We start from the raw sequence: 56,839 nt of genomic DNA on the forward strand, positions 1-56,839 counted from the left end.
CACGCCGACGTAGTCGGAGCACTCAACGTTCTACGGGCCGGGCTGGTCCGTCGCGACGCCAACCCGGCATAGCGAGAAGCCCCCTCATTTATGAGGGGGAGGAGTCACGCGGGAGAGCCACGTGGTGAGCAGCCCTTCGAGTGATTCGCTCTCGGCGCGCGTCAGCAGGTCGAGGAGGCGGCGTTCGTTGCTCATGTGCTCGGTGAACGCCCGGTCGATCAGTTCGCGTCCGGGCCGGGTGAGGGCGACGATCCGGCCGCGCTGGTCGTCGCCGGAGCGGCGGCGGGTGACGAGTCCGGCCCGCTCCAGGCGGTCGATTCTCTTGGTCATCGCACCGGTGGTGACCATGGTGTGGGCGGCGAGTTCGCCGGGTGCCCGCTCGAAGGGCTCACCGGCACGGCGCAGGGCGCACAGGACGTCGAACTCCCCTTCGTTGAGGCCGTATCGGCCGTAGACCAGGCAGAGCTCTTCGGTGAGCTGGTCGGCCAGGCGGTGCAGCCGGCCGATCACGCCTTGCGGGGTGACGTCGACGTCGGGCCGTTCGCGGCGCCAGTCGGCCTGGATGCGGGCCACGCGGTCCTGCGGCTTCGGGTCGTCCATGCACTCCACTATAGCTTCCCAGGAAGCTATTATTGCTTCCATGGAAGCTAACCTGCGCTGGGTGGCTCTGACCGCCGTCGCACCGGTGGCCTGGGGGGCCAACTACTTCGTCACCCATGAGTTCTTGCCGGCGGACCGTCCCTTCTACGGGGCCGCCCTGCGGGCACTGCCCGCCGGTCTCATCCTGCTGGGCCTGTGCAGGCAGCTGCCGCGCGGGGCGTGGTGGTGGCGTTCGGCGGTGCTGGGGCTGCTGAACGTGAGCGTGTTCTTCGTGCTCGTCTACGCCGCTTCCCAACTGCTGCCGACGAGCATCGCCTCGACCGTCATGGCGCTGTCGCCGCTGGCGATGATGCTCATCGCCTGGGCGCTGGTCGCCGAGCGGCCCGGTATCGCGCACCTGGCCGGGGCCGCGATCGGGCTCGGCGGGGTCTGTCTGATGCTGTTCACGGGGGCGGCGGAGGTGAGCGTGCCGGGCGTGCTCGCCTCGGCCGCGGCCATGCTGATGTCGTCCTTCGGCTACATCCTGGCCAAGCGGTGGAGCGCCGGCATCGACGTGCTCGCGTCGACCGCCTGGCAGCTGACCGCCGGAGGACTGTTCCTGCTGCCGGCCGCCGCGGTCGCGGAGGGCGCTCCGCCCGCCCTCTCGGCATCCGAGCTCCTGGCGTTCGGCTACGTCGCCCTGGTCGCCACCGCGCTGGCCTTCGTCGCCTGGTTCACCGGGCTGCGGCATCTGCCCGCGGCGACGGTGGGCCTGGTCGGACTGCTCAATCCCGTCACCGGCGTCGTGCTCGGCACCGTGGTCGCCGGGGAGATGCTGACGGCCCAGCAGCTGTGCGGCCTCGCGCTGGTCCTGGTCGGTGTCGTCCTGGGCAGGCCGGCACGCACGGACCGACGCGGCAGCAGTACGAAGCCCGCCCCTCCCGCATCCGGTGCGCGCGCCGTCCGTGAGCCCACCGCCCGCAATCCGCGGTGAGGGCCGGACGCGAATAGGGGACGCGGGAGCAGACGTTCGGACGGCTGCACTGCCGTCGCGCGGTTCCCCGGGAGCATCAGGGCCCCGGTGCCAGCGGGCTCACTACCTGGTTCGGGCCGAATAATTACCCGGTTCGGTCCGGCTCAGTACCCGGTTCGGGCTGGCTCGATCAGGCGGCTTCGGTCACAGCCTAACTGTGGGCGGCGTCACTGCGCACGACCGGAGGGGCCCGGCGGGCCGGCCCGGGGCTTCGCCCATCCGGCGGCCCAACTCCCCCGACCGACCGCCGGATTGGTAAGCAACCACCGTTCGTCGAGGTCAGCGCCACGCTCATCCCTACCGACCCGCCGTATCCGCCGCAGCGAAACCGTCTGCCGCGCCACACCTCCGGCCGGCTCCCGCAGCTTCTTCCTGATCTCCGCCTCGCCCGGCGGCGCTGCCCCTCGCCCCGGGAACAGGCGTACCGGATGCCTGTCCTGAGGGAAGAGTGACGGTTGGAAACGACGCCGGGCACCGAGTCAACCCCCATTTTCGGCCAACTGGCCGTCACTTGCCGGAAGTCGAGGTCTGTAAAGCCGACGGCCCGTTTCGCCAGCACGCGCGCCCCTCGAATCGTCAAGCAGACGCAAACCGGATTCTGATCGACCATTCGCAACTCACGCAGTCAGGCCACCACGTGAGTTCTGTAACAGAATTAATGTTTTACAAGGCCTGTTCCCAGCATTTAGTGTGAGCGCTCAGAAAGAGACGACTCGCCGGTATCAGAAATTCACCGCCGGACCCCTCGGTCCGGACCACTTGATCGCATACCGGCAAGTCAAAACGGGGAGAGTGTAAAGGTATGTTCGAGAAACTTCTCGAGGTGACTCAGCTCATAGTTCCACGCTGCTGAGGCCTTCCGAGCGCTGACGGGGGCACCGCGCGCGGCTGCGCGCCTTCCCTTCGTCGCAGGCGAACGCGCGTCTCTGCATGTCACCCATGGCATGCGCTTCGTGCACGCCTGAGCGCTTTCCGGCCGGGACGGAATCCGAGCACGGTATTCCGTAGCGCCCTTTTCTTTTCCAGCCTCCCTGACTGTGTTCGCACGACGGTCAACGGCCGACGGTCGATCCGTGCCGACATTTCGGCACGATCAATTCCGGCCCGGCTTCATCATGCTTCATCGAAGCCTTTCCAGTGACGCACCCAACAGTTAACGGATTCTAGGTCAGAGAATGATGACGAACCCCACGGGGCCCAAGGAATTATCCCTGTCAGACATGCTGAGCGCGGCCGTCCTCGCCCAGCCCGACCGGACCGCCGTCTCCTGCGGCGCGGAGAGACTGACTTTTCAGCAGCTCGTTGAGCGAAGCGGAAACACGGCTGACCGTCTGCGACGCCTCGGAGCGACGGCGGACGAACCGGTCGGCATTTTCATGCAGCCTTCCGTCGACCTGATGGTGAGCGTCTGGGGCGTCCTGCGCGCGGGTGCGGCCTATCTGCCGCTGTCGCCCGAGTATCCCGACGAGCGCGTGCGCTACATGGTCGCGGACTCACGGACCAAGGTCATCCTGACGGACGAGTCCCTGGTCTCCCGCCTAGCCGCGATGACGCCACCGGAGACAAAGATCGTCACCGTCGCCCCGGCGCGAGCCCACCGGGAGACGACGCCGGATACGGATACGGACACAGATACGGCGCCAGAGCCGAACACCCGCCCCGGAGCCGCCGGTTCACCGGCTGACGTGCCGGCCGGTGCCGACGACCTCGCCTACGTCATCTACACCTCCGGCAGCACCGGCAACCCGAAGGGCATCGGGATCGAGCACCGCAGCATCGTCCACCAGATGCGCTGGCTGGCCGACGAACAGGGCCTGGACCAAACGAAGACGGTGCTGCAGAAGACACCGCTGAGTTTCGACGCCGCCCAGTGGGAGATCCTCGCGCCGGCCTGCGGTGCCGCCGTGGTCATGAGCGAACCGGGCGTCTACGCCGATCCCGGCGGGCTCGTCGACCTGATCCTGGCGAACGGCGTGACCACCCTCCAGGGCGTGCCGACCCTGCTGCAGGCGCTGGCCGACACCGGACGGCTGTCCGGCTGCACCTCGCTCACCCAGGTCTTCAGCGGCGGCGAGGCGCTCACCAAAAGCCTGGCGATCGAGCTGTTCGACGCGCTGCCGGACTGCGAACTGATCAACCTGTACGGGCCGAGCGAGTGCACCATCAACGCCTCGTCCCACCGCGTGGACCGCACGTCCGTCCAGCACGGTCCCGACCACATCTCCATCGGGCGGCCGGTGCGCGGCATGGACTTCCACATCCTCGACACCGCACGGCAGCCGGTCGCGCCGGGCGAGTCAGGTGAACTGTACATAGCAGGCCCGCAGTTGGCCCGCGGATACCTCAACAACCCCGAGCTGACCGCCGAACGGTTCGTCACCCGGCCCTTCACCGGCGACTCCGGCTCCACCCGCCTCTACCGCACCGGTGACCTGGCCCGCCGGAACGACGACGGCACCGTACAGTTCCTCGGCCGCACCGACAGCCAGGTCAAACTGCGCGGCTTCCGCGTCGAACTCGACGAGATCAAGGTGTCCGTCGAGAAGCACGACTGGGTCAAGTCCGCCGCCGTCCTGGTGCGCGAGGACACCCGCACCGGCGCCAACCTCATCGCCTTCGTCGAACTCGACCCCGCCAGGGCCGCGCTGATGGACCAGGGCAACCACGGCGCCCACCACCAGTCCAAGCAGAGCAGGCTCCAGCTCAAGGCACAGCTGGGCAACCTGGGAACCCGCGCGGACGAGGGCCTTGGACTGGTCGAGCTGCCCGGACGGACGCCGACGGCCCAGCAGCGGCGCACGGTGTTCGCCCGCAAGACCTACCGGTTCTACGAAGGCGGCCCCGTCACCCGCGACGACCTTTTGGCCCTGCTCGCCCGCCCGGCCCGGCAAGGCGCCGCGCCTCGCGACCCGGGCACCCTCGGCCTGGACGAACTCGGCTCCCTGCTGCGCTACTTCGGCCAGTTCCCCAGCGGCGAGCGGCTGCTGCCCAAGTACGGCTACGCCTCGCCCGGCTCGCTGTACGCCACCCAGCTCTACCTGGAGCTGTCCGGCATCGCCGGCCTGGAGGCGGGCCACTACTACTACCACCCGGTCAACCACCGGCTCACGCTGATCAGCCGCGCTCCCGCAGGGCCGAACAGGCTGCGCATCCACTTCGTGGGGCGCCGGTCGGCCATCGAGCCGGTCTACCAGAACAACATCCAGGAAGTCCTGCGGTTCGAAGCAGGCCACATGGTGGGCCTGTTCGACCACGTGCTGCCCGACTACGGGCTGCGCGTCGACTCCCGCGCGGACGAGCCCGGCATCAAGGACGTCCTGCACTGCCCGGACGAGGACCACTACCTGGGCACCTACGAGGTCCTGACGGCCGCCGCGGCGGCTGCGCCCGACCCGGTCGACCTGTACGTCCAGGCGCATCCGGGAAGGATCGCCGATCTGCCCGAGGGCCAGTACCGCTACCGCGACGGCGATCTGGAGCGGGTGTCCGACGACCTGATCCGCAAGCAGGACGTCATCGCCATCAACCAGGAGGTCTACGCACGCTCCAGCTTCGGGATCAGCATGATCGGCAGGGCGAGCGCGCCGTGGCAGCGCTACGTCGACCTCGGCCGGGAGCTGCAGCGCCTGCAGCTCAACGACCTCGGTCTGGGGCTGATGTCCTCGGGCTACAGCTCGGAGACCGGCAACCCGCTGTCCTCGGCCCGGCGCATCAGCGACCTCCTGGGCTCCGGCCCGCACCCGCTCGCCGGAGCGGACACGGCGTCCTACTTCGCCGTCGGCGGCCGGGTCAGCGCCGAGCAGCAGCTCAGCGAGGGCATGAAGGAGGACTCCGTCCACATGCGCGGCCCGGCCGAAATCGTCAAGGACAACCTCGCCGAACTGCTGCCGCCGTACATGGTGCCCAACCGGGTCACCGTCCTTGACTCCTTCCCGCTCACCCCCAACGGCAAGATCGACCACCAGGCGCTGCGGGAGCTGGACCAGGCCGCCGTCGACGACGCCGATGCGCCGGTCGTCCCGCCGCGCACCCCCACCGAGGAGGCCATCGCCGCGCTGTGGCGCACGGTCCTGCGCCAGGAGCGGGTCTCGATCCGGGACAACTTCTTCGCCGTCGGGGGCCACTCGCTGACCGCGGTCAACCTGGTCGGCCGGATCAACCGGGAGCTGGGCAGTTCCCTGCCGCTGCAGGTCCTGTTCGACGCGCCGACCGTCGCCGGGCTTGCCCGGCTCGTGGACCGTGCGCCCGCCACCGCGCTGTCACGCCTCGTGCGGCTGCGCGGCGCGGACGGCGGGCGGCCCGTCTTCTGCTGGCCGGGGCTCGGCGGCTACCCCATGAGCCTGCGCCTCCTTGCCGGCCGCCTCGGACTCGACCGGCCGTTCCTGGGCGTCCAGGCCTACGGCATCAACCCGGGCGAGATCGCCTACGCGACGTTCGAAGAAATGGTCGCCAAGGACATCGAGCTCATCCGGCAGGTCCAGCCCACCGGCCCCTACACGCTGTGGGGTTACTCCTTCGGATCCCGGGTGGCCTTCGAGACGGCCCGGCAGCTGGAGCAGGCCGGCGAGACGGTCGACGAAGTGATCCTCCTGGCCCCCGGCAAACCGCCCGTGGAGATCGGCGAGAAGGCGCCCACCGCGGCGACGGTCAGCTTCACCGACCCCGCCTTCGTCTCGATCCTCTACTCCGTGTTCGCCGCCGGCCTGGAGCCGACGGCCGTCGCCGACTGCCTGGCATCGACGCACGACGAGGACTCCTTCATCGCCTGTATCTGCGACAAGTTCGAGCATCTGGACCGCGACCTGGTGCGCCGGATCGTCGGCGTGGTGCGTCAGACGTTCCTGTTCGAGTACGCCCCCGACGACCTGGCCGGGCACACCGGGCACCGGCTCACGGCGCCGGTCACGGTGCTGCGGGCCGCGGGCGACCAGCCCTCCTTCATCGACCGGGGCCACGCCCTGTCCAGCACGCCTCCCCGCACCAGCCAACTGCACGCCGATCACTACGCGCTGCTGCGCGAGAACGGCGTGGACGAACTCGTCACCGCCGTCCGGGCCGCACGACTCCACAGGAAGGTCATCCCAGTGCCGCACGTCAACATCAAGCACTTCCCGAACAACCTCGAGGAGACCCAGATATCGACCCTCGTCGAGGCGATCACCAGCGCCGTCCGCACCGCCTTCTCGGTCGACGAAGGCGTCGTCTCCATCGCGCTGGAACCCGTGGCACAGGACGCGTGGAACGAACGGGTCTACATCCCGGAGATCGTCGAGGACCCCGGCCATCTCGTCAAGAGTCCCGACTACTGAGGCGGAGGACCCCATGCGCAACGTGATCACCAGGGTGCGGGAGGACCTCGCCATGATCGTCACACGGGATCCCTCGATCCGCACCCGCGCCGAGGCACTGCTGCACCCCGCCCTGCCGGCCCTGTGGGCCCACCGCGCCGCGCACGTCCTCTACCGGCGCGGACACCGTCAACTCGCCCGGATCCTGGCCTACCTGGCGCGCGCGGTGACCGGCGGCATCGAGATCCATCCCGGTGCGCGCCTGGGCCGGCGCGTGTTCGTCGACCACGGGGCCGCCGTGGTCATCGGGGAGACCGCCGAGATCGGCGACGACGTCACGATCTTCCACCAGGTCACGCTCGGCGCGGTCGGCTGGTGGCGCGACGAACGGCGCGAGCCCGGCGCCCGGCGCCACCCGGTCGTCGGCGACCGGGTGGTGCTCGGCACCAACGCCATCGTGCTCGGTCCCGTCACCGTCGGCGACGACGCGCTGGTCGGCGCCGGTTCGCTCGTCCTGAGCGATGTGCCGCCGCGCGCCCGGGTGTCCGCTCCCGCAGCCGGTGTCGTCGTACCCCTGTCGGCCGCGGAGCGTGCGGCGTCCGACCAGCTGCTGCGCACCCTGGCCACCACCGGGTGCTGGTGAGCGCCCGCTCCCCCGCCCGCAGTTCGCCACCCACCGATCCATCTCAACCCGGCCACGCGCCGGCATCGCAACGGAGGAACAGATGATTCACGTCGGAGTCCTGGAGAGCAATCTTTCCGGTTCCGGCTTCGAGGGCCTGCAGATCATCAAGGAACTCGACTGCCGCGTCACCTTCTTCACCCGCGACCTGGACCGCTACCTGGCAGTACCGGGCGGCCCGGAGTACTTCGAGCGCTACGTCGACGACATCGTGCACTGCGAGACGAACGTCTTCGAACAGCTCCTGCCGCACGTCGAGGAAGCCGGGGCCGAGCAGCCCTTCGACGCCTTCCTCACCCTGGCCGAGTACGACGTGGTGGTGGCCGCCGAGATCGCCGTCCACCTGGGGCTGCCCACGGTGAGCGTCGACGGCGTGGCCACGGCACGCAACAAGGCGCTGATGCGCCGCCGCTGCGCCGAACTGGACGTACCCATACCGGAGTTCCGCACGGTGAGCACGCCCGCCGAAGCGGCCAAGGCCGCCGCCGAGGTCGGCCTGCCCTGCGTGGTCAAGCCCGCCGACGAGACCAGCAGCGCCGATGTACGCCTGGTGGACACCGCCGAGCAGGCCGCTGAGCACGTCGCGCTGATCCAGTCCCGCGCCGAGAACACCCGCGGTCAGGCCCGCCACCACGAGCTGATGGTCGAGGAGTATCTCAGCGGCCCCGAGGTCAGCGTGGAGGTACTTGCCGACGGCGACCGCTACGAGGTGTTCGGGGTGACCGACAAGTCGGTCGTGGGCCTGGGCTACTTCGTCGAGCTGGCCCACACCTTCCCCTCCCGCCTGCCCGAACCGCTCGTGCGGGCCTGCGGCGATGTGGCCGTCCAGGCGCTGCGCGCGGTCGGCTTCGACCTGGGCATGGCCCATGTCGAGGTCAAGGTGACCGCGTCCGGCCCCAAGCTCATCGAGATCAACCCGCGGCCCGCCGGCGGAAAGATCACCTACCTGGTCGACCGGGCCCTTGGCATCAAGTCCCTGGAGCTGGTGGCCCGTCAGTACCTCGGCCAGCCGCTGCCGGACCCCGCCCTTCCGCCACGCCCGGTCGCCGGCGCCGCCATCCGCTATCTGACCGCGCAGCCCGGCCGGGTGGTGTCGGTCACCGGACAGCAGCGGGCCGCCGCGCTGCCCGGCGTCGAGGAGGTCGTCGTCAAGCCCAAGGCGGGCTCCGTGGTACGGGAGTTGCGCCGCAACGGCGATCGCTCCGGCCATGTGCTCGTGGTGGCCGAGAACGCCGAACTCGCCGCACGCACCGCGGAGGCCGCCGCCCAGGAGATCGGCATCCGCACCGAGCCGGTCTCCCGGCGTCCGGTCGCCGACTCCCTCATCGACCTGATCGGCGGAACCCCGCTGCTGCGGCTGCCGATGGACCGGGTCGTGGACGGCGCCCCGGCCGATGCCGACGTACTGGCGAAGCTGGAGCTGTTCAACCCCTGGTCCAGCAGCAAGGACCGGGCCGCCCTCTCCATGCTGCGCGGCGCCGAGAAGCAGGGGCTGCTCGCCCCGGGCAAGGGCACCGTGATCGAGGCGACCTCGGGCAACACCGGCATCTCGCTGGCCGCGCTCGCCGCCAACCGCGGCTACCGCTGCGTGATCGTACTGCCGGACAACGCGACCCCCGAACGGCTGGCCATGCTGCGCTCGCTGGGCGCCGAGGTGGTGCGCACCCCGCACACCGGCGGCTACCAGGCGGCAGTGGACAAGGCCGAGCAGCTGCACCGGCAGACCCCCGGCTCCTGGTTCTGCCGCCAGCACGACAACCCGGACAACACCCGGGCGCACTACGAGACGACCGGCCCCGAGATCTGGAACGACGCCGGCGGCCGTATCGACGTGTTCGTCTGCGGCGTGGGAACCGGCGGTACGCTCAGTGGCGCGGGGCGGTATCTGCGCGAAAGCCACCCCGCGGTGCGGATCGTGGCGGTGGAGCCGGCCGGCTCGCCCCTGCTGTCCGGCGGTAGGCCCGGCACGCACGGCATCCCGGGCTTCAACGGCGGCTTCATCGCGCCGACCACGCAGCAGAGCCTCATCGACGAGGTGATCACGGTTTCCGACGCGGACGCCCTGGACACCACCCGGCGGCTGGCAGCGCACGCCGGCCTGATGGCCGGTGTCTCGGGCGGCGCGGTCGTCCACGCCTCCGGCGTCCTGGCCGCCCGCCCGCAATACCGGGGCCGACGCATCGTGACCCTGCTGCCCGACACCGGCGAGCGGTACTTGAGCCTGCTGGGCCGCGAGAGTACGCCGGGCGGTGCCCGATGACGGCGCCCGCGCCCGCCACGGGCCTGCCCCCCGACGACCGGCCGCGTCTGCTGATGGTGATGCCCTACCGCCAGTTCGTACAAAAGGCGCAGGCCGCGGGGTTCTGGGTCGGTGCGATCTGGGACCCGCAGCTACAGACACCGGAGTATCTCGACGACGTACGCGCCCTGGCGGACGTATTCGTGACGGCGGACTTCGGGAACCTGCAGGAGCTGCGGCACACCATCCGCGAGACGGCCCGCGCGCACCGCGCCTCGGTGATCTACCACATCGGCCGGGAGGAGACGATGGTCGCCGCCCACGAGGTGGCCGAGGACCTGCACGCCGAGGTCAACCCGGCCGAGGCGATCCGCTTCCTGGCCGACAAGCACGCGATGCGTGACCTGCTCGCCCGCCACGGCCTGTCCCCGGTCTCCTTCGAGGCGGTTTCGGCCCGGCACGGCGTACCGGCCGCCGTCGAGCGGGTGGGGCGTCCGGCCGTCGTCAAACCGGCCGCGCTCGCCGGCAGCCGGGGCGTGTTCCTGTGGCAGAAGCCGCAGGACCGCACGGCCTGGACCGCACTCGTCGACGCCTACGGCTACGAGGGCCCCTTCCTGGTCGAGGAGTATCTGCGCGGTCCCGAATACAGCGTGGAGACGCTCAGCCATGACGGCAGGCACCACGTCGTCGGCATCACCGAGAAACTCCTCGGAGCACCCCCGCTGTTCGTGGAGGTGGGGCACGTCCACCCGGCGCCGCTCGCCCCGCACCGGGGGCACGCCATCAAGGAACTGACCGTCCGCTTCCTCACCCTGTGCGGATACCGCTTCGGCCCCGCGCACACCGAGGTCATCTGGACCACGCGCGGCCCGCGCATCGTCGAATCCCAGCCCCGCCTGGGCGGTGACCGGATCCCCCGGCTCATCGAGCTGGCCGGCGGCCTCGACATCGAGCAGGCCATCTTCGCCGGGCTCGCCGGCACGCCCGCCGCCGTGCCGGCGCCGACGGCGACGGCCGCCGTGCGGTTCTTCACCTTCCCGCCCGGTCGCATCGACAGCATCCGCGGCCTGGAGACGGTCCGGAAGCTGCCCTACGTCGACGAGTTGACCCTGCGGCTGCGCCCCGGCGACACCGTGCAGGAGGTCCGCGACTCCAAGGGCCGCCACGGGCACGTCATCGTCTCGGGCACCACGCCCGATCAGGCCGGTCGCCGGTGTGCCGAGGTCCTCGCCGCCGTCGAGCTGGTCATCGACGGGACGCCCGTACGCGCGGACGGGCGGACCGGCACCCCTGCACCCGCCCGCCCGCCGTCCGTCACCCATCCCCCGCACCGCAGAAAGGCACCGACCGTGCAGTACCCCTCATCAACGGCCAGGAGGTTGCCATGACCCACCAGAAGGCGGCCCTGACCACCCCCGGCACCGACGCACAGGTGGTCTTCGTCGGCTACAACGCGGCCTACCTGCGCGCCATCGACGGGAGTGTTCCGCACGGCTCCGTCGTGGTGCTGGAGGAGCCCGACATCATCCGCAAGCGGGAACTGCGGGACGCGGCTACCCGCTTCGACTGCCTGGAGCGGATCATTCCGGTGAGCTACCAGCAGTCCGCGGGCGCCCTCGACCTGGCGGCCGGCCTGGAGGCCCGGCGCCCGGTGGCTGCCGTGGTGCCCGGCCTGGAGTACGCGGTGCCCGCGACGGCCGCCCTCGCCGAGAAGCTCGGCCTTCCGGGCGCCACCGAACAGGCCGCCCAAGCGCTGCGGGACAAGGTCCGGCTGCGCGAGGCCTGCGACGCCGGCGGCGTCCGCAATCCGCGCTGGCGCGAGATCCACGGACCGGCGGACATCCTCGACTTCGCCGGCGAAGGACCCGTGGTGGTCAAGCCCGCCAACCGCCAGGCCAGCGTCGGCGTACAGCTCCTGGCCGCGGTCGACGCGGCCTCCGCGGCAGAGGCGTGGGAGCGCACCTCGTCGGCCGCCGAGTACGAGCAGGTCCCCGACCGGCACCTCACCTGGCGCTTCCTGGCCGAAGAACGTCTGCAGGGGCCCGAGTTCAGCGTCGAGGCCCTGGTACGCCAGGGCGAGATCATCTTTGACAACATCACCGCGAAGACGGTGATACCGGGGCCCTACCCGGTCGAACTCGGCCATCTGCTGCCCGCCCCGCTCGACCGGGACACCCGGGACGCCTTCGAGAGGGCCATGCGCGCGCTCGTCGCGGCGACCGGCTACCGCACCGGGATCCTGCACGCCGAGTGGATCCTGACCCCGTCCGGTCCCACCCTGGTGGAATGCGCGGGACGCTGCCCCGGCGACTACTTGATCGACCTGAACGACCTGGCCTACGGCACGCGCATCAGGCTGGCCCTCATCGACCTGCTGGCCGGCCGCCCGGTCACCCTGCCCCGTACCGCGCGGCAGACCTCGGCCATCCGCTTCCTGGCCGCCGAGCCGGGCGTGGTGACCGAGGTCGACGGGACAGACGCGGCGCTGGCCCTGCCCGGCGTCCAGGCCGCGGAGGTCGACGTCGAGGTGGGCCAGGAGGTCCGGCCGTGGGCGTCCTCCTGGGACCGCGCCGGGCACGTCATCGCGACCGGTCCCGACGCGGACACCACGCGCCGACGCGTCCTGGACGCGGACGCCGCCATCCGCATCACCACGGCCCCCCAGACCCCCACGGATTGAGGAAGCAGCAGATGTCCGTTCTCTGGCAGCGCGTCCGCGGCTGGCGCGGTTCCGTCCCCGGCGGGCCGGTCGGCATCCGGCTGTCCGTGATGGCGATGATCGACGCCGTCGGCACCGGTGCCTTCCTGGCCGTCTCCGTCCCCTTCATCACCCGCTCCGTCGGCCTGTCGGTGGGCGAGCTGAGTCTGGGCCTGACCCTGTCCGCCGCGATCGCCCTGGCCACGGCGGTCCCGATCGGCATCCTGGCCGACCGGATCGGACCCAAGAAGGTCCTGGTCGGGGTGAGCCTGTGGCGCTGCGCCTGCTTCGTGCTCTACCCCTTCGTGCAGAACCTGTGGCAGTTCCTGACGGTCGTGTGCCTGCTCGGCCTGGTCGACAAGGCGGCGGCACCGATGGAACAGGCCCTGGTCGGGCAGGTGACGGCCACCGACGACCGGGTCAGGGTGGTCGCGGTCCTGCGCTCGCTGCGCAACGTCGGCTTCACCGTCGGCGCCCTGCTGGGCGGTGTCGGCCTGCTGATCGACACCCGGGTCGGCTACGGCGCGATCCTGCTGCTCAACGCCGCCTCGTTCGCCGTACTGGCGACCCTGGCCTACCGGCTTCCGGTGCTCAGCAGGCCGGCGAAGAGCCTGCGCCGGCGCTTCTCGGTCGCCGCGCTGCGCGACGGGCCGTTCCTGTCGTTCACCGGGATCAACGCGGTCCTCACCATGCACATGACCCTGCTGAGCATCGGCATCCCGCTGTGGATCGTGGAGCACACCAAGGCCCCGGCAGCGGTGATCTCACCCCTGGTGGCGGTCAACACCGTGCTCGCGGTCGCCCTGCAGGTCCGCGCGAGCCGGGGCACCGAGACCATCGCAGGATCGGCGCGGGCACTGGTACGCGCCGGCGCCTCCCTGGCCCTGTGCTGCCTGCTGCTCGTCGCGGCGCCGAAGCCGCCCGTCGTCCTGGCCGTCGGCGTGCTGCTCCTTGCCATGGTCGCGCTGACCGCAGGCGAGCTGTTCCAGTCCGCCGGTGGCTGGGGCGGGTCGTATCTGCTTGCGGCGCCCGGCCAGGAGGGCGTCTATCTCTCGGTCTTCTGGCTCGGCGTGGCCGTCCAGCAGATCGCCGCACCGCTCGTGATCGGCCTGGTCATCACCACCGGCACCGTCGGATGGGTCGTCCTGGCCGCGCTGTTCGCCCTCTGCGGCCTCGCGGCCCCGGCCATCGGCCGGTGGGCGCAGGCACAGGCCGACCGCCGTCCGCAGCAGGACCCGGCCCTGGCCGAGGCCGCGTGATCGCCCCCGCTCACCGGACGAGTGGGCGGGTCATCCACTTTCACATCTTGCACATCACCCGAGGAGGGAACCATGTCCGTTCCGCTGTATGTCCCCGCCGGTGAAGGCGAATACGTCGACATCCGGGACACGAAGAGGACGTACCTGAAGCTCACCACTCCCGAGTCCAACGGGGAGTTCGGCTTCTTCGAGCACCACATGGCCCCGGAGGCCAAGGGCGCGTCCCCGCACATCCACAAGCAGTCCACCGAGATGTTCTACGTGGTCAAGGGCGAGATCGAGTTCACCATCGGCGACCGCAAGGTGGTCGGTGAGCCGGGCGCGTTCGCCTACATCCCCAAGGGCGAGCCGCACGGCTTCACCAACCGGGGCACCGAGGACGCCACCCTGCTGATCATGTTCTATCCGATCTACGACCGTGAGGACTACTTCCGCGGCCTGGGACGCCTGACGGCCAACGGACGCAATCCCAGCATGGAAGAACTGCGCGAGCACATGGCCAAGTACGACCAGTTCATGGTCTGAGCCGCGTGGTCCGATCGTCCGGTCCACGCACATACGGGAATGAGCCGGGCCCGGCAGCGCACCTCGCTGCCGGGCCTCGAAGCGGTTGTGCCCTCAGTCCGCTTCGCTCTTCTTCATCTGAAGCCGCTGCCACTGCAACTCCCGTACCTGGTCGGCGAATTCGGGCACCGGACCGGCCACCTCCAGGCCGGGCACGACCTCCCGGATGGTCAGCGGGCTCAGGGGCGAGGTGGCGGGCACGCCCCACTCGGCCTTCCACTCCCGGGCCTGCCGGGACGAGCTCGCGTACACGATGCGACCGAGGCCGACCCACCCGTGGGCGGCCGCGCACATCGGGCAGTGCTCACCCGAGGTGTACACGGTCGCCGTGGCCCGCTCCCCCGGGGTCAGATGTGCTGCGGCCCACCGGGCGAGGGCGAACTCCGGATGCGCCGTCGGGTCGTTGGCGGACATCTCGCGGTTGCGGTCCTCGGCCCGGATGCCGCCGCCCGCGTCGACGAGCACGGACCCGTACGGCAGGTCACCGGCGTCCAGCGCCTCGGCCGCCAGTTCTACGCAGCGGCGCAGGTAGGGCAGATCGGCTTCGCCGACGCCTGAGAGATCGTGGTCGTGTGATGCCACTGCTGCTCCGTCTCTGTAAGGGTGCCGGAGAGAGGCCTGCCGGCTACGTCCGGTGTGCGGCCACCGTGGCCAGCGCCTGCCAGGCCGGCTCCGGTCGCAGCGTCTCGTCCGGATCGCCGTGGTACGGGTCGAGCAGCACGGTGTCGGCACCGGCCAGGCGCAGCTCCTCGATGTCCTCCAGGAACTGCTCGATGGTGCCTTCTCCGGCCCGGCGATCCGGGTGGTCGACCGGCTTTTCCGTGAGCTTGAGACGGATCCGCGGCGCCAGATCCGGTACGGGCATGCCGAGTTGGCCGGAGATTCCGCTCAGCCGGACCAGCGCTTCCCTGAACCAGGGCATCGTGAACCGCAGCGGATGCCACGGAGCGCCGAACCGCACGGCCCGGCGGATGGCCGCGTCGCTGTTCCCGCCGATCCAGATCGGAACCTGGCCGGAGCGGTAGTCGGCCTCGTTCTCCCAGGCGGCGCGCAGGGTTTGCAGGTGCTCGTCCGTCAGCGCGCCCCGTCGTTCGAAGGGGATGCCCAGCGCCTCGAACTCCTCGCGGGCCCAGCCGACCCCCACACCCAGGACCAGGCGGCCGCCGCTGAGTTCATGCAGGTTGGCAGCCATGCGGGCGACCAGCAGCGGGTGCCGGTAGGGGGTGATCAGGACGGTCGTCCCCAGCTTGATCCGGGTCGTGATGCCGGCCAGCCAGGCGAGCGTGGTGAAAGGTTCGTAGAAGGGTGCGGGATATTGCTCGGCGACATCCGGCGTGATCGCCACGTGATCGGACATCATCAGCAGATCGAAGCCGAGGCCCTCGACGGTTCCGGCCCAACGGGCGAAGTGATCCGGATTCGCCCCGGGCCCGAAGTTGGGGACGTTCACACCAATCCGCATGGCCGCCACCCTATAGCAGAGCCCCTTCTCCACCGCGCCTATAGGGAGCGGAAGTTAACTTCAGGGGTGGTAAAGGCCCCTGTCAGACGGGGTGTCGGCCACTAGTCTGACCTGTGCTCGCCCGCGCCCGGCCGAGGCCCTACAACCGTCCGCCCCCATCGGCCCGTTGACCGATATCGCGGACGCCCGTTGCCCGTTCATCACAGCACCAAGGAGCTCCCACATGAACCAGCAGCCCATCCTTGTCCTGGATGCCGCCGGGAGCAACCGGCACGCCGAAGACGCCGAACTGCGCTCGCGCGGCCCGGCCGCCCGCGTCGATGTCCTGGGCGTCGAGGCGTGGGCGGTGACCGACCCGATTCTGCTCAAACAGCTCCTCACCGACCCGCGTGTCTCCAAAGACCCACGGCAGCACTGGCCGCTGTTCCCCGACAAAATCCTCGGCATCTGGCCGCTCGCACTATGGGTGGCCGTCGACAACATGTTCACCGCCTTCGGCGGCGATCACCGGCGGCTGCGGCGTCTGGTCAGTCCGGCGTTCACCGCGCGCCGCATCGCGGCCCTGCAGCCGCGCATCGAGGAGATATCGCGGGCGCTGCTCGACGAGTTCGCCGCTGTTCCCGCCGGAGAGGCCATCGACCTGCGCGAGCGGTTCGCCTATCCGCTGCCGATCCGGGTCATCAGCGAACTGATGGGCCTTCCCGAGCACTCCAAGCCCAACTTCCGCCGTACCGTCGACCGCGTCTTCGACACCACGCTCAGCCTCGACGAGGCCGCCGCGAACACCCGGGAGGTGTACGCGATCATGGCCGACCTGGTCGCGGCCAAACGCGCGGAACCCGGCGAGGACATGACGTCCGTACTCATCGCCACCCGGGACGACGACGGCTCCGCGCTGACGGAGCAGGAGCTCCTCGACACGCTCCTCCTCGTGATCAGCGCGGGCTACGAGACCACCGTCAACCTCCTTGACCAGGCCATCGCCGCACTGCTCACCCATCCCGAACAACTCGCCCTGGTTCGCGAGGGCAAGGTCGCGTGGGCGGACGTCGTCGAAGAGACGCTGCGCTACGAGGCGCCGGTCGCGCACCTGCCGATGCGGTACGCCATCGAGGACATCACGCTGGAGCAGGGACTCGTGATCCGCCAGGGCGATGCGATCCTCGCCTCCTACGCGGCGGCGGGCCGCCACCCCGACCTGCACGGCCCGAGCGCCGAAACCTTCGACGTGACGCGGGTCAGCAAGACACACCTCGCTTTCGGCCACGGCGTCCACGTCTGCCTCGGCGCCGCCCTGGCCCGGATGGAGGCCGAAACCGCGCTCCAGGCACTGTTCACCCGCTTCCCGGACCTCACTTTCGCCGTCCCCGCCTCCGCCCTGAGCGCCGCGGAATCATTCATCTCCAACGGGCACCGGGAACTGCCCGTCATCCTGCGCCCCGCCACCGAGAACTGACGCAGCCCCCTCTACCTGTGCTGGTCCGTGTAGTGCGCGCGCAGCAGGTCGGCGCCCCAGTCGTGACGGACGTGCCGCCAGACCGAGTGGGCGTGGTTGCCGTCGTCCTGGGTGTTGTCGTACTCGATGAGGAAGTCCGGGGACCGCACGCAGTAATAGTGCCGGTCCCCGGGCGCGCGGCCACCGGCCCAGGCGAACGAGAGGGCATCCAGTCCACGCGCCACGGTGTCCGACCAGCACTCCCGCGCATACGCCGCGGGCGCCCGGTCAAGATAGCGGCGCACCAGGCGTGCGAGCAGCCGCTGCTGACCGGGCGTCATGTCACCGTGCCGCAAACCGGCCGGCAGCAGGTCCGGATCGGCGAACGGGTCATGGCGGGTCAAGATGTCGTCCGGAGGCGCGGCGGCGAACACCGCCTTCGCCCGCCGGCCGGCGTCCAGGTCCGTGACCAGTTCCCTGGCCAGATCTTCTTCCGGCCCCAGCAGCCGACGACCGGCCTGCGGACCGTCCGCGATACGCGCCGGCTCCGACCCGATGAAGTGCGGCGTCACCCGCATCCCGGCCGCCGTGATCAATACATGTACGGCGAGATGGTGACCGTTCATCCGCCACCCCCAGGGCCCCTCGCCGTCCGGGTCGCCAAGGAGCCGCACCCAGTAGCGGTCGCCGCCCGTGGCACCGGCCAGGGCACGACGGTGCCGCTCCACCTCGATCGCCCCACGCGCCAGCTCTGCCCCAGCCGCACTGTGCGCCGCGGCCAGCAGCGCGTCGACAGCCGCACGCTGCTCGCCGCCCAGCCCCTCGGTGGACAGCCCCGGCCGCGCGCCCGGCAGATACGTCCACTCCCGCCACTCGGGCGCATCCAACCGCGCGGGCCCCGCCCGCAACTCACGCACCTGCTCGGCATCCAGCACGGCCAGCAACGCACGGACGCCCTCGCGCATCTGCGCCGCCGCCACCGCCGATCGATCTCCGTCCACCGTCGCTCCTCCCCGTCGACGCCCGCTCAGGCGCACCCGTAGGGCGGTGCCGCCCCTGGTGACCCATGGTGCGGCATCGAGCAATCAGCAGGTGCCATTGAACTGCGGCCACGACGGCGGACGGCCGCACTCCGGCGAGGCGAGCCGGTGATGTGTCCGGCGCCGCGAGCGGTCACGGTCAGCTCTCCGCCTCAGCCGGCGGCGTTGCATCGCCTGCGTCGTAACCCTCGCGATGGGTGAGAACCTCCTCCATGTGGCCCTCCGCCCACTCCTTGATCCCCCGCATGACTCCCTGGAGCGAGCGACCGAGATCGGTCAGCTCATAGGTGACGGTGACGGGCACCGTGGGGGTCACGGTCCGGGTCACCATCCCGTCACGCTCGAGTGAGCGCAACGTCTGCGTCAGCATCTTCTGGCTCACGCCCGAGATCCGGCGTGCCAGCTCGGAGAAGCGCATGGGCCGCGGTTCACCCCCTGAGGCCACCCCGGGACGCGGGCCGTCCCCGCCCAGGGCGGCGAGCACAAGGGCGACCCACTTGTCGGAGATTCGCTCCAGGAGTTGGCGGCTGGGACATGCCGCGAGGAACGCGTCGTACTCCGCCTTGGCTACGGCCCTCCGCTGGGACGCGGTGCTGGTCGGCATGGGTCATCTCTTCCGCTCGGTGACTTACGCACCTCAAGGTGCCTACTTCCTGATGGGGAGCAGGTAACTCCATGCTGGTGCTGCACCACAGCGATGGCAAGACCACCTCACCAGGCCGTTACGAAGGAGCAGATCGCGATGAACCAGATGACATCCCGCCGGGCCGTAGTCCGCGTGCCGTCCGGGCCCCGGTCGATCGAGACCGTCACTGTCCCGGTACCGGATCCGGGGCCCGCGGAGATTCGCGTCAAGATTGCCGCCGCAGCGATCAACCCGGTCGACCTGGGGGTGGCCGGGGGCATCTTCCACCAGCTCGGAATGGTCCAGCAGCCGGACTACACCGGTCTCGGCTGGGACTTCGCCGGCACTGTCGATGCCGCCGGACCCGGCGTCGACCTCGAGGCCGGCACCCGTGTGGCCGGGTTCATCGACGGTTTCGACCGCGACCACGGATCCCATGCCGAGCACCTCGTCGTCCCCGCCGCGAATGTCGCCGTCGTTCCGGACGGCATGGACCTGGTCGAGGCGGCGGCGGTACCGCTCAACGCCACCGCCGCAGCCCAGCTCGTCGACCTCCTCGGTGAGGCATCGGGCGAGGCCCGGCGATTGCTGGTGACCGGCGCGGCCGGGGCGGTGGGCACGTACGTCGCCGTACTCGCCCGGGACCGCGGCTGGCAGGTGACGGGGATGGCCCGAGCGGCCGACGAGCCGTTCGTCCGGGGCCTCGGCATCGACTTCGCCACCGAACCCGGGCAGGGCTGGGACGCCGTTGCCGACGCCGGAGCCCTGCAGGAGAACGCCCTGCGCGCGGTGCGCGACGGCGGCCGATTCGTCGGCGTCCAGCCGGCCTCGCGGCTTCCCGAGGAGCGCGGCATCACCGTCGAGGTCCTGTTCGCCCGTCCCGACGGTGCATTGCTCGCCCTCTTGCTCGCCCGGACGGCAACGGGCGAACTGCCGACCCGCGTCCACGCCGTCACACCACTCGCCGAAGCAACCGCTGCCTACGAGGCGGTGGCCAAGGGCGGTATCCGCGGCCGGATCGTGCTCGTGCCCTGACTGGGCCGCCGAGCACCCGTTGAGGGCAGCCCATGTTGGCGCGTGGGCACGGGCTTGTCGCCTGTCACATCGGGAGGGAGAACAGGCGCACCGGCTCCGCGGGCCAGTCTGCATCGTCGTGCAGGGGCGTCACCATGGTCCGCAGGGGCATGGTGACCACGCGGCTTCCGGGTTGTTCGACGCGTACGTCCTTCTCCAGCAGGTGCCATCCGAGCCGCTGGTAGAGCGGCACCAGGGGAGGTCTGCAGAACAGGAGCGCGTGCTGTGGCCCCATGGTGCGCGCGTGGTCCAGTGCCGCTGCCAGGACGAGCCGAGCCAGCCCCTGCCCTTGCATGTCGGGGGCGACGGCCACCCCGCCGACGCCCACCACCTCTGTCTCGGCATCACCGACCGAAACGGGCAGCCGCAGCAGACCCACGTGGGCCACGAGCCGGTCGCCGTGTCTGACGCCGAAGTGTTCCTCCTTGGGCAGCCAGGACAGGCCGGCGGCGGCAACCCCGAAGGGGTCATCGCCGGCGCCGAGTATCTCCTCCTGGTCCGCCTTCGTGTACTGGGGGAGCCGCACCGGCACGGGTGCCGGGGAGGCTTGGGCGAGAGACCGCGCTATGGCGATGTCGTCGCGGAGTGCGCTCAGCCGGGGCGGGGTGCGGGAATCGTCGAGGACAACGGCATGCAGGCGATCGCCGACCCGGGGAGGGGGTACCTCCGCTGACGACCAGGACGGATGCTTTGCCTGGTCTACGAAGCCTGTGGTGCCGTCCGCATCGACTTGTGAGCCGACGGGCGCGACGGCCGTGACGACGACGTCGATCTCCTGGTGATTCACCAGTCTCATGAGGGCGCTCCCAATGGTGCTGTCGGTTCTGTCGAGTTAAGGGAAAGGACGGAGTTGCTCAACTGCACTGCCACGTGAACATCGCGCGCTCGAATCGGCATTCCGCCAGGTCCTCGGGGCGAATGAGCCAGTACAGGGCGCCGCCGTCCCCCCACATCATGTCGGCGGCATCATCGCTGTCGAACTGCGCTAGCAGCACCCAGTTGCCGCTCTCGACAGCGAGGGAAAGGCCCTCCCCCGACGCGGCATCGTCCAGGACCGCTGCCGCGATCTCGATCTCCACCGGGTCCTGTATCGCGTGGGCATGGCCGCCGATCTGATGGCCCACCCCTTCGTCGAACTCCCATATCGCCTCGAGGAAGCCCTGCGTACACACCGGGTGGTCGTACCGGTGGCCCAATGGAGCCCCGGGAGCAAAGGCGTCCCGGACCTGAGGGTGCCAGGGCTCGGCCGCGGTCATGCTCGGCCGCGCAGTGAGGGGGACCCGGGGGGAGGGCTTGAGGCCCGCCGGCGCAGCACGCTCGGCACTCGCCCCGTCGGCCGCGGTGTAGAGGACGCAGGCGCCTTGCCGGGTTTCGCGGTCTTCAGGCAGTACGAGAGCCTCGCCGTCATCCAGCTGACCGTCGAAGTAGAAGAAGGACAGGGTTCCCTCGGTCGGCAGCGCGATGTCCGCCGCACCTGCGGGCAGCTTGGCGCAGTCCACCGAGGCGATGAACGACAGCGGCCCGTGCCCGTCCCACGAAGGCCACTTCACCTCGGTCGGCAACTGCGGCAAGCCTCCGAGCTGCCCCACGGTGACATCTGCGGCCTCGGCCCTCTCCAGGCGAACAGCCGGACGGAGCAGTCCGACCCACCGCACTGCGACATCGGGCGGCAGGTGGTGATGAGCGAGGGCGCCCAGGGCTTCGGAGGATCCGTGCGTCATGCCCTCGATCATGCACCGGGCCACTGACATTCCCGAGACTTGGCGACCCGCACGGGCGCTGCGGGCGGGTCAGTCTTCGATATGACCCTCCGGCGCCGTCAATCACAGCCAACGGGCGCGGAGTTGGGAGGCGGCAGTTCCCGTCATGCTCAGCCGAACCGCAGGATGCGCGGGGCGAAGGTTCCCTCGGGGCCGTCGGCCCTGCCGACCGACCACACCGTCTCCGTGCCCGGCACCGGCGTCAGCCGCAGCACCCAGGACTCGCCCTCTCCGGCCACGGCCGGTTCGCTGTGCTCGGTGAATGTTTGTCCGTTCCAGGCAAGGAAATCCGGGCCCGGGACAAGCGGCGGATTGCTGCCCGGCGGGGCCCACTTCTGCGAGCGGGCCACCGAGACCCAGCCCAGCTCGCCGGACGAAGTGGGGGCCAGCGAGTTGATGGAGCCGAAGTCGGTGGGGACGGTCACCCGGTTCCAGGCCTGTCCGTCGAAGCGGACCAGCAGAGGCGGGATCGGCCGGCCCGGCGGGCCGCCGACGAACCCCTCCGTGCCACCCGCCCATATCTCCGTCGGCGATACGACCAGCACGCTGCTCACGCCCGACCGCGGGAACCCGTTCACGATCGTCTGCTGCCATGCCTGCCCGTCCCAGTGCGACACGGCCGCACCGGAGTTGGTGGCACCCGCGGCCCAGACGTCGTCGGCCCCCAGAATGTGCAGGCCGAACACGGATCCCGGCGGCACCGGCACGTCCCGCCAGTTGCTCCCGTCCCGGCGCAGCAACACCTGCGCGCCGTCCCGCGATCCGATCAGCCAGGTCTCACCGCCGCCGGTGACGACTTTGGTCAGCACGACTCCGGCCGGTGGCCGGCTCTCCTTCCAGGCTTTGCCGTCGTAGCGGAGCAGACGGGCGCCACCCGCCGAGTCGCGGCCGACCGACCAGACCGCGGTCGGTGAGGTCGCGGCGATGGACAGCAACTCCCCCTGCCAGCCGACCCCGCGCAGGCTCTGGCGCTGCCACGCGGTTCCGTCCCAGCGCAGCATCAGCGGATAGCCCGGTGCCTCGCGGCCCACCGCGTCGGTGCCCACCGCCCACGCCCGGTCCGGCCCGAACGCCACAGCCTCGTTCAGCCCGGCCTGCGGGCGCACCTGGGCCGGGACCGGAACGTGCTGCCAGGACCGGGTCTCCGCCGCGGCCGGGCTCATGACGGCCGTGAGGGCCATGACGACGGCGAGAGCCGCGACGAGGATTCCGCGTGCCCCGGGGAGTCTGCCCGCCTTGGGAAGTCTGCCTGCCGTGGGAAGTCTGCGTGCCATGGTCAGCCTCCGAGCCGCTCACTCATCAGGTTCGGTTTCGAGCCGTAGATCTCGGCGGTCCCGAAGGACAGCAGTGAGGGCCCGGCGCTCGCCAGTGCCCGCGGTTTGACGTCGATCGCGTTCGTGCGCTCGGGGCCGTAGGAGTAGCTGGTGCGGTTGCCGTCCACCCGTGCGTACTTGGACTGGAACGCGCGGTCACTGCGCACCGGCAGCCACAGCGCGCCGTCCGGGCCGCGCACCATGGCCTCGGTGGAGGTGTCGCCCAGCGGCGGGTAGGTGGTGCGCCAGGCGTGCCCGTCGAAGGTCATCAGGTAGGTGCGGGCCACGCCGTCGGTGTACTGGCTGCCGCTGATGGTGACCCGGCCGGACGGTTCGAGCAGGATCGTGTGGATGTTGCTGTTCGGCGGCAGCGGTACCTTCGCGTCGCGCCATGCCGTGCCGTCCCAGCGCAGGACAGCGGTTCCGGTATTGGTGTCCGCCCATGCCCAGGTGTCGGTGGCAGTACGCGCGGTGATTCCCATCAGGTACAGCACCCCGTCCGGGACCGCCTGCGTGGTCCACGCGGAACCGTCGTAGTGCAGGACTTTGAGCCCGGTGTCGTCCTCACCGACCACCCACGCGGCACCTGATACCGCGGTGAAGTCCTGGTAGGTCCACAGGGTTTGCGGCAGCGGGACGACACTCCATCCGCTCGCCGACCGGCGCAGTATCTCGCCCTCCCCCGCGCGGTTGTTGTGGAGGATCCACTCCTCCTTGCCGACGAACTGCACCTTGCCGAGCCAGCCCGGCTCATCGGCGCCGGGGAAGGTGGTGTCGCGGTTCCACGCGGTGCCGTTCCACCGGTACAGCAGCGGCCGCAGTCCGTCGGCGGCCTGTTCGTACCCGGTCCCCCACGCCTCGCCCGGTCCGCGGGCGGCGAGATCGGTCACGGTCACCGGCGGGGTTGCCGCCGCGGGCACCGGGAGCGCCGACCAACTCGGTTTGGCCGGGGCGGCCGTGGTCACGGCCGCGGCGGGTGCCACGAGCGCGGCACACGCGAGCGCCAGGCCGGCCATGACCACACGGAGACCGTTCACGAGACCCCCCAGTACGCGAAGGTCGCACAGCATATTGGCATGCACACGCCCGCCAATAGGCGGCATTCAGCCGAACGCGGTTCCTGCCGGAGACCCGGGTGGCGTAGAACTCCGTTATCTGCGGGCACAGTTGACGCACAGAGGGGCCTGTGGCTCTGCAGCCGGTCCGCGGGCGGATCGAGTGCAGGGCCACAGGCCCCTCGTGCTGCCGCTGCGGGCCGGGCGATGCCCGGCCCGCAGAGCGCGTGGGCTCAGCCGTTGTTGGAGCCGTTGCCCGAAAGCGCCGGGATGTCACTGAGGATGTGCGACAGCGGCTCGTCCTGCTTGCCCTGCGTGGAGTTCTCGGCACACTGCTGGTTCTGCGGCGCCGAGAGGACCGGGATGTCCTGAACCGCGATCGGCACGAGGCCGACGAGGGAGCCCACGTTCGCCTTGACGGGCACACCGAGGCAGAGCTTGTTCAAAGAGCCCTGGACCAGGCTCCCCTGCAGGCTCATGTCCCCGTCGGTGGCGCTGTTGCCGAACGCCGTCTCGGCACCGTTGCCGCTGAGCGAGGTGGTGCCGGTGTCGTCACCGATGGCGACCGCGCTGCCGGCGCTGCCGGCCAGGGCGACGGCGGCAAGGCTCAGGGCGAGGGGGAGATTACGGGTACGCATGTCACTCCAGAACGAAACGTGAGTTGCTAGGAGGGGCCAGTACATCCGCCAATGCCCCGGTTCTGCTCCTATTCACCCGTTAGCGGAGTGTCGGCGGAGCCGGGCTGACGCAGGCTGTCATGACCCGCCCCAGCGGCGCGGCACGAGCCTCCGCCGCGCCCGGAACCACCGCCGCACCGCGCCGCGTTGATCGCACGCGTCGAACTCCCCGGAGGTCACCCGTCCAGGGTCGGAGCACCCTTGGAGCGCATCCATACGCAGATGGTCTCGATGGCATCGAGAAGGTCCTGCCCGGTATGAAGATCGCGGTGCTCTTGTCGGACAACTCCTGTTGCCACGTTCCCGTACATCAACTCCGCTTCCCCGCTGATCCAGACGATGAGCTGGGCTCCGTGGTCACCGACTTCGAGGGTCATCCAGGCGCTGGACTTGCACCAGTCCGCGGGCGACCGCCCGATGACACCCGTGATTCCGCAGGACTGCAGGTGTTGATCATGCCCGGCGAACCACGCCATGAGCCTCTGCGGCAGGTCAGTCACGGCAAGCCGCCCTCTTCGCTCTGTCTCCGACCACGGCCTGGTCGCACGGACCAGAAATAATGCCAGCGCCGGGTGCGAGGATCACCCGCATGGGCGCGACGCCGGCTAGGCCGCAACGGCTCGTGCCTTGGACGCCATCACCCACGCCTGAGACACAACCCCTCTCAGAGGGAGCGCAGAGACCCCGCGTTCCCGCCAGCACGCGTGATGACGATCACCCCGCTGTCTTCGTGCCGGTGTCAACCGGAGCGGGGGCGGCGGGCGTATGCCTGGTGAAGCGAGAGAGATCCAGGAGTGGCCGTTGACCGTCGAGGAGTTCGAGAAGTTCTATGCCCAGACGGTCACGCGTCTCACGGGGCAGCTGTACGTGATGCTCGGCGACCTGCACGAGGCACAGGACGTCGTACAGGAGGCGTTCGTGCGGGCCTGGCGGCATCGGCGCCGGCTCGATCGTGACGGGCAGCCCGAGGCGTGGATCCGTACCACCGCCTGGCGCCTCGCGGTGAGCCGCTGGCGGTCTCGGCGGCGTACCACCGAGGCCTGGCAGCGCAGCAGCGCTCCGCCGGACACCGAAGGCCCCGGCCCCGAGGCCGTGGTGCTCGTGGACGCACTGCGCACCCTGCCCGCCCAGCAGCGCCGCACGATGACCCTGCACTACCTGTGCGATCTGAGCATCGAGCAGATCGCCGGGGAGACCGGGCTGTCCAACGGCACGATCAAGACGCACCTGTTCCGCGGGCGGGCCGCGCTCGCCAGTCGCCTCGAGGACCCGCGCATCGAGGAGGAGGCTTTCGATGTCTGATTCCCACGACCCGTTGCGCTCTCTGTTCCATGAGGCCGCCGACCACGGCCAGGCCCAGGCAGGCCCTGCGCCGTTCACGCAGATCGCCGAGCGCGGCAAGAGGGCGCAGCGACGCCGGCACGCCGTGGTCGCGCTTGCCGCGTGCCTGGTCCTGGGCGCCGGTGGAGCGGCCGCGGCCGCACTGCTGCCGGGCGACCCGGCACCGGTACCCCCGGCGAACGCACCGTCCCAGCCCGCACCGTCCCCGATGGATACCGCCCCGCCGCCCTCCTCCACACCTTCGGACGACCCCTCCCGCTACGTCAGCACGAGCCCGCCCCCGCGCTGATCCCGCGCCCCCGGCTCCACGACCGGCCGCTCCGCGCGCCCCTGTTCTGACACCCCGTGACCCGGCGGGCCCCACCGGCCTATGCCGCATGCTCACGCACACCCAGAAGAGTCCCTTATGCCCCCTTTCATACCCTCGCCGGCCACGCGGCCGTCCGAGCGTCCGATCGCCCCCGTACATCCCGGCAAGGACCACAAGCCGCCACCCGCTGAACCGCCGTCCCTCCGCTCGGGCCACGCAGCCCTGCGGCTGTCACCCGCCGATCGCGAAGTGCTGTGGCTGTACCTGCTGACACGCCTGGCCATCTGGATCACCGCCTACTGCGCCCGCTGGCTCTTTCCCGACACCCCCGACGCCCGGCAGCCCGACAGCGTCCTGGCCCCCTTCCAGCACTGGGACTGGGCCCACTACATGCACATCGCGCGCGACGGCTACTTCCCCGACGGAGCCGGTCCCGCGCTCAGCACCTGGGACAACCGGGAGGCCTTCTTCCCCGGCTTTCCGCTCCTGTTGCGCGCCGTGCACCTCGTGGTCCCGCACTGGACCGCGGCGGGCCTGCTGATCTCGTTCGCCGCGGGGGCCGTCGCGGTCCTCGCGCTGGCCCGCATCGCCCGCCTCCAACTGCGCCACCCGTCCGCAGGCCGGCGCGCCGCCCTGTTCCTGCTCCTTTCACCGTGCGCCGTGTTCCTGGCCGTCGGCTACACCGAGGCCCTCTTCCTCGCCCTGGCGCTGCCCGCCTGGCTCGCGGCCCAGCGGCACCACTGGCCCCTCGCCGCCACCCTGGCGGCCCTCGCGAGCACCGTCCGGGTCACCGGGCTCTTCCTGGCGGCGGCCATCGCCCTGCACTTCGTGCTCACCGCCCGCACCCACCGGCGCTGGCCGGCATTGCCGTGGCTGGCTCTGCCCGCACTCCCGGCCGCCCTCTACAGCTGGTACCTGCACGCACACACCGGTGACTGGATGGCCTGGCAGCGTGCTCAGGAACGCGGCTGGCACCGCACCTTCCACGCCCCGTGGGATGCGTGGTCCCGCACCTGGGAATCCGCCTTCTCCCACACCCAGGCCACCGGGTACGCCGGTATGTTCCAGGCCGAACTCCTCGCCATGGCAGCGGGTCTGCTCCTGCTGGCCCTGCTGATCCGGCGCCGACACTGGCCCGAAGTCCTCTACCTCGCCCTCAACCTCTGGGCGCTCGGCACCTCGTACTGGTACATGTCCATCCCCCGCGCCACCCTCGTGTGGTGGCCGCTGTGGATCGCACTGGCGGCCTGGAGCCTGCGCCGCCCGCGGCTCACCACGATCTGCCTGTGCCTGGGCGTTCCGCTCACGACGATCGTCACCCTCACCTTCCTTACGGGGCGCTGGGCGGGATGAGTGGTCCACACGTCCAGGCCGTCCGCTTGAAAACCGTTCGCCACCGGGAGTCTTCTCGCCGAAACTGGTGGGCCGATCACACCGGACAGGACCGGACAGGAAGAGTGGCCAGCGCTGACGTACAACCGTGACACCTTGCCCTTCCCCGAGAACCGTGTGCCCCCCACCACCTACGAGCGCATGCGGAACTGGGACGAACTCGACCCGGTCCGCCACCCGTTCGCCTGGGACGAGGACGAGGACGCCTGCCTGCGCTCGCTGGTCCGCGAGTGGGTGCCACCCGTGCTTTCCGGTATGGCCGGCTGGTGGGAGGGCGAACGCTGGTGTGAACGCCAGATCGAAGCGATCATCCTTGAGCGGTACGGCAATTGGGCCTGGGGATGGAGCTGGTGCTACCGCTACGGCGGGCCCATCGGTAACTGGGTCACCGGGCCAAGCTCGGTGACAACCCCTGACGAAACCGCGGCACGTGTCGTGGCCGCACTGTTGGAGTGGCGTGAGTGGTTGGAGCAGATGGCTCAGCGCTTCGCCGAACTGGCGCCGCCGACGGACGCCTCACCCGAGGATCGCAGTTGGCACCTGGAGCGGGCCTGCGTCCGGCTCGTGACGCACACGCTGGACTCGGGAGCGGAGGGCGGCTGGCACCGGCAGGCCTCGACAGTTCTGGGCTGGTTCCTCACCACCACCGGAATGGACCAGGCCGAAGCAGAGCGAGCAGTGGAGAGCGCGATCGGCGGCCGGTTCCAGAGCTGGGTCGCCCCCGGGCGGACACTGATCGAATCCGTCGGCGACGACCTCGCCGTCGGGCTCACCAGCCACGCCCCCTACCGGGACCACCGTGAGAGGGCGGCTCTGGAGGAGCTCCATGACCGCTACTGACAGCCTTTCGGTGTGGCTGCGCGTGCGCGGTGAGGCCGACTGGCACCACGCACCAGTGCTGCGGCGTGTGCTGCCTGCGAGCGACGGGTTCCGGACTTGGTGCGAAGGCCCGGTGCGCCGACGCGACCCGGTTCGCGCCGAGCGCCTGCTCGCCGCCCACACCCTGGCGCGGGCCGATGCCGCACGCCGCGCCCCGCTGGACTTCGCCCTGCTGGCCACCTGGCAGCGCGCGATCCTCGGCGCGCCGGAGGCACCGTTCCGCACGAGCGACGCTTACGCGAAGGCCGGTCGCGAGCGTTACGCCCTGACCCCGCACACCCGGGCCGACTTCGCTTCCTGCCTGCGCGAGGTGACCGCCCCGGACATCCCGCTGGCGTCCCGCGCGGCCCGCGCATACCTCGACGTGGCGTTCTTCCACCCCTTCACCGATGGCAACGCCCGCGCCGCCCTGCTGGCCTTGGTCCACGTCCTGGCCCGAGAGGACATCGTCCTTCCCGAGGTCGGTCCGCTCCAGACGACCCGCTATGCGGATGACCCGGAGGGTGCCGCCGACCTTGCCACTCTCATCGGGGTCCTCAACCGCCGTCGGCACTGACGCCTTCGGGCGTCCGCCGCTCCCCGGAATACGCGGTTCACACTGCTCGCTCCTCGCTGCGCTGTCAGTGGGCTGAAGTACGCTTCGCGGCACTGCACTTCCATTGTGAGGACCAAGAGAAGTTGACTGACCAGACCGCCTTCCCGCTGCCCTTTTCCGGAGCCGGTTCCACCCCTGGTTCCCGCGTAGCGTCCCTCGCGATACCCCGGACTCTGCGCGAGTTGCAGATGATGGAGTGCAGCGCCGCCATTCGGGAAAAGCCGTCGTGGTTCGTCAAGATGAACGACCCCGGGATTGTCGCCAAATGGACGCGGGAAGCTACTGCCCAGGGCATGACCGAAGCGCAGGTTCGTTATGTTCTCGACGAACTCGCCTATTACGCCGGGCTGCGTGACGAACGTACCGGCATCGAGGTGTCCGGCGTCGACGGGGTCTATCAGTCGGACACACTGGTCGACGACGAGCTGAGATCCCGCTTGCGCGAGGCGGTACGGGTCCTGGAAGAGGTCCCCGATGCGGAGAAGGACTGGCATCCGGGTTCCGACGGCCAGGTTTTGGACCTGGTTCACCCCTCCCTGTTCTGCCTCGTACGCGAGGTGAGCAATGCGCCGGAGGCATCCTGGCAATTCACGCCGACATACTGGTCGAAGCACGAATTCTCGGAGAAGTTCCAGTGGTTGCCCACGGATGTGAAGGTCGGCGACGACGGCGACGTGTCCTTCCTTTCGTACGTCAACAACGTCCACCCCGAGGATCATCGCGAACTCGCCTCTGTGCTGCCGGCCCTGTTCGCCCGCATGCGCCCGCTGTGGGAGAACGTGCTCACCGATCTGCGCCATCCGCGGCCGCTGCGGATCAAGGCCAATCCCTACTCGTGGTACGAGGGCAGCGAGCCGGTCGAACCCGACACCGATGACGACGATGCCCACGACGCGTATGAAAGGGCCATGGACGACTGGTGGGACAACCGCGTACCGGCCGTCCCCGACGCCTCGGCCTTCGTCCCGCCCGCGGCGCCCGACGACTCCGCCCGGGTCGACCTGCGCGGCCGCCGCCTCCAGGTCATCGCCAAGCTCGCCACGATCCACCTCACCCCGGAGAAGCCCGAGTACGAGGGCGGTTCCTGGCACGTCGAGGGGATGCTGAACGAGCGGATCGTCTCGACCGGCATCTATTACTGGGACAGCGAGAACATCACGGAAAGCCGGCTGAGTTTCCGGTCGGCCCTCGACGACCCGGAATACGAGCAGAACGACAGCAACGGCATGAGTGAGGTCTACGGCCTGGACGACGAAGACCCTCTGAATCAGGTCCTTGGATCGGCATCCACCCCGGCAGGCCGCTGCCTGGCATTCCCGAACATCCTGCAGCACCGCGTCGGACCGTTCCGCCTCGCCGACCCCGACCGGCCCGGACACCGCAAGATCCTCGCGTTCTTCTTGGTCGACCCGACGCAGACCATCGTCTCGACCTCCGACGTACCACCGCAGCAGCCGTGGTCCGACACCTCGACCATGACGCTGGAGCAGGCCGGGGAATACCGCGAACAGCTCATGCGGGAACGCAAGTTCTTCGTCGACGAGCACAACGAGCGGGTCTACGAGCGTGAGTTCTCGCTCTGCGAGCACTGAACCCCGACAGCCGAGCCCGGCTCGGTCGGCCCGTGTACCGGGTTTCGAGGCCGTCTGCCTCTGATGCTGATCGTCTTGTGGGGAGCGCGCCGCTGCGTCATCGTGGGTCACGGTCCGGGTTGCGTCGGTCCGGCCCGCGGGGGCGACAAGGGGGGTTCAACAATGGAGCCTGGAGTTCCGGCACCCAGAAACGAACCGACGGGGCTGCGCGCCACCCAGCCGGCCAACATCACCTGGGAGCGATTACAGGACCAGATGGGCTGGTTCGACCGGAAGAGCAGCGGCGCGCAACGACAGTTCAAGCGCTTGAAGATGGTCACACTGTTCCTGGCGGCAGGCCTGCCCGTCGCCGTCGCCGCGTCCGCCCCCAACTGGGTTGTCGCCGCCATGGGAGCCCTGGTCGCGGTCATCGAGGGAGCGCAGCAGCTCTTCAAGTTCCAGGAGAACTGGATCAGGTACCGGGCGGTGTGCGAGAGCCTGCGCCGCGAGCAGTATCTGTATCTCGCGCACGGGGGGCACTATGCCGAAGCGGAGAATGCCGACGTCCTGCTCGCCGAACAGGTAGAAAAGATCACGAGCCAGGAGAACGCCCTGTGGGCAGAGCGTGAGATGCCGTGATCGTACTCTTCGCCGGCCGACGCCCCTCGGGGGCGGACGGTGCGTTCCCCGAGACCGGAGTGGCCTGGCTGGAGGAAAGGCTGGAGCGGCTCTTCGCGGGGCTGCGTCCGAGGCTCGCCGTGGGCTCCGCCGCGGCGGGCGCCGACCTGCTGTCCCTTGCTGCCGCACTGCGCGCCAGGGCCGAGGTCGACCTCCTTCTCACCGAGGACATCGACGCCTTCGTGGCGGCCTCGGTCGCGGACAAAGGACCTGAATGGGTGCGGGCGTTCCAGGACCTCTCCCGCAGCCCCGGTGTGCGGCTGCACCCTGTCGCGGGGGCATCGGAGGACGATGACGGGTTTCGCGCGGTCAACCACGCGCTACTCGATCACGCGCGCGCCCGCTTGCGGGCCGACGACGCGCAGGGGCGCAATCCGGAGGAGCTCGTGGTCGTCGCGGTGACCGGCGGCCGCCGAGCGGGAGAGGATCACACGGAGTCGCTGGCCGATTCGGCCGAGAGACTGGGCCACCTGGTGCTGCGCCTCGATCCCTCGGCGAGCAAGGAGGCCTCTCCCACGGCCTTCGTGGCCATGCCGTACGGCAGCAAGCGGGACACCACGCGTGAACTCAAACGGTTCGAGGCGAACGAGACCTGGAACAGGGTCCTCGTGCCCGCCCTCCTCGACAGCGGGTACCGGCCGATACGCACCGACCTCGACTCAGGCCTGGAGGCGATCGACGCACGCATGCTGCACAGCATCAACACCGCCGACCTGTTCGTGGCCGATCTCGCCACGTTCAACCCCAACGTCCTGTGGGAACTGGGCGTACGGCACGCCTGGCGGCGCTCGGGCACACTCATCATGGCGCCACGCTGGGTCACTCCCCCCTTCGACCTGGGCCACGCCACCGTCAAGCGCTACGAACGCGGTATGACCAGGGTCAGCGACCGGCAGGCAGTCGCGGCGATCCGCATGCTGAGGCCCGCGTTGACCGCATCGAAACGCGGGGCCGACAGTCCCGTATGGGCGGTGTTCCCGATGCTGGAACCCGTACGGCTGCCTTCCGACCACGACGCGGAACTCATCTCCCAACTCACGCGCTACACAGAAGAGATCTCCCTGGCAGCCGACTTGCACGACGTCGAGCAGCTGATCGCCATCGCCGCACGCGTGCGGCACAACGAGCTGCCCGACACCAGCCGTGACGCCCTGCTGGAGCAGATCGGGCTTGCCCTTGTCACGCTGGACCGCTTCGAGGAGGGGCGGGACCTGCTGGCCCCGCTCGCCGAGGCCGACATCTCCTTCGCGCGGGTCCGCATGCAACAGCGGTACGCCCTCACACTGATCCACCGCCCCGGGACACCCCTTGAACGGCTGCCCTGCCTGCGGGAGGCCGAGCGCAGGCTCCGGCGACTCGACGCCCTGCACCCGGACTCCTCGGAGACCTGGGGGCTGCTGGGCAGCGCGGCCAAGCGTGCCTTCGAAGTCGCCCTGCATCTCGGCGAGAACAACGCCCGGCATTCTCTGGACCGTGCCATCGACGCCTATCGCAGCGGCATGGCGGCCGATCCGGGAGACCACTACCCGGGGATCAACGCGGTCGCGCTCCTGAGGCTGCGCGGACAGCACTTCGGCGGCGGCCAGGGCGACGTGGCGGAGGCCGAATCGCTGCTGCCGGTGGTCCGCTTCGCCGTGAAGCGCCGCCAGATCGGTCCGCAGGACACATGGGAGCACGCAAGCCTGGCGGAACTCGATCTGCACCGACACTTGTTGGGCGGGGAGACGGAGAAGCCACCGGCCGGAGCAGCTCGCCACTACGCCGTAGCGGTTCAGTCCGCCGACGGCGCAGAAATCTCCTCCATGCGCCGCCAGCTCGCCCTCTTTCTGGCCGCGGGAGACCCGCCTGCCGTAATCGAACCGCTGCTCGCCGCCGTTCGCATACCTGCCCGAGGAGACTGCCCATGACATCCGCAGCTGCGGCGCCGTACGTGATGGTGAGTTTCTCGAGCCGCGACGCTTCGAAGGTGGACGAACTTCTGGCAGAGCTCGACGCGCACAAGGTGAGCCACTTCGAGTACCGCCGTAACATCCGGCTCGGGCAGGACATCCTCGACACGGTCCGGGACGCGATCGAGCGGTCCACGCATGTCGTCATCTACCTCTCCCCCGCGAGCCTGGAGGCTCCCTGGGTGTGGCTGGAGGTGGGTATGGGCTTCGCCCGTGACAAGAGGCTGGTGTTCGTCCTCGACGAGGCACTCGGCCCGCTGCCCCTGCCGTTCGACGGCTTGCGGCACATCACCGGCCGCGGCGAGTACGCGCGGTTCGTGCGCGAACTGGCCTCCACCGCCACCTCGCTGATGCCTGACTTCCCGGCGGGCTCCGTGGAGGAAGCAGCCCGGGACAAGCTGTACTACTACCCCGGAGGATGGGTGCGGGCCATCCGGCTCTGGGGGGCCGAGGACGTGCACTTCAGCGAGGACAGAGTACGGGTCGAGTTCGACAACGCTCCGATGAAGACCCCGCCGGAACTCGCGCAGGCGAAGGAACGCGCGATCGAGGACAGAAAGCAGCGGGCACAAGAGACGGGGCAGGTGTTCTTCGACGGCCCGAACGTACGCCTGCGCAGCTTCAGGGCATCACCGGTCGACGAGACATCGGCACTCGAGGTACCGACACTCACGCTGCAACTGGGTCCGGTGGGGTGGTACGACTACGAGGGGCTCAACGAGGCGTTCAGGGAGGAGAACGGCGACTCGCCGCCGCTCGGAGTTTATGACCACTACCTGAAGCTCGACGCCCTGATCAGGGACGGCGATGTCTCCGGCAGCCGGTTGTCGAACATCATGGACAACGCAGTGACCATCGTCACCGAGGACGGCCATCTCCTCTACGGTCGGCGCACCCGCCGTGTGACGTACCCGGACAGTCTCACTTGCGCCGTCGCGGAGAACACCAACCGCTACCTGGACGACACTGATCCGCGTACCGGGCTGTTGATCAACCCGCATTCCGCCGCGGTGGACGGCCTGCCGGGGAACGCACTCAACGGGTCCTACGTGCCCAAGGGCGTCCCCAGCCCCTTCGCTGCCGTACGAAGAGGCCTGGCCAGTGAAGTCTCTCCGCGCATCGAAGCGCTGTGCCCGCCCTCCGCGGTCAAGGTCACCGGGTTGTCGTTCGGCCTGGAAATCCTCCACCCCGATCTGCTGTTCTGTGTCTTCGTCGCGGCGTCCCGGGACGAGATCCTGGCGATGCGTGCGCAGGAACCGGGCAGCGAGGCCTACGAGCAGGTCCTGATGAGCATGCCGGCGGACCGGGACGACCCCGAAACCGCCGCGATTCTCGGCAGCGGCGAGTGGGCGCAGGGCGGCAAGGCCTCGGTCGTGCGCGCACTCGAACTGGTCCACGCGGTCCGGCGCCGGCACAGGGGCTCCTTCGACGAGGCGTTCCGGGTGCTGCACGACGCATAGCGGCCGTCACCGGGGCAGGGGCAGGACCCGATAGGTCGGCAGGACTTCCAGACTGGTCTTGTTGGGACCTACCGGCAGCGGATACCACACGTAGCGCGGTGGGGTCAGTTCCACGCGGTAGCGGCCGGCGTCGGGACAGCCGGCGTTGGGGCAAGGGAGCGGGGTGCCCTGCTCGGCAGCGCGTACGAGGTCCGGCGCCGGGACCGGGTGGAGAACGGGATAGCGGTTGGTGAGAAACGCGTCCAGGTCGTTCGGCGCCGCGTCCCGCCCCCGGTTGCAGGCCGGGCACTGGAGCAGCGGAGTACTCCAGAACGCGTCGGAGAAGACCTCGTCGGACGCCATGCGCACGATGCGCTGCAGGCCGAGGGCCGCGTAACCCCGCATGGCCTCCATCGACTCCGGACCCATCAGGTCAGGGTGGCTGTTGGTGAAAAACCGGGCCATGCGACGACGCTGGGCCTCCGTCAAGGACATGCGGTACTTGGCTCCGGCCTCCCGTACCGTGCCGCGCACGGGATCGTAGAGCTTCAGCACGGACCCGTGAAAGTAGGCGAGGGTCGCCAGCTCCCCACGCGTCCACCACGACCGCCAGTACTCCGGGTGGTCAAGGACCCAGAACTCCTCGCAGTCCAGGATCGCATCGCTGATGATGCTCAGTACGTTCCAGCGCATCAGGGGCGACAACACCTCGTCGTCAAGGGCCAGTTCGCCGGGAGAATAGAGCTGGACGGAACGGGGAACGCCGTCGAAGTCCCCCCGCTCGATGCGCTTCTTGAGCTTCACGGCCGTCTTGTGGGTGCTGCCGCGATAGCTCAGGAAAACCTGCCGCCTCGCTTTGCGGCGTGCCCGCGCCCGGTTCTGCGACGACAGCAGGGGCGGCACCACCTTGCGCCACGGCGGCCGCGGCAACACGAGCGGGTCCACTCCGTCCGACGGCGTGAGCTGGCCCTCGATCCACTTGAGGACAGCCTTGTTGCTCTGCTCATGGGGATAGACCGGCGCCCCTCCCCGCCGGGTACCGACGACGTTGATCGGCAGGTAGCGGCGGCCCACGACGAGCACATGATCCAGCATGAAGGAAGCAGACTGGACGATGTCGTACCGATGCTCGTCCGGCCCGTCCGGTGTCCCGTCGAGGATCACCAGGTCCGAGACGAGGCTGCGGCCCACGAAGCCGCCCGCTCCGGAATCGGAGTGGTTGTGGATCCTGGCGGAGGGACCGTAGAGCCTGTGCACGAGATCGCGGCAACCGGCGAACAGCTCCCGGCCCGCCGCGTTGTTCGTGGTGAAGACGGCGACACTGACCATGGTCCCCCTTGCGCTGCTCCCGTTACCCGCGCGAAGTCGTACGTGATGCGAGTACGCGGCAGGCGTCACCGCCAATCTGAGGGGGCCGGCAGGCGTGGTCAATACGACGTATGGCGGTGTTCGGGGCTCAGAGCAGCTTCGATGCGTGCAGCGGCTGGGCTCTGCCGCCGCGCTCGATCACGCACCGGCATGGAGGCAGGCCGGCCCCTCAGGCACCCCTCGCATGGAGAACGGCTTCGGCGATTTCGCGGACGCGGTCCGTGGTGACGCCGGTGCGCTGTTCGACGGCGAGGGGATGGTCAGTGGGCTCCAGCTCGATGAACGGACGCCGGCCGACCGGCCTGGTGTGGACGTGGGTCTTCAGATTGACGGTGCTGGGCGCGTAGAGGGCGAGTTCGGTGCTCAGCCAGCCGAAGTACGGCTCCTCGGTTTCGCGTCCCGGGCTGTCCCACAAATCTGCGGCGCGGGCGAAACTGTCCGGGCTCAGCGAGGCCCAGACCCCCCAGGAGAACACCTCGTCGCTGCCGATCACGGGTAACTCGATCAGGCCCTTGACGAAGTAGTGCCGGCCCTTGATGACGCACTGGTCCGAGGAGAGCAGGCAGTCCGGCGCGTCCGCGAAGCTTTCGTCCCAGACGTAGGGCGCGGCGGCCGAGTAGTTCAGCGGCAGCTCCGCGTGGTGCTCGTCGCAGCGCGAGCAGGTGAATCCGCGATCAGTGGTCATGGGCGGGAGCCTAATGTTCGCCCGCGGAGCCGCCGTCGGCGGCGGGGCGAGCAGCTTCACCGTATGGGCGTGTCCGTCGACCCCGTCGGCCCCGTCGGCCCCGTAGGGAATTCCTCGGTGCCGAGCACGTGCAGCAGCTCCAGCCGCTCACGGGTCTCGGCGTCCCCAGGGGTGAGCACCAGCAACTGTTGGCGCTGGTCGGGAGTGACGAGGGTTTCGCAGTCCATCAGCATGCGACCCACCCGCGGGTTCATGAAGGTCTTGCGGTCGGCGCGCCGGACCGCCACTTCATGCTCGGTCCAGAGCCGGCGGAAGTCGGCGCTGGCGGCCTGCAACCGGTCGACGAGTCCGGCGACCGCGGAGTCCCCGGATCTGCGCCCGACGGCCGCCCGCAGGTCGGCCACGAGACGGCGGGCGTGGTACTCCCGCTCCTCGGGCGGGCAGACCGCGCGGGCAGCGGGGTCCGTGAACCACCGGTACACCACATAGCGCCGATCCCCGGAGAGCCCGGTGTGGTCGCCCGTCAGCAGGACCGATGTCCGGTTCTGGGCAAGGACCTCGCCCAGGTCGGAGAGCACCATGGCCGGGGTGTTGCCCAGCAGGTCGAGCATGCGCATCAGGCCGGCGCGGGCCAGGCCTGCCGCCCCGTCGGCGGGCGGGGGTTGGTGGCCGGACAGGTGGAACAGGTGATCGCGCTCGTCCTCGGAGAGGCGCAGCGCACGGGCCAGGGCGCCAAGGAGCTGGGTCGAGGGCTGGCTGCTGCGGCCCTGCTCCAGGCGCACGACGTAGTCCACCGACATGCCCGCGAGCATGGCCACCTCTTCCCGGCGCAGTCCGGCGGTGCGGCGCCGGGGGCCGTCGGCGAGGCCGACCTCGGCCGGCCGGATCGCCTCGCGGCGGCGGCGCAGGAAGTCGGCGAGCTGATCACGTTCCATGACTCCATGGTCCCTCCCGGCGGGCGGGCCAGCCAGGGAGCGCCGCTCCCACGATGAGCGCTCCTCTCCCGTCCATGGCGGCCGGGGCGCAGGGTGGGAGGCAGAACGAAGATCGACGACGAAGGAGCACACCATGCAGACGCGAGCCCTGGGCAGTACCAGTCCGGCCGTCTCCGCGCTGGGCCTGGGCGCGATGAGCATGTCGGGCGCCTATGGCGCGGCCGACCGCACCGAGAGCATCGCCACCGTGCACGCCGCGCTCGATGCCGGCGTCACGCTGGTCGACACCGGCGACTTCTACGCCATGGGCCACAACGAACTGCTGCTCGCCGAGGCGCTGCGCGGCCGGGACCGGGACAGCTACCAGCTGAGCGTCAAGTTCGGCATGCTCAGCGGCCCCGGTCCCACGTTCCACGGCCAGGACGGCCGCCCCGAGGCGGTGAAGAACTTCCTGGCCTACTCGCTGACCCGCCTGGGCACCGACCACATCGACATCTACCGTCCGGCCCGCCTCGACCCGGCGGTGCCGATCGAGGAGACCGTCGGCGCGATCAAGGAGATGATCGACGCCGGTTACGTGCGCCACCTCGGGCTCTCGGAGGTCGACGCGGCGACGATCCGCCGGGCGCACGCCGTGCATCCGGTCGCCGACCTGCAGATCGAGTACTCGCTGATCTCCCGCGCCGTGGAGGCCGAGATCCTGCCCACGCTGCGGGAGCTGGGGATCGGTATGACCGCGTACGGCGTCCTCAGCCGCGGTCTGATCTCCGGGCACTGGACGGCCGGGCGCAGCGCCGACCCCAGCGACAACCGCAGCCGCAGTCCGCGGTTCTCCGGTGAGAACGTCGAGCACAATCTCGCTCTTGTGGAGGCTCTGCGCCGGGTCGCCGAGGCCAAGGGGTGCACTGTCGCCCAGCTGGCCATCGCCTGGGTGGCTGCCCGGGGCGACGACATCGTGCCGCTGGTCGGCGCCCGCACCCGCGAACGGCTTGCCGAGGCGCTGCCCGCACTGGAGCTGACCCTCACCACGGACGACCTCGCCGAGATCGAGAAGGCGGTGCCCCCGGGCACGGCACGCGGCGACCGCTACCCGGCCGCGTTCATGTCCGGTCTCGGTGTGGGGAACTGACGGCCCGACGACCGCACGTCCCCCGCGCTCACCGACCAGGATCGGTCGCGGGTCGGCAGATTAGGGTCGAAGGCATGACGACATCCCTTGCCCACAGTGCCTTCGACTCACTGCGCCTCGACGCCGTGCCCGACCAGGAAGCGTTGCGCCGGGCCTACGCGCTTCCCAGCGATGCGGCGGTGCGCAAGCAGATGACCGAACTGACCGAGCAGACCCGGCGGTTGATCGGCTGCTCGCCGCTGGTCTTCGTCGCCAGCACGGACGCCGAGGGCAACTGTGATGTCTCCCCGCGCGGCGGCCCTGCCGGGTTCGTCGCCGTCCTCGACGAGCGCACGGTGGCGATACCGGACGCGACCGGCAACAAGCGTCTGGACACCCTGCAGAACGTCATCGCCACCGGACGGGCCGGGCTGCTGTTCGTCGTTCCGGGGCGTACCACGACGCTCAGGGTGAACGGTCGGGCCTGCGTCTCCACCCGCCCGGAGTTGCTGTCGCAGCTGACGGCCGTGGGCAAGCCGCCGGCCAGTGCGCTGGTGGTGGGGATCGAGGAGGTCTATCCGCACTGCCCCAAATCGCTGCTCCGCAGCGCGGCCTGGAAGCCGGAGCAGTGGCTGCCCGCGGACGCCCAGCCGACGTCGGCCGAGGTGACGCTGGCCCAGCTGCGGATGCCGGAGATGACGATCGCTGACATCGAGCAGGCGGAGGCGGATTCGCTGAAGTACCGCTACGAGTAACGGGCCGACCGGCGCCGGCGGGGTTCCGGCGCCGGGCTGCACCCGTGGCAATCGGCCACCACCGGCCCAAATGAGCAATTCCAGTCAACATCTGCGCGTTATTGCCGCCGCTCGCGCGAACGAGCACAGTGTCAGGGGTCAGTAGATCTCGGCATTGAGGATCCGCCATGTCGCACAACCTCTCCGCGCTCACCCCTCACCAGGCCCTGGAGGCCAGCCAGAGTCTGGTGGCCCGGCGCCGGGGCGTGCCGATGTTCGTCCCCCTGCGTTCCGCCTCGCCCTCCGGGGATCCGCGCCCCGGGGCCGGCCATCCGCCCCGTACGCCCGCGCAGTCCGCCGACCTCGAACTCGCCGACACCTTCGCCGCGTTCCGCGACCAGCTCCGTGCGGACACCGAGGAAGAGACCGTGATACGCACGCTGCAGTCGCTCGCCTACGCCGGCCTCGGGCCCGATCGCGTTCCGCCCGGAGCGTCGATGCCGGCCGACCGGGCCCCCGACGCGCACCGGCTGCTGTCAGCCGAGCAGGGCATCAGCGCGGTCGGCACCGAGGCTGATCTGCGCGCCGGGCACTTCCTGCGCGTGGTGAATTACCACAACACTCCGGCCAGCTGGAAGGACGAACTGGTCGCCGAACTGCGGGGATACAAGGAGGACTTCGAGACCGTCGATGTCGCCGATCTCGAACAGTTCGCGCGGACCGGTGTGTGGCACAAGCCGCGCCCCGGGCTGCTGCCCGTCTTCTACGAGGGCTACCGGGACAACTACGACGTCGCCGCGGCGGCCTGTGAAGAGGCCGGGGTCATCGGGTGGTTCTTCGTCTGTACCGCCTTCGTGGACACGCCGGTCGAGGCGCAGTACGACTACGCCCTCGCCCACCGCATCAAGCTCGTCCCCGAGAACCCGCGGGATGAGCGGATCGCCATGAGCTGGGAGGAGATAGGCGACCTGCACCGGCGCGGCCATGTCGTCACCCCGCACACCGCCTCCCACGCCCCTGCCCGCCAGGTGCTCACGCCGGAGGACATCGAGCGTGAGGTGATCGAGCCGAAGCGGCTGATGGACCGCGCCACCGGCGGTTCCGCGCTGTGCACCGCCTGGCTCGAAGGCTCGGCCTGGACGGGCGGGTCGGCCGCCGACCAGGCCCTGGTCGAGGCCGGCTACCGCTTCGTTTTCAGCAACACCATGGTGCAGCGGCTCCCCTGCTGACGCACGCGGACCACGGAGGGGCGGCACGCCTGTGTGCCGCCCCTGCGTCCTGTCCTGCTCCGCGGTCCTAGCCGATGTGCTGGATCATCGTGTTGCCGAACTGGTAGCGGTAGCCCGCCTCCCGCAGCGCCGTGTCCACCGCCGGGTTCGCTCCGTAGGGCGTGCCCCACAGGAACGCCGTGCAGGCGGCGTCCTGGCCGGTGACCTCGTCCATCCGGCGCTTGGGCTCGAAGATCTCGCGGTCGAGGTCCGCGCCGGTCTGCAGGGAGGCGGCCTCGGCGTGGTTCGCGGTGTGCGGGGTGACCACGTGCCGCCGGCTGAGTTCCGCGACGTCGTCCCAGGTCATGGCGAGGCGCTCGCCCTTGGCGTTCTCCTGCACCAGGTCGATGTTGTGCGCGTTGGCGTAGTCGTACTGGTCGGCGACAGGCACGTCGAGGAAGGCCGTGCAGATGAAGAACCAGGCGGTCAGGCCCGCCTCCTCGGCCAGCGGCGCGGCGACCTCGGCGTTGTTGCGGTAGCCCTCGTAGAACACCGGGATGACTCCGGGGCGGCTCTTGTGCCAGCGGCCGGTGGACCGGAACTGGTCGAGGTCCTCCAGCGTGACGGCGGAGAAGTGCTCCGCCAGCGTCTTCAGCTCGCCGCGGATCTTGTCCGTGTCGGCGTGCGGGGTGTTGTGGTAGTTCACCACGCGCAGGTACTGGCCGGAGCGCAGGGCCTGCTCCTGGCCGGAGAAGGACGGCAGTCGGGTGTGCGGGGTCGCGTTCACTGCTGGGTTGCGTCCTTCTGTGCGGTGCGGTTGCTAGGTGCGAAGTGGGCTGCCCCCATGAGCTGGAGGACTTCGATCAGGGCGGGTTCGGCGTCGTCCGGGGCGTCGGGAGCGAGAGTGCCCCGGTAGTGGCGGAGGAGTTCGGCGAGTTCTTCGCCTTCGGCGTCCCGCTGTGCCGCCGCTTCCGACTGCTGGTCGTCGTCCCGTGACGGGACCTGCAGGGCCAGGAACATGGGGATGCCCTCGCGTTCGAGGACCCGCTCCCCCAGCGCGTCGAGCCGTGCTCGGGGGTCGGGGACGGGTTCGTGGCTGCGGGGTGCTGGAGTGGTCACGTACTGGCTCCTGTGACGTCGGGTGCTGGCGGGCTGTTCGTGTTCAGGGGGCGGCGGGCACGGGGGCCAGGAGCCGGAGTTGTTGTTCGGTGGCGGCGGCTACCGCCTCGCGGCCCGCCGCGAGATAGCGCCGCGGGTCCACGCCGGTGTAGTCGTCCAGGGCGGTGCGGACGGCCCGGGTGAAGGCCCCGCTCAGATGCGTACCGAAGTTGATCTTCCGCATGCCGCGGGCGATCGCCGACCGGAGGTCGCGGTCGGGCACGCCGGACGAGCCGTGCAGGACCAGCGGTACGTCGACGGCTTCTCGCAGCCTTGCGATGAGGTCCTGGTCGAGTGAGGCGTTGCGTTCGGTCATGGCGTGGGAGCTGCCGACCGCCACCGCCAGGGCGTCGACGCCGGTGGCCCGTACGTAGTCGGCTGCTTCGGCCGGGTCGGTGCGTGCGGTGGCGGAGTGGACGCCGTCCTTGCCGCCGATCTCGCCCAGTTCGGCCTCGACCCAGATGCCGTCCTCGTGCAGGCGCGCGGTGACCGCGGCCGTCCTGGCGACGTTCTGTTCGTGGGGCAGCCGGGAGGCGTCGAACATGACGGAGCCGCAGCCCAGTTCACGTGCGCGCAGCACGAGGGCCTCGTCCTCTACGTGGTCCAGGTGCAGGGCCAGCGGGACACCGCAGCGGCGGGCGACCGCGGCCGCGGCGGCGAGCAGCGGCGCGGGATCGTCGTGGTGGTAGCGGACCGCGTTGTGGCTGACGGCGATGATGGCCGGTGACTGCGCGGCCTCGCACGCCCGGGCGATGGCCTCGGCGTGTTCCAGGGTCACGATGTTGAAGGCGAGGACCGCGGAGCCGTCGCGTACGGCGTGGTCCATCAGGCCGGCGGTGGGGACTAGGGGCATGGGGCACCTCGGTGCGGCTGTGGGTGAAGGGTGTGGACGTGGGGTGCTGTGCTAGGCGCTCACGACCGTGCTGCCGCGGCCCTCGACGGCGCGGCACACGGGGTGTTCGGGTCCGGCGTCGGTGACCAGGGTGGCCACGCGCTCCAGCGGTGTGAGGCGCACCGGTCCGCGGCGTCCGAGCTTGGACCGGTCGGCCAGGACGGTGATGCTGCGGGCCGCCGCGAGCAGGGCGCGGTCCGTCTGGGCCTCGTCGACGTGGGCTCCGGTGAGCCCCGCCTCCGTGTCGAGTCCGAAGGCGCTGGTGACGATCTGGCCGATCTGGAGTTCGTGCAGCGCGCGCTCGGTCAAGTGGCCCAGGAGGGACTGCTCGCGGTGGCGCAGGACGCCGCCGAGGACGATGACGTCGACGGACGAGGTGGCCGACAGGACCTGGGCGATCGGCAGGGCGTTGGTCACCACGGTGAGACCGCGGCGCTCGCCAAGGCGGGCGGCGAGGGCTTCGGTCGTGGTGCCGCCGCTGATGAGCACGGTGCTGTGGTCGGGGATCAGCCGCAGGGCGGCCTCGGCGATCCGGCCCTTCTCCTCCAGCCGGGTCGATGCGCGCTGCGGCTGGTCCGGCTCGAAGGCGCCGTCCACCGTGGTGGCGCCGCCGTGCACGCGGCGCAGCATGCCCTGGAGTTCGAGGTCGCGCAGGTCGCGGCGGACCGTGGAGGCGCTGATGCGCAGCAGGTCGGAGAGTTCCTGGACGTTGACCGTGCCTCGGCGGCGCAGCCGGGTCAGCACGGCGTGCCGGCGCTGGGGGGCGAGCAGGTAGTCAGTAGCCACGGGACCGGTCCACCAGGTTGATCAGTTCGCGGTCCGCGAGGAAGCGCTCCACGTTCGAGCTGACGAGTTCGAGGGTCTGCTGCTCGTAGTCCGGTGCGAACCCGGCGACGTGCGGCGTGAGGATGACTCCGGGCTCGTTCCACCAGTGGTGGTCGGCGGGCAGGGGTTCCTCGTCGAAGACGTCCAGGGCGGCTCCCGCGATGCGGCCCGAGCGCAGCCCGGCGCGCAGGGCGTGTTCGTCGACGATGCCGCCGCGGGAGACGTTGACGACCATCGCGCCGTCCTTGAGTGCGTCGAGGGCCGCGGCGTCGATCATGTTGCGCGTCTCGTCGGTCAGCGGGCAGGTGACCACGAGGTAGTCGCAGCGGCCCAGGAAAGCGTGCAGTTCGTCCGGGGTGTAGAGCTCGGTCTCGTCGGCCGCGTCCGCGGCGGGCGTTCCGAAGAACTCGCCGGACCGGGTGGCGCGGCCGCGCTTGAGGCCGAGCACGGTCATGCCGAACTGGCCGGCGAGGCGGCCTATCTCGCGCCCGATGCGGCCGTAGCCGACGACGCCGACGGTGGCGCCGCGCAGCCGGCGCGGCATGAGGGTGTTCCAGCGTTCGCCCGGCGACGGCCACTTGCCGCTGTGCTGCACCTCGACGGCGCGGGGCAGCCGGTGCGCGAGGCCGAGCAGCATCATCATCACGTACTCGGCCATGGGGACGGGCGAGATGCCGCCGATGGAGGTGAGCGGCACCGGAAGGTCCCACACGCCGGTGTCCTTCAGGTGGTCCGCGCCGGAGGTGTCCAGCTGGATCCAGCGCAGGTCCGGTGCCGTGGCGGGGGTGGCCGGGAAGACGGCGCCGGTGTGCAGGATCTGCGTCCGGCGCCACACCTCGTCGGGTATGTCCGCCGGGGAGACGGCGGGGACCTGGGTGACGGTGAGCCGCGGGTGGCGTGCGCGCAGCTCGTCGAGCCACCAGTCGGGGAAGGAGAGGGTGCTCAGGTAGTGGACGGGGGACGAAGAGGTCACTTGATTCCCGATCGTGCGAAGCCCTGGACGAAGTACTTCTGGAAGCAGAGGAAGAGAACGACCATGGGCAGTACGGAGATGAGAGCGAGCGCCATGATGGCGCCGTAGTCGGCGGTGTACTGGCCGTTGACGAACTGCATGCCGACGGCGAGGGTGTACAGCCGCTCGTCCTTGAGGACGGTCAGGGGCCAGGCGAAGTCGTTCCACTGGTAGAGGAACGTCAGCAGGGAGAGCACCGCGATGAGCGGCTTGCACAGCGGCAGGACGACGGTGAAGAAGGTGCGCAGCTGTCCGGCACCGTCCATGCGGGCGGCCTCGATGACCTCGTCGGGGATGCCGAGCATGAACTGCCGGGCGAGGAAGACCCCGAAGGCGGTGGAGGCCGCGGGCACGATCACGGCCCAGAAGCTGCCGAACATGCCCAGGGCGCTGACGAGTTTGAACTGCGGCACCATCAAGACCTGTACGGGCACGGTCATCGTGCTGAGCAGCAGCAGGAAGAGCAGGTTGCGGCCGCGGAAGCGCATCTTGGCGAAGGCGTAGCCGGCCAGCAGGTTGCAGGAGACGGTGATGAGGACGACCAGGCAGGTGATCACGGTCGAGTTCATCGCCCAGGTGCCCACCGGAAGCCGGAACACGCGGCGGAAGTTGTCCAGGGTCGGTGCGCTGGGCCAGAAGCGCAGCTGCGAGGTGTGCAGGTCCGCGATGGGCGAGAAGGCGACCAGGATCATCCAGAACAGGGGCAGGGCCATGGCCAGGCCGATGATCACCGCTGCGGCCACGCGCAGCGGGCGGTGGCGGTCGCGGCGTCCCGGGCGCGTGGCTGCGGAGGGCCGGGCCTTGGATGCGGGGACTCTGGCTGGGGAGGTGACGGACATCGGTGTCCTTCTGGGCAGGCGGGAGGAGAGGGATACGGCGGGGTGCGAGGTCAGCCGACCGTGTCCCTGTTGCGGCTGAAGCGCCACTGCAGCGCCGTGAAGATCATGACGATGACGTACAGGACGATGCCGATGGCGGCCGCATATCCCTGCTGGCGTCCTTCGAAGCCGTTGCGGTAGGCGTAGGTGATCATGACGTCGGTGGCGTGTCCCGGCCCGCCGAGGGTCATCACGTAGACGGTGTCGAAGACCTGGAACGAGTAGATGACGTTCATGATGAGCAGGAAGAACGTCGAGGGTCCGAGGAGCGGGACAGTAATGTTGCGCAGGCGCTGCCAGGGCCCCGCGCCCTCCACCTCGGCCGCCTCGTACATCTCGGGCGAGATGCCCTGCAGGCCGGCCAGGTAGATGACCATGTTGAAGCCGACCCGCATCCACAGCGTGATCAGCACGACGGAGACCATGGCGGCGCTTCCGCTGGTCTGCCAGGGGGCGGCGGGCAGGCCGAGCGTGGCGAGCAGTTTGTTCAACAGGCCGATGTTCTGGTCGAACATCAGGGTGCCGATGAGGGCGGTGGCCACGCCGGAGATGACCATGGGCAGGTAGACGAGGGTGCGCCACAGAGGGCGTGCGGGCATCACCTTGTTGAAGAGCAGCGCGACGCCGAGCCCGATCGCCATCTCCACCGGCACGGTCGCCACGCAGAAGACGGCGGTGTTCAACACCGTGCGCCAGAACACCGGATCACCGGCCAGCTGGCGGTAGTTGGCAAGTCCGGCCCAGGTGGGAGACGCGAGGCCGGTGCTGTACTGGAAGCTCAGCACCAGGGCCATGACCAGCGGGACCAGCAGGAAGACCGTGACGAGGATGAGGTTGGGCCCGAGCGTGCAGTAGGCGGCGAGCGTCTCGCGGAAGCGCGCGGCTCTGCGTTTTCGCGCGGAGGGCGCCGCGGGCGCGGGTGCGGGCGGGCGCACGTCGCGCGGCGACGAGGCGATGGTGGCCATGGCAACTCCTGGGTGCGGTAGGGAGGGCCTTACGCGGAGGCCAGCGCGGTGCGGGTGGATGCGGCGATGTTGCGCAGGGTCACTTCGGCGGGCTGCCGGTTGACGAAGGCGGCTTCCAGTTCGTCCTGCAGCGCGGAGTTGATGCGGCCGAAGCCGGGCACGGCGACCTGTTCGGTCATGGCCGGGGTCAGCGCCCTGGCCTGCTCCGCGTACACGGGCATGAGGTCGGGGCGCACCGCGTAGTCGAGGGGCTTGTCGAGCAGGGACTTGCGGGTGGGCAGTACGACGCACTGCTCGCAGAAGCGGGCCATGTTCTCTTCGTTGGCGAGGAACCTGAGGAAGTCCGCGGCGAGTTCGGGGTTCTCGGTGTCGCGGGTGGCGACCACGGCGTTGCCGCCGAGGTCGGTGGCCGCCTGGCGTCCGCGCGGCTGGAAGGTGACGCCGTACAGCTCCTTCTTCAGCGCCGGATCGATGGTCGGCAGCAGGAAGTCACCGGCGAAGCTCATGGCGACGGTGCCCGCGGTGAACAGGGCGTCGGGGAACGCGGCGCTCTTGATCGAGCTGTTGGGCGGGACGAAGCCCTGCCGGAAGAAGTCCTGCGTGAAGCGCAGGGCGCGCAGTCCGGCCGCGGACTCGATCGCCGGGGCCGTGCGGCTCTCGTCGAGGAGTCGTCCGCCGGCCTGCCACAGCCACGTCAGCCAGCGGAACGCGCCGGTCTGCTGCCAGCCGTAGACGAAGGGGTAGACGTCGTGCAGCTTCTTGCTCAGTCGTGCGCATATCTCGGTGAACTCGTCCCAGGACCAGGCCTCGTCCAGCGAGGCGGGCACCGAGGTGATGCCCGCGGTGCGGAACATGTCCTTGCGGTACAGGACCGCGGTCGTGTCGGTGTGGTGGGGGACGGCGTACGGCTTGCCCTCGTGGCAGACGGCCTCCCACAGTGCGGGCAGGAAGGCCTTGCGGTCCTGCTCCCCGAAGTAGGGGCTGAGGTCGAGGAGCTGGCCGCTGGCGCTGTACATCCCCAGGTTCGCGTAGTCGCAGCGGAACAGGTCGGGGGCCCGGCCGCCGGCGAGCAGCGCGTCCATGTTGGTGTACATCTGCTGGTAGGACTCCATCCGGATCTGTACCCGGATGCCTTTGTGGCGCCGTTCGTACGCGCGGGCCAGGGCCTGGAAGGCCGCGATCTCGGCGTCGGCGCCCCACAGCGAGAAGGTGAGCGTGTCCGCTCCTGCCGAGCCCGTACTGGAGGGCGAGAAACCGGACCGCCGGGCGAAGCCGACCGCGCCGGCGCCGGCCACGGCGGCGCCAAGGAGCGCTCGTCTGGCGACAGCCATGGTGCACAACCTCCGTCGTCAAGGGGGAGATTCGGCCGCATGGGCCTTGATGACTGCTTTTTAGTCGCCACGACCAAGCTCAGTCAATAACAAGCAAGCCTTGATTTTTATTGCTCACTTTTTCTTGACCGGCTCAGGGGGCGCGCTTAGCCTCGGCCCGGCAACCGCCCTCCCCTTCCCTCTCTCCCCCCCCGCCATCGAGAAGGAGCACACCTATGCCCGTGATCCAGGTGACCGCCCCGAAGGACGCCGACCACGAACGCGACGCGGCACGGCTCAAGCAGCTGTGCGCCCAGGTCGCAGCGGCCCTCGGCCTGCCGCCCTCCGGGGTGGTAGCGGTGCTCGGCGAGGCCGCCCTGACCAGCACGGGCCACGGGATCGTGACGGCCTGGCCGCTGGCGGTCGTGCACGGCTCCGACCGGGGCAGCCAGGCGAGGCACCGGGCCCTGGACGCGGCGGCCGGGGCACTGGCCGAGGGATGGGGCGTCCCGCGCGAGGAGGTCTGGGTCGAATGGGCGGGACTGCCGCCGGAGGGAGCGTGACCGGCTCTGCTCGGACCTGCACGATGTCGGCGCCGAGTTGGTTTTGAGTCGGCTCAGACCTGTACGACGTCCACCCCGGCGGCGCGCAGCGCCCCCAGCTCGTCCTCGGGCGCCGAGCCGTCGGTGATGACCCGGTCCAGCTGGCCGGCGGGCGCGATCCGCACCGGGCCCGAGCGGCCGAACTTCGAGCCGTCGACCAGGGCCGTGATCCGCCCTACCCGCGAGAGCAGCCAGCGGTCGGTCTCCGCCTCGTCCACGTGCGCGCCGCTGATCCCGGCGGCCGTGATGCCGTAGGCGCCCACGAATGCCTCGTCCACCTGCAGTTCCTCCAGTGCCTGGCGCGTCAGGTGGCCCAGCAGGGACATCTCGCGATGGCGCAGGTAGCCGCCGAGCACGACGGTGCTGATCTCCTCGAACTGGGCCAGGTCACCGGCCAGATGCAGCGAGTTGGTGACCACCGTCAGCCGCTCGATGCCGTCGAGCAGCGGCACCATCGCGGCCGTGGTCGTGCCGCCCGTGATGAGGATCGTGGCGCCGGGCGCGATGTGCTCCACCGCGGCGCTCGCCAGCTTGCTCTTCTCCCAGGATGCGACCCCGCTGCGCTGCGGCCGGTCGGGCTCCTCTGCCTGGACCGCCTCGGCCATCGCCCCGCCGTGGGTGCGGTTGAGCAGGCCCTGGGCCTGCAGCGCGGACAGGTCCCTACGGATGGTCGAAGGGCTGACGTCGAGCCGCTCGGCGAGCGTGCCCACATGGGCGACGCCTTCCGCGCGCACCGCGTGAAGCAGCCTCTTCCTTCGCTCGGCGCCCAGCATGGCCCTGGTCTCTCTTCTCCTCGGCGTGGACGCGACGACCGGCTCGGTCTCGCCCCCGTGACATCTGCGGCGGCGGGGGTCCGCCTGCCGCACTGGAAGCTTACTGGGGATGCTCATCCTTGCCAGAAGTTGACTCCCCGGGCCTGCGGCGGAGGCCGTACGGACGCTCACGCGGGCCGCCCCGCCCACGGCCGGAGCGTCCCGAGCACGGTGTCCCGGCCGACCGGGGCGTCCAGCAGGGCGAGGGCGGCGGCGGAGATCTCCTGCCGCGTGTGCCAGCGCGCCACGTGCCCTTCCCCGTGCCAGCCAAGGACGAGCAGCCTGGCCGCCGCCCCCGAACGGGCGGCGGCAGGAAGGTCGTTGGGCGTCCACGCCTCGGAATCGGTGCCGGGCAGGCTCGGCGCGGCCCACTTGCTCGTGACGACGAGGACGAGCGGACCTGCGACGACGGGCCGGATGAGGTCGGCCAGCTTTCCCGGCGGCACGGCGGGGGCGTAGACCAGGGCGCCGGTCAGTGGTGCGCGCCGGGAGGCGGCGCGCAGGTTCGCGCGGAAGGCGTCCGCCGTGACGTCCGCGGCGAGCGGGGTGATGCGGCCCGGCGCCTCGTCGGCGAGTTCATGCAGGTCGGCCGCCGAGCGGGCGACGGCGGTCACGGACACGGCCCGGCCGGTCAGCGCGGTGACGGCGGGGCGCAGAATGCGGGTGGCGCCAACGACCAGCACACGTCCGGCCGCTGACGCGCGGGCATCGCGTGTGGGCAGGGGCTGTTCGGTCATTCGTTTCGGCCTCTTTCGTTCGGTGTCGGCTCGGCGTGCGGGTCGGCCGGATCGGTTTCCGGATCGGTTTCCGGATCGGTTTCCGGGAGGGCCTCGGGGGCGGTCGCCGGGGTGCTCTCCGGGGCGACGGAAAGCCATCATCGCTCACTGTTGCTCGTTTCTGCTCATTGACGCTTGTTAATGAGAGTGAATAGGGTGCCGTTGTGGCGCTGCCGGCCGACGGCCTGGAGCAGCGCCGACGTACTCGTAGCCCGGCCCGCGAGGTGTCTGTCCCATGGCTGTTCCCGCTCCTTCCTCTCCCCGGTCCCTGCGCACCGCACCGCCACCCGTCTCACGGGGCGGCATAGGTCTTGCGCAGGGGCGCTACGGCGTCCGCGGCAACATCGAACTCGTGCTCTGCGACGACCGGGACGGACTGTGGGTGCTGTGGTTCAACAGCGACCCGCAGGACACCTCCCCCGAGCCGGGCGGCCCGCCGCCGGGCGAGTGGAGCGGCGCCCTGCGCTTCGCGACCGGCCGGCGGTACGACGAGGTCGGCGTGGTGCAGAGCCGCCACGGTCCGCACCACCTCGAACTCCTCGCCCGCTCCGGCGACACGACGCACCGCCTGCGCTGGAGCCCCGAGGCGGCATTCACGGCGGAACAGCCGCCGCCGACAGGACCCGCCCGCACCGCCGACACGGCGGAGACCGCCAACGGATCCCCGTGGACCGGCGTCCTGACCAAGGACGGCGAACCCCGTCTCCTCCGCGCGGACACCACCGCCTACCCCCGCCTCACCTGGGCCGACGAGACCACCGCGCACCAGCTGCCCACCGACGACCGGTGGACCGCGATGACCCTCGTCGCAGACACAGATACAGATAGCGCAGGCGCGGGGCCGGGCACGGGCGCAGACACAGAGCGCCCCGCGGTCGTGCTGGTGGGAGACCGCGAAGGCATCTGCCTCTCCCCCACCGGCGAGACGCATCCGCTCCCGGCAGGGACACTTGTCGCCGCCGCGGCCGCCGCCGACGGCACGCGGCTGTACCTGTGGTCCGAGGGCCCGTGGCTGGACGTCCTCGCGCCGGGATCCCCCGGCCGGACACGCCGCCTGTCGCTTCCGGGATCCGGCGAGGTGACCGCCCTCGCGGCCACCTCCCTCTCCCACGAGCCGGGCAGCACCGACCTCGTCGTACGCCGCGGCGGGCACCTGTGGCATCTACGCGACACCGGACGCGAGGACGCCGTGACCGCCACCGAACTCATCAGCAGGCTGACGCCCGCGCCGGGAGACGGCCCGCATTCCGTTCACCGGGGCTGACCGCCAAGCTGCCCTCAAGCCCATCCGGACACGACCAGCACGCCAGCACTACTCGCCATCGCCCCTCGCCACCACTACTCGCCATCGCTTCTCGTCATCGCTTTCAGGAAAGAGACCGAGGAACCACCATGCGCATTCTCATAGTCGGCGCCGGAGGCGTGGGTACGGCCGCCGCCAGGATCGCCGCCCGGCGCGACTTCTTCGAGCACTGCGTGATCGCCGATTACGTCCTCGACCGCGCCGTGCAGGCCAGCGAGGCCACCGAGGACGCCCGCTTCGTCGCCGCCCGCATCGACGCGTCCGACGAGGAGGCCGTCGCCGGACTGCTGCGCGAGCACCGCTGTGACGTGCTCCTGAACGCGACGGACCCCCGGTTCGTCATGCCGCTGTTCCGTGCGGCGCTGGCCGGTCGCGCCCACTACCTCGACATGGCGATGTCCCTCTCCCGCCCCCACCCCGACCACCCCTACTCCCGGACCGGCGTCATGCTCGGCGACGAGCAGTTCGCCCTGGCCTCCGAATGGGAAGGCGCGGACCGTCTCGCCCTGGTGGGCATGGGCGTCGAGCCCGGCCTCTCCGACGTGTTCGCCCGCTACGCCGCCGACCACCTCTTCGACAGCATCGAGGAGATCGGCGTACGCGACGGCGCCAATCTGACCGTCGAGGGCCACGAGTTCGCCCCGTCGTTCTCCATCTGGACGACGATCGAGGAATGCCTCAACCCGCCGGTGGTGTGGGAGAAGGACCGCGGCTGGTTCACCACCGAGCCGTTCTCCGAGCCGGAGGTCTTCGACTTCCCCGAGGGAATCGGCGAGGTCGAATGCGTCAACGTCGAGCACGAAGAGGTCCTGCTCATCCCGCGCTGGGTGGACGCCCGCCGCGTGACCTTCAAGTACGGGCTCGGGCAGGAGTTCATCGACGTCCTGCGCACACTGCACAAGCTGGGCCTCGACCGCACCGAGAAGGTGCGCGTCGGCGACGTGGAGGTCTCCCCGCGTGACGTGGTCGCCGCCTGCCTGCCGGACCCGGCGGGACTCGGAGACCGCATGCGCGGCAAGACCTGCGCCGGGACCTGGGTGAAGGGCGTCCGGGACGGCGCTCCCCGCGAGGTGTACCTGTACCACGTGGTCGACAACGAGTGGTCGATGGCGGAGTACGGCTCCCAGGCGGTGGTCTGGCAGACCGCCCTCAACCCGGTGGTCGCCCTCGAACTCCTGTCGGGCGGGCAGTGGAAGGGCAGCGGCGTCCTGGGCCCCGAAGCGCTGCCCGCCGAGCCTTTCCTCGGGCTGCTCGAGGAGTACGGCGCCCCGTGGGGCATACGTGAGCAGTAGTCAGGTAGGAGTGCACTGCTCCGGCCGCTCGACAGCCGCTCGACACCGACGCCCTGATGACCCCCGCTCCACCCCCGTCCCCACCCTCCATGCGGCCCGGAACCAACAACGATCCGCGCCATATCACCTCTGCTCGAAGGAGTTTGCGTGAAGACCGCCGTCCCCGAGACCACCGACAGTCCTGACCTGCCGCAAGGCGCCGCCCACACGCACCGCGAGATCCGCCAGCAGCCGCGCCTGTGGGCCGAGATGGCCTCCCGCGTGGCGCAGGAGCGCTCCGCCCTCGACGCGTTCCTGGCCCCTCTCCTGGCCGAGGACCGGCTGCGGATCGTCCTCACGGGCGCGGGCACCTCCGCTTACGCCGGGCAGATCGTGCGCTCGGCGCTGGCCCGGGCAACGGGCCGCACGGTCGAGGCCGTCGCCACGACGGACATCACCGCCACCCCCTCCGCGTGCTTCGAGGAGCCTGACCGGCCGACCCTGCTGGTGTCCTTCGCGCGCTCCGGCAACAGCCCCGAGAGCATCGCCGCGACCGAGATCGCCGACCAGCTCCTCGGCAACTGCGCCCACCTCCTCATCACCTGCAATGAGCAAGGCTCCCTGGCCACCCGGCATCGCGACCGTGCCGACTCCTACGTCCTCCTGACGCCGCCCGAGGCGGAGGACCAGGGCTTCGCGATGACCTCCAGCCTGACGTGCATGCTCCTCGGGGCGCTGTACTCGCTGGGCGGCGACCGTATCCAGGGCGTTGACGACTGCGCCGACGCGGCTGCGGCCCTGCTGTCCGGCGATGTGCCCGACAAGATCGCCGCACTGACCGACCGCGCCCCGGACCGTTTCGTCTACCTGGGCAGCGGCGCGCTGCAGGCGCTCGCCAGCGAGTCCGCGCTCAAGCTGCTCGAACTGACCGGAGGCGCGGTGACCGCGCTCTCGGACTCCTCACTGGGCTTCCGGCACGGTCCCAAGGCGTTCCTGACCCAGAAGACGGCGGCCGTCGTCTACGTGTCGAACGACCCCTACACGCGCCAGTACGACCTGGACATCTTCCGGGAGCTGAGCGCCGGCCTGCCCGCGGGGCAGGTGGTGGCCGTCGCCGCCCGTCCCGACGGTCTCCCGGCCGAACACACCTGGCTCCTTGACGGCATGGCCGACGCCGACGACGCCACCCTGGCGCTGCCCGCCGTGCTGTGCGCCCAGCTCGTCGCACTGGCCGCCTCCCTGGCCTGCGGGATGACGCCCGACAATCCCTTCCCGGACGGAGAGGTCAACCGGGTCGTCCAGGGCGTCACCATCCACCCCCTGCCCGCGCGCTGAGCCCACCCCAGCCCACCGCAGGACGCCGGACCCGACGAATCCCGCCGCACCTACCGCAAGGAGATGACGCCATGTACCTCGGAGTCGACGGCGGCGGGACGAAGACGGCCTTCGCGGTCGTGGACGCCGCCGGAACCGTGCTCGGCACGGCCGGCGGCCCGTCCACCGCACCCGCGCTCGGGGAACACGGCATGCGGACCGCGCGCACGGTGCTGCGCGAGGGCATCACGGAGGTCTGCCGGCAGGCGGGCACCGACCCCACGCGCCTGAAGCACGCCTTCCTCGGCCTGCCCGGCCACGGCGAGTCCCCGTCCCTGACCGAGGCGCTGGACGCGCTGCCCGCCGAAGTCCTCGGGCACGGGCGGTATGCGGTGGGCAACGACATGGTGTGCGGCTGGGCCGGATCGCTCGGCCTTGCGGACGGCATCAACGTGATCAGCGGTACGGGTTCGATGGCGTACGGCGTCCTGCGCGGACGGGAAGCGCGCACCGGCGGCTGGGGAGAGCTCTTCGGCGACGAGGGATCGGCGTACTGGATCGCGGTCCGGGCGCTGAACCTCTTCACGCGCATGAGCGACGGCCGGATGCCGCCCGGTCCGCTGCACGCGGTGCTGCGGCGCCGTCTCGGACTCGACAGCGACCTGGACCTGGTCGACGTCATGCTCCTGGGCCGCCCGGACCGCACCGCCGTCGCCGCGGTCAGCCGCCACGTCTCCGAGGCCGCGGCCGAGGGCGACGAACAATGTGCGCGCATCCTCACCCGGGCCGGCGAAGAACTGGCCGAACTCGCCCGCGCCGCCCGGCGCGCACTGGCTGCCGCGCCCGATGAGGAGGTCCCCGTCTCCTGGTCGGGCGGGGTGTTCACCGTGCCGCGCGTGCGTGAGGCGTTCACCGGCGCCCTCGCCTCCTTCCCCGAGCCGTACGCCGTCCGTCCTCCCCTCACCACTCCCGTCCTCGGCGCGGCGCTGCTCGCCGCCCGCCTCGCCGGTGAGCCGCTCCCCCGCTGAGCGATCCGCTCCGGGGCTGCCCTCCGCACACCAACTGAGCGCCCGCCGCTCACACTTCATCGGCTCCGCCGCTCTCCCCGTCCTCCCGCGTGGGACAGGCGGCCGCCGGACGCACCCGAAAGGACCCTCTCGTGCCAGCCAGCACCCCCGACCGCCGCTCCCTCGTGCTCATCGGCGCCGGCAGCGCCGTCTTCACCCGCGGCCTGCTCGCCGACCTGATCGGCGCGGACGACCTCGGCTCCTGGGAGATCCGGCTCGTCGACGTCAATCCCGATGCGCTCTCGGTCACCACCCGCCTCGCCGAGCGCATGGTCGAGGCACGCGGCGCCGGGAAGCGCATCACCGTACGCTCCTCCACCGACCGGCGCAGCGAACTGCCCGGTGCCGACTACGTCGTGACCTGCGTGGGTGTCGGCGGCCGGCCCGCATGGCAGGAGGACCACGAGATCTGCCAGCGGCACGGCGTCTTCCAGCCGGTCGGCGACTCCGTGCTGCCCGGCGGCATCTCCCGGCTGCTGCGCACCACACCCGTCATGGTCGACATCGCACGCGACATCGTCGAACTCGCCCCGGACGCCTACTTCTTCAACTACAGCAACCCGATGACGGCCAACATCCAGGCCATGACGCGCTACACGGGCGCCGAGGTCATCGGCCTGTGCCACGGAATGCACCACGTGCAGCGGGAGCTCGCGGCCTTCGCCGGGCTGCCGTTCGAGGAGACCTCGACGCTGTACGCGGGCATCAACCACCTCACGTTCATCTACGACTTCCGCCACAACGGCCAGGACGCCTGGCCGGTGGTGCGCGCGCGGATGGAGCGTGAACTCGCCGAGCCCGCCGACCCGGCCGACATCGGGGCGATCTGGGAAAACGGCAAGGCGTGGCACAACCCGTTCTCCTGGGAGTTCTTCCGCACCTACGGCGCCTACCCGGCCGCCAACGACCGGCACGTCGTGGAGTTCTTCCCCGAGCGCTGGGCGGGCGGCGACTACTACGGCAAGAAGCTCGGCGTCGATGCCTTCTCCGTACCCGAGATCCTCGCCTGGGGCGATGAGCGCTATCAGTCGATGCGCACCCAGGCAGAAGGGGACACCCCGCTCGACGAGTCCGCGTTCGACCGCTCCACCGGAGAACAGGAACAGCTCCTGGCGATCATCCGGTCGATCACGTTCGACCGGCGGGAGATGTTCTCGGTGAACGTACCCAACCGGGGCAGCGTGCCGGGCCTGCCGGACGGGGCGGCCCTGGAGATCCCGGCCGTGGCCACGGCGCGGGGGCTGCGTCAGCTGCGGGTTCCCGATCTGTCCGCCCCGCTGACCGCGATCCTGGCGCGGCGCCTCGCGCCGGTGGACCTGGCGGTCGAGGCCGCGATGACAGGGAGCCGCGACATGGTGGTCGAGGCCGTCATCGCCGACGGCGCGGTCACCGACCGGGACGCGGCCGCCGCCCTGGCGGACGACCTGCTGCGGGCCCAGAGCCGTTTCCTGCCGCGATTCTCCTGACCCGCTTGTTCCCAACTCTTTCTTCTGACCCAGCAGCACGCCGACGAGCCTGGAGAGACGATGAAGATTGCCCGCGTACGGTACGAGGGCCGGGTCCTGGCGGCCCGGGTGGAAGGCGACACCGTGTTTCCCGTCGTCGCGGAGGAACAGCGGCACATGTCCGACGCCGTGCGCGACCTGATCGCGGACGGGACGGCCCGGGAGGTGCTCGGT

The 56,839-nt window shown here is 70.3% G+C and carries 53 protein-coding genes and 1 pseudogene (1 of these 54 cut by a window edge); 30 read left to right on the top strand and 24 right to left on the bottom strand.

The genetic code is table 11. The features are described 5' to 3' along the window. Positions 1-84: 84 nt before the first annotated feature. Positions 85-600 carry a MarR family winged helix-turn-helix transcriptional regulator gene (locus ACWFR3_RS32225; RefSeq protein ID WP_453738199.1) on the bottom strand — a complete coding sequence of 172 codons (516 nt, stop codon included), beginning with the start codon at positions 598-600 and terminating at the stop codon, positions 85-87. 40 nt (positions 601-640) lie between these two features. On the opposite strand from ACWFR3_RS32225, the gene ACWFR3_RS32230 reads away from it, so the two are divergent. The 9 genes and pseudogenes from ACWFR3_RS32230 (at position 641) to ACWFR3_RS32270 (ending at position 14,303) form a co-directional block, all read left to right on the top strand. Beyond that, positions 641-1,573: an EamA family transporter gene (locus ACWFR3_RS32230; RefSeq protein ID WP_453738200.1), complete on the top strand. Its 933-nt coding sequence runs from the start codon at positions 641-643 to the stop codon at positions 1,571-1,573. Positions 1,574-2,832: 1,259 nt separating this feature from the next. Then, the gene (locus ACWFR3_RS32235; protein WP_453738201.1) at positions 2,833-6,921 is read left to right on the top strand and encodes an amino acid adenylation domain-containing protein; all 4,089 of its coding nucleotides are present in this window, start codon (positions 2,833-2,835) and stop codon (positions 6,919-6,921) included. A gap of 13 nt (positions 6,922-6,934) precedes the next feature. Further along, the gene (gene epsC, locus ACWFR3_RS32240) at positions 6,935-7,543 is read left to right on the top strand and encodes a serine O-acetyltransferase EpsC (protein WP_453738202.1); all 609 of its coding nucleotides are present in this window, start codon (positions 6,935-6,937) and stop codon (positions 7,541-7,543) included. Between the two features lie 82 nt (positions 7,544-7,625). Further along, positions 7,626-8,510, top strand: a pseudogene (locus ACWFR3_RS32245) (ATP-grasp domain-containing protein); the annotation flags it as partial. Positions 8,511-8,567: 57 nt separating this feature from the next. Then, positions 8,568-9,842 (top strand): pyridoxal-phosphate dependent enzyme, encoded by a 1,275-nt coding sequence (locus tag ACWFR3_RS32250; protein WP_453738250.1) that lies wholly within the window; start codon positions 8,568-8,570, stop codon positions 9,840-9,842. Next, positions 9,839-11,209 (top strand): ATP-grasp domain-containing protein, encoded by a 1,371-nt coding sequence (locus ACWFR3_RS32255; protein WP_453738203.1) that lies wholly within the window; start codon positions 9,839-9,841, stop codon positions 11,207-11,209. Before ACWFR3_RS32250 ends, ACWFR3_RS32255 begins: the two co-directional genes overlap by 4 nt. Continuing rightward, the gene (locus ACWFR3_RS32260; protein ID WP_453738204.1) at positions 11,206-12,501 is read left to right on the top strand and encodes an ATP-grasp domain-containing protein; all 1,296 of its coding nucleotides are present in this window, start codon (positions 11,206-11,208) and stop codon (positions 12,499-12,501) included. The genes ACWFR3_RS32255 and ACWFR3_RS32260 overlap by 4 nt, the downstream gene beginning before the upstream one ends. An 11-nt stretch (positions 12,502-12,512) precedes the next feature. Then, positions 12,513-13,778, top strand: coding sequence for an MFS transporter (locus tag ACWFR3_RS32265; protein ID WP_453738205.1), 1,266 nt, complete (start codon positions 12,513-12,515; stop codon positions 13,776-13,778). A 72-nt stretch (positions 13,779-13,850) separates the two neighbouring features. Beyond that, entirely contained in the window at positions 13,851-14,303 is a 453-nt protein-coding gene (locus ACWFR3_RS32270; protein WP_361379215.1) for a cupin domain-containing protein, read from the top strand. 93 nt (positions 14,304-14,396) lie between these two features. On the opposite strand, the gene ACWFR3_RS32275 is transcribed toward ACWFR3_RS32270, so the two are convergent. Together ACWFR3_RS32275 and ACWFR3_RS32280 are read right to left on the bottom strand one after the other, a co-directional pair. Then, on the bottom strand, positions 14,397-14,924 hold the full coding sequence (locus tag ACWFR3_RS32275; RefSeq protein WP_453738206.1) for a nucleoside deaminase: 528 nt from the start codon (positions 14,922-14,924) through the stop codon (positions 14,397-14,399). 43 nt (positions 14,925-14,967) lie between these two features. Beyond that, a complete protein-coding gene (locus tag ACWFR3_RS32280; protein WP_453738207.1) occupies positions 14,968-15,804 on the bottom strand; it encodes an LLM class flavin-dependent oxidoreductase in 837 nt (278 codons plus the stop codon). Between the two features lie 223 nt (positions 15,805-16,027). Here ACWFR3_RS32280 and ACWFR3_RS32285 point away from each other — a divergent pair, with 223 nt between their 5' ends. Then, the gene (locus ACWFR3_RS32285; RefSeq protein ID WP_453738208.1) at positions 16,028-17,260 is read left to right on the top strand and encodes a cytochrome P450 family protein; all 1,233 of its coding nucleotides are present in this window, start codon (positions 16,028-16,030) and stop codon (positions 17,258-17,260) included. Positions 17,261-17,271: 11 nt separating this feature from the next. On the opposite strand, the gene ACWFR3_RS32290 is transcribed toward ACWFR3_RS32285, so the two are convergent. After that, the gene (locus ACWFR3_RS32290; protein WP_453738209.1) at positions 17,272-18,240 is read right to left on the bottom strand and encodes a DUF3500 domain-containing protein; all 969 of its coding nucleotides are present in this window, start codon (positions 18,238-18,240) and stop codon (positions 17,272-17,274) included. Between the two features lie 178 nt (positions 18,241-18,418). Further along, positions 18,419-18,883, bottom strand: coding sequence for a winged helix-turn-helix transcriptional regulator (locus ACWFR3_RS32295; RefSeq protein WP_453738210.1), 465 nt, complete (start codon positions 18,881-18,883; stop codon positions 18,419-18,421). A 138-nt stretch (positions 18,884-19,021) separates the two neighbouring features. Between ACWFR3_RS32295 and ACWFR3_RS32300 the strand changes: the two genes are divergently transcribed. Next, entirely contained in the window at positions 19,022-19,939 is a 918-nt protein-coding gene (locus ACWFR3_RS32300; protein WP_453738211.1) for an NADP-dependent oxidoreductase, read from the top strand. A 64-nt stretch (positions 19,940-20,003) separates the two neighbouring features. Here ACWFR3_RS32300 and ACWFR3_RS32305 read toward each other — a convergent pair whose 3' ends face one another. The 6 genes from ACWFR3_RS32305 to ACWFR3_RS32330 form a co-directional block, all read right to left on the bottom strand. Further along, complete coding sequence (locus ACWFR3_RS32305; RefSeq protein ID WP_453738251.1) at positions 20,004-20,504, bottom strand: GNAT family N-acetyltransferase; 501 nt, start codon at positions 20,502-20,504, stop codon at positions 20,004-20,006. 328 nt (positions 20,505-20,832) lie between these two features. Continuing rightward, complete coding sequence (locus ACWFR3_RS32310) at positions 20,833-21,699, bottom strand: YwqG family protein (RefSeq protein ID WP_453738212.1); 867 nt, start codon at positions 21,697-21,699, stop codon at positions 20,833-20,835. Positions 21,700-21,848: 149 nt separating this feature from the next. Then, positions 21,849-23,012 carry a hypothetical protein gene (locus ACWFR3_RS32315; RefSeq protein ID WP_453738213.1) on the bottom strand — a complete coding sequence of 388 codons (1,164 nt, stop codon included), beginning with the start codon at positions 23,010-23,012 and terminating at the stop codon, positions 21,849-21,851. Between the two features lie 2 nt (positions 23,013-23,014). Then, complete coding sequence (locus ACWFR3_RS32320) at positions 23,015-24,088, bottom strand: hypothetical protein (protein ID WP_453738214.1); 1,074 nt, start codon at positions 24,086-24,088, stop codon at positions 23,015-23,017. 251 nt (positions 24,089-24,339) lie between these two features. After that, on the bottom strand, positions 24,340-24,744 hold the full coding sequence (locus ACWFR3_RS32325; RefSeq protein WP_453738215.1) for a rodlin: 405 nt from the start codon (positions 24,742-24,744) through the stop codon (positions 24,340-24,342). A 215-nt stretch (positions 24,745-24,959) separates the two neighbouring features. Next, on the bottom strand, positions 24,960-25,283 hold the full coding sequence (locus ACWFR3_RS32330) for a hypothetical protein (protein ID WP_453738216.1): 324 nt from the start codon (positions 25,281-25,283) through the stop codon (positions 24,960-24,962). A 301-nt stretch (positions 25,284-25,584) separates the two neighbouring features. On the opposite strand from ACWFR3_RS32330, the gene ACWFR3_RS32335 reads away from it, so the two are divergent. The 9 genes from ACWFR3_RS32335 (at position 25,585) to ACWFR3_RS32375 (ending at position 34,958) form a co-directional block, all read left to right on the top strand. Beyond that, on the top strand, positions 25,585-26,085 hold the full coding sequence (locus ACWFR3_RS32335) for a SigE family RNA polymerase sigma factor (protein WP_453738217.1): 501 nt from the start codon (positions 25,585-25,587) through the stop codon (positions 26,083-26,085). Beyond that, the gene (locus ACWFR3_RS32340) at positions 26,078-26,413 is read left to right on the top strand and encodes a hypothetical protein (protein ID WP_453738218.1); all 336 of its coding nucleotides are present in this window, start codon (positions 26,078-26,080) and stop codon (positions 26,411-26,413) included. Before ACWFR3_RS32335 ends, ACWFR3_RS32340 begins: the two co-directional genes overlap by 8 nt. A 117-nt stretch (positions 26,414-26,530) precedes the next feature. Beyond that, entirely contained in the window at positions 26,531-27,787 is a 1,257-nt protein-coding gene (locus ACWFR3_RS32345) for a mannosyltransferase family protein (protein ID WP_453738219.1), read from the top strand. 135 nt (positions 27,788-27,922) lie between these two features. Continuing rightward, positions 27,923-28,666, top strand: a complete 744-nt coding sequence (locus tag ACWFR3_RS32350) for a hypothetical protein (protein WP_453738220.1) — start codon at positions 27,923-27,925, stop codon at positions 28,664-28,666. After that, positions 28,653-29,261, top strand: a complete 609-nt coding sequence (locus tag ACWFR3_RS32355; protein ID WP_453738221.1) for a Fic family protein — start codon at positions 28,653-28,655, stop codon at positions 29,259-29,261. The genes ACWFR3_RS32350 and ACWFR3_RS32355 overlap by 14 nt, the downstream gene beginning before the upstream one ends. A gap of 122 nt (positions 29,262-29,383) precedes the next feature. Continuing rightward, positions 29,384-30,892, top strand: coding sequence for a DUF4246 domain-containing protein (locus ACWFR3_RS32360; protein ID WP_453738222.1), 1,509 nt, complete (start codon positions 29,384-29,386; stop codon positions 30,890-30,892). A gap of 162 nt (positions 30,893-31,054) precedes the next feature. Continuing rightward, entirely contained in the window at positions 31,055-31,510 is a 456-nt protein-coding gene (locus ACWFR3_RS32365; RefSeq protein ID WP_453738223.1) for a DUF4231 domain-containing protein, read from the top strand. Next, positions 31,507-33,456, top strand: coding sequence for a TRAFs-binding domain-containing protein (locus tag ACWFR3_RS32370; RefSeq protein WP_453738224.1), 1,950 nt, complete (start codon positions 31,507-31,509; stop codon positions 33,454-33,456). Before ACWFR3_RS32365 ends, ACWFR3_RS32370 begins: the two co-directional genes overlap by 4 nt. After that, the gene (locus tag ACWFR3_RS32375) at positions 33,453-34,958 is read left to right on the top strand and encodes a toll/interleukin-1 receptor domain-containing protein (RefSeq protein ID WP_453738225.1); all 1,506 of its coding nucleotides are present in this window, start codon (positions 33,453-33,455) and stop codon (positions 34,956-34,958) included. Before ACWFR3_RS32370 ends, ACWFR3_RS32375 begins: the two co-directional genes overlap by 4 nt. Positions 34,959-34,964: 6 nt before the next feature. Here ACWFR3_RS32375 and ACWFR3_RS32380 read toward each other — a convergent pair whose 3' ends face one another. The 3 genes from ACWFR3_RS32380 to ACWFR3_RS32390 form a co-directional block, all read right to left on the bottom strand. After that, on the bottom strand, positions 34,965-36,266 hold the full coding sequence (locus ACWFR3_RS32380) for a hypothetical protein (protein ID WP_453738226.1): 1,302 nt from the start codon (positions 36,264-36,266) through the stop codon (positions 34,965-34,967). A gap of 208 nt (positions 36,267-36,474) precedes the next feature. Next, positions 36,475-36,990, bottom strand: a complete 516-nt coding sequence (locus ACWFR3_RS32385) for a DUF2199 domain-containing protein (RefSeq protein ID WP_453738227.1) — start codon at positions 36,988-36,990, stop codon at positions 36,475-36,477. A gap of 56 nt (positions 36,991-37,046) precedes the next feature. Next, the gene (locus tag ACWFR3_RS32390) at positions 37,047-37,925 is read right to left on the bottom strand and encodes a helix-turn-helix transcriptional regulator (RefSeq protein ID WP_453738228.1); all 879 of its coding nucleotides are present in this window, start codon (positions 37,923-37,925) and stop codon (positions 37,047-37,049) included. A 133-nt stretch (positions 37,926-38,058) separates the two neighbouring features. Between ACWFR3_RS32390 and ACWFR3_RS32395 the strand changes: the two genes are divergently transcribed. From ACWFR3_RS32395 to ACWFR3_RS32405, 3 genes are all read left to right on the top strand, one after another. Then, on the top strand, positions 38,059-39,054 hold the full coding sequence (locus tag ACWFR3_RS32395; protein WP_453738229.1) for an aldo/keto reductase: 996 nt from the start codon (positions 38,059-38,061) through the stop codon (positions 39,052-39,054). Positions 39,055-39,128: 74 nt separating this feature from the next. Continuing rightward, on the top strand, positions 39,129-39,788 hold the full coding sequence (locus ACWFR3_RS32400) for an MSMEG_1061 family FMN-dependent PPOX-type flavoprotein (protein ID WP_453738230.1): 660 nt from the start codon (positions 39,129-39,131) through the stop codon (positions 39,786-39,788). Between the two features lie 167 nt (positions 39,789-39,955). Next, complete coding sequence (locus ACWFR3_RS32405) at positions 39,956-40,996, top strand: polysaccharide deacetylase family protein (protein ID WP_453738231.1); 1,041 nt, start codon at positions 39,956-39,958, stop codon at positions 40,994-40,996. Between the two features lie 67 nt (positions 40,997-41,063). Here ACWFR3_RS32405 and ACWFR3_RS32410 read toward each other — a convergent pair whose 3' ends face one another. Genes ACWFR3_RS32410 through ACWFR3_RS32445 form a run of 8 tightly spaced genes read right to left on the bottom strand, consistent with a single transcriptional unit; the run spans position 41,064 to position 48,036 of the window. After that, entirely contained in the window at positions 41,064-41,762 is a 699-nt protein-coding gene (locus ACWFR3_RS32410) for a polysaccharide deacetylase family protein (RefSeq protein ID WP_453738232.1), read from the bottom strand. Continuing rightward, a complete protein-coding gene (locus tag ACWFR3_RS32415; RefSeq protein WP_453738233.1) occupies positions 41,759-42,094 on the bottom strand; it encodes a hypothetical protein in 336 nt (111 codons plus the stop codon). The genes ACWFR3_RS32410 and ACWFR3_RS32415 overlap by 4 nt, the downstream gene beginning before the upstream one ends. Positions 42,095-42,137: 43 nt before the next feature. Beyond that, positions 42,138-42,986: a class II fructose-bisphosphate aldolase gene (locus ACWFR3_RS32420; protein WP_453738234.1), complete on the bottom strand. Its 849-nt coding sequence runs from the start codon at positions 42,984-42,986 to the stop codon at positions 42,138-42,140. A 51-nt stretch (positions 42,987-43,037) separates the two neighbouring features. Beyond that, positions 43,038-43,811, bottom strand: coding sequence for a DeoR/GlpR family DNA-binding transcription regulator (locus ACWFR3_RS32425; protein ID WP_453738235.1), 774 nt, complete (start codon positions 43,809-43,811; stop codon positions 43,038-43,040). Further along, positions 43,801-44,823 (bottom strand): D-2-hydroxyacid dehydrogenase, encoded by a 1,023-nt coding sequence (locus ACWFR3_RS32430; protein ID WP_453738236.1) that lies wholly within the window; start codon positions 44,821-44,823, stop codon positions 43,801-43,803. The genes ACWFR3_RS32425 and ACWFR3_RS32430 overlap by 11 nt, the downstream gene beginning before the upstream one ends. After that, positions 44,820-45,701, bottom strand: coding sequence for a carbohydrate ABC transporter permease (locus ACWFR3_RS32435; protein ID WP_453738237.1), 882 nt, complete (start codon positions 45,699-45,701; stop codon positions 44,820-44,822). The genes ACWFR3_RS32430 and ACWFR3_RS32435 overlap by 4 nt, the downstream gene beginning before the upstream one ends. Before the next feature lie 50 nt (positions 45,702-45,751). Beyond that, positions 45,752-46,705, bottom strand: coding sequence for a carbohydrate ABC transporter permease (locus tag ACWFR3_RS32440; RefSeq protein WP_453738238.1), 954 nt, complete (start codon positions 46,703-46,705; stop codon positions 45,752-45,754). A gap of 29 nt (positions 46,706-46,734) precedes the next feature. After that, positions 46,735-48,036: an ABC transporter substrate-binding protein gene (locus ACWFR3_RS32445; protein WP_453738239.1), complete on the bottom strand. Its 1,302-nt coding sequence runs from the start codon at positions 48,034-48,036 to the stop codon at positions 46,735-46,737. A 215-nt stretch (positions 48,037-48,251) separates the two neighbouring features. On the opposite strand from ACWFR3_RS32445, the gene ACWFR3_RS32450 reads away from it, so the two are divergent. Beyond that, a complete protein-coding gene (locus ACWFR3_RS32450; RefSeq protein WP_453738240.1) occupies positions 48,252-48,578 on the top strand; it encodes a hypothetical protein in 327 nt (108 codons plus the stop codon). 53 nt (positions 48,579-48,631) lie between these two features. On the opposite strand, the gene ACWFR3_RS32455 is transcribed toward ACWFR3_RS32450, so the two are convergent. Together ACWFR3_RS32455 and ACWFR3_RS32460 are read right to left on the bottom strand one after the other, a co-directional pair. After that, a complete protein-coding gene (locus ACWFR3_RS32455) occupies positions 48,632-49,390 on the bottom strand; it encodes a DeoR/GlpR family DNA-binding transcription regulator (RefSeq protein WP_453738241.1) in 759 nt (252 codons plus the stop codon). A gap of 167 nt (positions 49,391-49,557) precedes the next feature. Continuing rightward, positions 49,558-50,166: a hypothetical protein gene (locus tag ACWFR3_RS32460; RefSeq protein WP_453738242.1), complete on the bottom strand. Its 609-nt coding sequence runs from the start codon at positions 50,164-50,166 to the stop codon at positions 49,558-49,560. 274 nt (positions 50,167-50,440) lie between these two features. Between ACWFR3_RS32460 and ACWFR3_RS32465 the strand changes: the two genes are divergently transcribed. The 6 genes from ACWFR3_RS32465 to ACWFR3_RS32490 all read left to right on the top strand — a co-directional run. Next, positions 50,441-51,469, top strand: a complete 1,029-nt coding sequence (locus ACWFR3_RS32465; protein WP_453738243.1) for a hypothetical protein — start codon at positions 50,441-50,443, stop codon at positions 51,467-51,469. 128 nt (positions 51,470-51,597) lie between these two features. Further along, a complete protein-coding gene (locus ACWFR3_RS32470) occupies positions 51,598-52,800 on the top strand; it encodes a saccharopine dehydrogenase family protein (protein ID WP_453738244.1) in 1,203 nt (400 codons plus the stop codon). A 147-nt stretch (positions 52,801-52,947) separates the two neighbouring features. Next, a complete protein-coding gene (locus ACWFR3_RS32475) occupies positions 52,948-54,114 on the top strand; it encodes an SIS domain-containing protein (protein ID WP_453738245.1) in 1,167 nt (388 codons plus the stop codon). Between the two features lie 71 nt (positions 54,115-54,185). Further along, the gene (locus ACWFR3_RS32480) at positions 54,186-55,121 is read left to right on the top strand and encodes an N-acetylglucosamine kinase (protein WP_453738246.1); all 936 of its coding nucleotides are present in this window, start codon (positions 54,186-54,188) and stop codon (positions 55,119-55,121) included. A 131-nt stretch (positions 55,122-55,252) separates the two neighbouring features. Next, positions 55,253-56,626 carry a family 4 glycosyl hydrolase gene (locus tag ACWFR3_RS32485; protein WP_453738247.1) on the top strand — a complete coding sequence of 458 codons (1,374 nt, stop codon included), beginning with the start codon at positions 55,253-55,255 and terminating at the stop codon, positions 56,624-56,626. Positions 56,627-56,686: 60 nt separating this feature from the next. After that, positions 56,687-56,839, top strand: partial view of a fumarylacetoacetate hydrolase family protein gene (locus tag ACWFR3_RS32490; RefSeq protein ID WP_453738248.1) — the beginning only. 696 nt of this gene lie beyond the right edge of the window; 153 of the gene's 849 nt are visible here — the first part of the coding sequence; the start codon lies at positions 56,687-56,689; the stop codon falls past the right edge of the window.

The sequence above is a fragment of the Streptomyces sp. NPDC055189 genome (assembly GCF_053606765.1).

What these genes read in the sequence shown, in the direction of transcription:
- ACWFR3_RS32400 (WP_453738230.1), top strand. Translation starts at nt 39,129, where the DNA reads ATGACGACATCCCTTGCCCACAGTGCCTTCGACTCACTGCGCCTCGAC.
- ACWFR3_RS32345 (WP_453738219.1), top strand. Translation starts at nt 26,531, where the DNA reads ATGCCCCCTTTCATACCCTCGCCGGCCACGCGGCCGTCCGAGCGTCCG.
- ACWFR3_RS32435 (WP_453738237.1), bottom strand. Translation starts at nt 45,701, where the DNA reads ATGTCCGTCACCTCCCCAGCCAGAGTCCCCGCATCCAAGGCCCGGCCC.
- ACWFR3_RS32455 (WP_453738241.1), bottom strand. Translation starts at nt 49,390, where the DNA reads ATGCTGGGCGCCGAGCGAAGGAAGAGGCTGCTTCACGCGGTGCGCGCG.
- ACWFR3_RS32315 (WP_453738213.1), bottom strand. Translation starts at nt 23,012, where the DNA reads ATGGCACGCAGACTTCCCACGGCAGGCAGACTTCCCAAGGCGGGCAGA.
- ACWFR3_RS32405 (WP_453738231.1), top strand. Translation starts at nt 39,956, where the DNA reads ATGTCGCACAACCTCTCCGCGCTCACCCCTCACCAGGCCCTGGAGGCC.
- ACWFR3_RS32310 (WP_453738212.1), bottom strand. Translation starts at nt 21,699, where the DNA reads ATGACGCACGGATCCTCCGAAGCCCTGGGCGCCCTCGCTCATCACCAC.
- ACWFR3_RS32465 (WP_453738243.1), top strand. Translation starts at nt 50,441, where the DNA reads ATGGCTGTTCCCGCTCCTTCCTCTCCCCGGTCCCTGCGCACCGCACCG.
- ACWFR3_RS32255 (WP_453738203.1), top strand. Translation starts at nt 9,839, where the DNA reads ATGACGGCGCCCGCGCCCGCCACGGGCCTGCCCCCCGACGACCGGCCG.
- ACWFR3_RS32325 (WP_453738215.1), bottom strand. Translation starts at nt 24,744, where the DNA reads ATGCGTACCCGTAATCTCCCCCTCGCCCTGAGCCTTGCCGCCGTCGCC.
- ACWFR3_RS32380 (WP_453738226.1), bottom strand. Translation starts at nt 36,266, where the DNA reads ATGGTCAGTGTCGCCGTCTTCACCACGAACAACGCGGCGGGCCGGGAG.
- ACWFR3_RS32450 (WP_453738240.1), top strand. Translation starts at nt 48,252, where the DNA reads ATGCCCGTGATCCAGGTGACCGCCCCGAAGGACGCCGACCACGAACGC.
- ACWFR3_RS32480 (WP_453738246.1), top strand. Translation starts at nt 54,186, where the DNA reads ATGTACCTCGGAGTCGACGGCGGCGGGACGAAGACGGCCTTCGCGGTC.
- ACWFR3_RS32285 (WP_453738208.1), top strand. Translation starts at nt 16,028, where the DNA reads ATGAACCAGCAGCCCATCCTTGTCCTGGATGCCGCCGGGAGCAACCGG.
- ACWFR3_RS32375 (WP_453738225.1), top strand. Translation starts at nt 33,453, where the DNA reads ATGACATCCGCAGCTGCGGCGCCGTACGTGATGGTGAGTTTCTCGAGC.
- ACWFR3_RS32300 (WP_453738211.1), top strand. Translation starts at nt 19,022, where the DNA reads ATGAACCAGATGACATCCCGCCGGGCCGTAGTCCGCGTGCCGTCCGGG.
- ACWFR3_RS32280 (WP_453738207.1), bottom strand. Translation starts at nt 15,804, where the DNA reads ATGCGGATTGGTGTGAACGTCCCCAACTTCGGGCCCGGGGCGAATCCG.
- ACWFR3_RS32340 (WP_453738218.1), top strand. Translation starts at nt 26,078, where the DNA reads ATGTCTGATTCCCACGACCCGTTGCGCTCTCTGTTCCATGAGGCCGCC.
- ACWFR3_RS32270 (WP_361379215.1), top strand. Translation starts at nt 13,851, where the DNA reads ATGTCCGTTCCGCTGTATGTCCCCGCCGGTGAAGGCGAATACGTCGAC.
- ACWFR3_RS32390 (WP_453738228.1), bottom strand. Translation starts at nt 37,925, where the DNA reads ATGGAACGTGATCAGCTCGCCGACTTCCTGCGCCGCCGCCGCGAGGCG.
- ACWFR3_RS32230 (WP_453738200.1), top strand. Translation starts at nt 641, where the DNA reads ATGGAAGCTAACCTGCGCTGGGTGGCTCTGACCGCCGTCGCACCGGTG.
- ACWFR3_RS32445 (WP_453738239.1), bottom strand. Translation starts at nt 48,036, where the DNA reads ATGGCTGTCGCCAGACGAGCGCTCCTTGGCGCCGCCGTGGCCGGCGCC.
- epsC (WP_453738202.1), top strand. Translation starts at nt 6,935, where the DNA reads ATGCGCAACGTGATCACCAGGGTGCGGGAGGACCTCGCCATGATCGTC.
- ACWFR3_RS32225 (WP_453738199.1), bottom strand. Translation starts at nt 600, where the DNA reads ATGGACGACCCGAAGCCGCAGGACCGCGTGGCCCGCATCCAGGCCGAC.
- ACWFR3_RS32470 (WP_453738244.1), top strand. Translation starts at nt 51,598, where the DNA reads ATGCGCATTCTCATAGTCGGCGCCGGAGGCGTGGGTACGGCCGCCGCC.
- ACWFR3_RS32295 (WP_453738210.1), bottom strand. Translation starts at nt 18,883, where the DNA reads ATGCCGACCAGCACCGCGTCCCAGCGGAGGGCCGTAGCCAAGGCGGAG.
- ACWFR3_RS32365 (WP_453738223.1), top strand. Translation starts at nt 31,055, where the DNA reads ATGGAGCCTGGAGTTCCGGCACCCAGAAACGAACCGACGGGGCTGCGC.
- ACWFR3_RS32440 (WP_453738238.1), bottom strand. Translation starts at nt 46,705, where the DNA reads ATGGCCACCATCGCCTCGTCGCCGCGCGACGTGCGCCCGCCCGCACCC.
- ACWFR3_RS32355 (WP_453738221.1), top strand. Translation starts at nt 28,653, where the DNA reads ATGACCGCTACTGACAGCCTTTCGGTGTGGCTGCGCGTGCGCGGTGAG.
- ACWFR3_RS32385 (WP_453738227.1), bottom strand. Translation starts at nt 36,990, where the DNA reads ATGACCACTGATCGCGGATTCACCTGCTCGCGCTGCGACGAGCACCAC.
- ACWFR3_RS32260 (WP_453738204.1), top strand. Translation starts at nt 11,206, where the DNA reads ATGACCCACCAGAAGGCGGCCCTGACCACCCCCGGCACCGACGCACAG.
- ACWFR3_RS32395 (WP_453738229.1), top strand. Translation starts at nt 38,059, where the DNA reads ATGCAGACGCGAGCCCTGGGCAGTACCAGTCCGGCCGTCTCCGCGCTG.
- ACWFR3_RS32460 (WP_453738242.1), bottom strand. Translation starts at nt 50,166, where the DNA reads ATGACCGAACAGCCCCTGCCCACACGCGATGCCCGCGCGTCAGCGGCC.
- ACWFR3_RS32235 (WP_453738201.1), top strand. Translation starts at nt 2,833, where the DNA reads ATGCTGAGCGCGGCCGTCCTCGCCCAGCCCGACCGGACCGCCGTCTCC.
- ACWFR3_RS32265 (WP_453738205.1), top strand. Translation starts at nt 12,513, where the DNA reads ATGTCCGTTCTCTGGCAGCGCGTCCGCGGCTGGCGCGGTTCCGTCCCC.
- ACWFR3_RS32420 (WP_453738234.1), bottom strand. Translation starts at nt 42,986, where the DNA reads ATGCCCCTAGTCCCCACCGCCGGCCTGATGGACCACGCCGTACGCGAC.